Origin of the sequence: Nocardia sp. NPDC019323, assembly GCF_044389845.1 — a bacterium.
In the GTDB taxonomy this organism is placed as follows: Bacteria; Actinomycetota; Actinomycetes; order Mycobacteriales; family Mycobacteriaceae; genus Nocardia; species Nocardia implantans.
Genome location: NZ_JBIRYN010000001.1, coordinates 172,330 through 228,842 on the forward strand (window position 1 = coordinate 172,330; position 56,513 = coordinate 228,842).

General features: G+C 70.8%; 53 protein-coding genes (2 of these 53 only partly in view). 24 read left to right on the forward strand and 29 right to left on the reverse strand.

Annotated elements, in window-relative coordinates; genetic code table 11:
• From ACH49X_RS00770 to ACH49X_RS00800, 7 genes are all read right to left on the reverse strand, one after another.
• Positions 1-7,438, reverse strand: the 5' portion of a protein-coding gene (locus tag ACH49X_RS00770; RefSeq protein WP_357208843.1) for an amino acid adenylation domain-containing protein. The gene continues 6,197 nt to the left of window position 1, outside the view; only the first 7,438 of its 13,635 coding nucleotides appear in the window; it begins with the start codon at positions 7,436-7,438; its stop codon lies beyond the left edge, outside the window.
• A gap of 376 nt (positions 7,439-7,814) precedes the next feature.
• Positions 7,815-9,485 (reverse strand): apolipoprotein N-acyltransferase, encoded by a 1,671-nt coding sequence (gene lnt, locus ACH49X_RS00775; protein WP_357208884.1) that lies wholly within the window; start codon positions 9,483-9,485, stop codon positions 7,815-7,817.
• A 1,215-nt stretch (positions 9,486-10,700) separates the two neighbouring features.
• Entirely contained in the window at positions 10,701-12,299 is a 1,599-nt protein-coding gene (locus ACH49X_RS00780) for an amidohydrolase (protein ID WP_195079984.1), read from the reverse strand.
• A gap of 40 nt (positions 12,300-12,339) precedes the next feature.
• A complete protein-coding gene (locus tag ACH49X_RS00785) occupies positions 12,340-12,594 on the reverse strand; it encodes a ribbon-helix-helix protein, CopG family (RefSeq protein ID WP_195079985.1) in 255 nt (84 codons plus the stop codon).
• Positions 12,595-12,650: 56 nt separating this feature from the next.
• Positions 12,651-13,133: an FxsA family protein gene (locus ACH49X_RS00790; protein WP_195079986.1), complete on the reverse strand. Its 483-nt coding sequence runs from the start codon at positions 13,131-13,133 to the stop codon at positions 12,651-12,653.
• A gap of 94 nt (positions 13,134-13,227) precedes the next feature.
• Entirely contained in the window at positions 13,228-13,887 is a 660-nt protein-coding gene (locus ACH49X_RS00795) for a response regulator transcription factor (protein ID WP_067807586.1), read from the reverse strand.
• A 134-nt stretch (positions 13,888-14,021) separates the two neighbouring features.
• Positions 14,022-15,194, reverse strand: a complete 1,173-nt coding sequence (locus ACH49X_RS00800; RefSeq protein WP_195079987.1) for a sensor histidine kinase — start codon at positions 15,192-15,194, stop codon at positions 14,022-14,024.
• Between the two features lie 90 nt (positions 15,195-15,284).
• Between ACH49X_RS00800 and ACH49X_RS00805 the strand changes: the two genes are divergently transcribed.
• Positions 15,285-16,052 carry a TSUP family transporter gene (locus ACH49X_RS00805; RefSeq protein ID WP_195079988.1) on the forward strand — a complete coding sequence of 256 codons (768 nt, stop codon included), beginning with the start codon at positions 15,285-15,287 and terminating at the stop codon, positions 16,050-16,052.
• On the opposite strand, the gene ACH49X_RS00810 is transcribed toward ACH49X_RS00805, so the two are convergent.
• Positions 16,053-16,700, reverse strand: coding sequence for a TetR family transcriptional regulator (locus tag ACH49X_RS00810; RefSeq protein WP_323124007.1), 648 nt, complete (start codon positions 16,698-16,700; stop codon positions 16,053-16,055).
• Between the two features lie 165 nt (positions 16,701-16,865).
• Between ACH49X_RS00810 and ACH49X_RS00815 the strand changes: the two genes are divergently transcribed.
• A complete protein-coding gene (locus tag ACH49X_RS00815) occupies positions 16,866-18,395 on the forward strand; it encodes a TldD/PmbA family protein (RefSeq protein ID WP_397068524.1) in 1,530 nt (509 codons plus the stop codon).
• 68 nt (positions 18,396-18,463) lie between these two features.
• The gene (locus tag ACH49X_RS00820) at positions 18,464-19,780 is read left to right on the forward strand and encodes a metallopeptidase TldD-related protein (protein ID WP_357208883.1); all 1,317 of its coding nucleotides are present in this window, start codon (positions 18,464-18,466) and stop codon (positions 19,778-19,780) included.
• Positions 19,781-19,792: 12 nt separating this feature from the next.
• On the opposite strand, the gene ACH49X_RS00825 is transcribed toward ACH49X_RS00820, so the two are convergent.
• Positions 19,793-20,176, reverse strand: coding sequence for a PPOX class F420-dependent oxidoreductase (locus tag ACH49X_RS00825; protein ID WP_195079990.1), 384 nt, complete (start codon positions 20,174-20,176; stop codon positions 19,793-19,795).
• Between the two features lie 78 nt (positions 20,177-20,254).
• A complete protein-coding gene (locus ACH49X_RS00830) occupies positions 20,255-20,803 on the reverse strand; it encodes a PadR family transcriptional regulator (protein ID WP_195079991.1) in 549 nt (182 codons plus the stop codon).
• Between the two features lie 114 nt (positions 20,804-20,917).
• Between ACH49X_RS00830 and ACH49X_RS00835 the strand changes: the two genes are divergently transcribed.
• A complete protein-coding gene (locus ACH49X_RS00835; protein ID WP_357208841.1) occupies positions 20,918-21,634 on the forward strand; it encodes a glyoxalase in 717 nt (238 codons plus the stop codon).
• A 4-nt stretch (positions 21,635-21,638) separates the two neighbouring features.
• Here ACH49X_RS00835 and map read toward each other — a convergent pair whose 3' ends face one another.
• A complete protein-coding gene (map, locus tag ACH49X_RS00840) occupies positions 21,639-22,403 on the reverse strand; it encodes a type I methionyl aminopeptidase (protein ID WP_357208839.1) in 765 nt (254 codons plus the stop codon).
• Positions 22,404-22,505: 102 nt separating this feature from the next.
• Between map and ACH49X_RS00845 the strand changes: the two genes are divergently transcribed.
• Entirely contained in the window at positions 22,506-22,769 is a 264-nt protein-coding gene (locus ACH49X_RS00845) for a helix-turn-helix transcriptional regulator (protein WP_195079994.1), read from the forward strand.
• On the opposite strand, the gene ACH49X_RS00850 is transcribed toward ACH49X_RS00845, so the two are convergent.
• Together ACH49X_RS00850 and ACH49X_RS00855 are read right to left on the reverse strand one after the other, a co-directional pair.
• Complete coding sequence (locus ACH49X_RS00850) at positions 22,766-23,161, reverse strand: PPOX class F420-dependent oxidoreductase (RefSeq protein ID WP_195079995.1); 396 nt, start codon at positions 23,159-23,161, stop codon at positions 22,766-22,768. The genes ACH49X_RS00845 and ACH49X_RS00850 overlap by 4 nt on opposite strands.
• Positions 23,162-23,338: 177 nt before the next feature.
• The gene (locus ACH49X_RS00855) at positions 23,339-24,325 is read right to left on the reverse strand and encodes a putative sulfate exporter family transporter (protein WP_357208837.1); all 987 of its coding nucleotides are present in this window, start codon (positions 24,323-24,325) and stop codon (positions 23,339-23,341) included.
• Between the two features lie 117 nt (positions 24,326-24,442).
• On the opposite strand from ACH49X_RS00855, the gene ACH49X_RS00860 reads away from it, so the two are divergent.
• Both ACH49X_RS00860 and ACH49X_RS00865 read left to right on the forward strand, forming a co-directional pair.
• The gene (locus ACH49X_RS00860) at positions 24,443-25,363 is read left to right on the forward strand and encodes a LysR substrate-binding domain-containing protein (RefSeq protein ID WP_357208835.1); all 921 of its coding nucleotides are present in this window, start codon (positions 24,443-24,445) and stop codon (positions 25,361-25,363) included.
• 277 nt (positions 25,364-25,640) lie between these two features.
• Positions 25,641-26,360, forward strand: coding sequence for a histone deacetylase (locus ACH49X_RS00865; RefSeq protein WP_323124006.1), 720 nt, complete (start codon positions 25,641-25,643; stop codon positions 26,358-26,360).
• Here the strand turns inward: ACH49X_RS00865 and ACH49X_RS00870 are convergent.
• On the reverse strand, positions 26,355-27,626 hold the full coding sequence (locus tag ACH49X_RS00870; RefSeq protein ID WP_195079998.1) for a CdaR family transcriptional regulator: 1,272 nt from the start codon (positions 27,624-27,626) through the stop codon (positions 26,355-26,357). The two genes, ACH49X_RS00865 and ACH49X_RS00870, sit on opposite strands and share 6 nt — an antisense overlap.
• Before the next feature lie 256 nt (positions 27,627-27,882).
• Between ACH49X_RS00870 and ACH49X_RS00875 the strand changes: the two genes are divergently transcribed.
• On the forward strand, positions 27,883-28,212 hold the full coding sequence (locus tag ACH49X_RS00875) for a hypothetical protein (protein ID WP_357208833.1): 330 nt from the start codon (positions 27,883-27,885) through the stop codon (positions 28,210-28,212).
• Between the two features lie 22 nt (positions 28,213-28,234).
• Here the strand turns inward: ACH49X_RS00875 and ACH49X_RS00880 are convergent, their stop codons facing one another.
• Entirely contained in the window at positions 28,235-29,185 is a 951-nt protein-coding gene (locus ACH49X_RS00880) for an FAD-dependent oxidoreductase (RefSeq protein ID WP_195080000.1), read from the reverse strand.
• A gap of 66 nt (positions 29,186-29,251) precedes the next feature.
• The gene (locus ACH49X_RS00885) at positions 29,252-29,587 is read right to left on the reverse strand and encodes a hypothetical protein (protein WP_195080001.1); all 336 of its coding nucleotides are present in this window, start codon (positions 29,585-29,587) and stop codon (positions 29,252-29,254) included.
• A 140-nt stretch (positions 29,588-29,727) separates the two neighbouring features.
• Here ACH49X_RS00885 and ACH49X_RS00890 point away from each other — a divergent pair, with 140 nt between their 5' ends.
• Positions 29,728-30,879, forward strand: a complete 1,152-nt coding sequence (locus ACH49X_RS00890; RefSeq protein ID WP_195080002.1) for a glutamate--cysteine ligase — start codon at positions 29,728-29,730, stop codon at positions 30,877-30,879.
• A gap of 133 nt (positions 30,880-31,012) precedes the next feature.
• Here ACH49X_RS00890 and ACH49X_RS00895 read toward each other — a convergent pair whose 3' ends face one another.
• Positions 31,013-31,444 carry a hypothetical protein gene (locus ACH49X_RS00895; RefSeq protein WP_357208832.1) on the reverse strand — a complete coding sequence of 144 codons (432 nt, stop codon included), beginning with the start codon at positions 31,442-31,444 and terminating at the stop codon, positions 31,013-31,015.
• A gap of 284 nt (positions 31,445-31,728) precedes the next feature.
• On the opposite strand from ACH49X_RS00895, the gene ACH49X_RS00900 reads away from it, so the two are divergent.
• The 6 genes from ACH49X_RS00900 (at position 31,729) to ACH49X_RS00925 (ending at position 35,744) form a co-directional block, all read left to right on the forward strand.
• On the forward strand, positions 31,729-32,277 hold the full coding sequence (locus tag ACH49X_RS00900) for a TerD family protein (RefSeq protein WP_357208830.1): 549 nt from the start codon (positions 31,729-31,731) through the stop codon (positions 32,275-32,277).
• Between the two features lie 179 nt (positions 32,278-32,456).
• Positions 32,457-32,873 carry a phage holin family protein gene (locus ACH49X_RS00905; RefSeq protein ID WP_195080005.1) on the forward strand — a complete coding sequence of 139 codons (417 nt, stop codon included), beginning with the start codon at positions 32,457-32,459 and terminating at the stop codon, positions 32,871-32,873.
• Positions 32,870-33,265, forward strand: a complete 396-nt coding sequence (locus ACH49X_RS00910; RefSeq protein ID WP_357208828.1) for a DUF3618 domain-containing protein — start codon at positions 32,870-32,872, stop codon at positions 33,263-33,265. Before ACH49X_RS00905 ends, ACH49X_RS00910 begins: the two co-directional genes overlap by 4 nt.
• A complete protein-coding gene (locus ACH49X_RS00915; protein ID WP_357105857.1) occupies positions 33,262-33,519 on the forward strand; it encodes a DUF4235 domain-containing protein in 258 nt (85 codons plus the stop codon). Before ACH49X_RS00910 ends, ACH49X_RS00915 begins: the two co-directional genes overlap by 4 nt.
• Before the next feature lie 385 nt (positions 33,520-33,904).
• Positions 33,905-34,273 carry an STAS domain-containing protein gene (locus tag ACH49X_RS00920; protein ID WP_323124005.1) on the forward strand — a complete coding sequence of 123 codons (369 nt, stop codon included), beginning with the start codon at positions 33,905-33,907 and terminating at the stop codon, positions 34,271-34,273.
• 118 nt (positions 34,274-34,391) lie between these two features.
• Positions 34,392-35,744, forward strand: coding sequence for a cytochrome P450 (locus ACH49X_RS00925; RefSeq protein WP_357208826.1), 1,353 nt, complete (start codon positions 34,392-34,394; stop codon positions 35,742-35,744).
• 71 nt (positions 35,745-35,815) lie between these two features.
• Here the strand turns inward: ACH49X_RS00925 and ACH49X_RS00930 are convergent, their stop codons facing one another.
• The 3 genes from ACH49X_RS00930 to ACH49X_RS00940 all read right to left on the reverse strand — a co-directional run bounded on the left by ACH49X_RS00930 (position 35,816) and on the right by ACH49X_RS00940 (position 40,899).
• Positions 35,816-36,340: a hypothetical protein gene (locus ACH49X_RS00930; protein ID WP_357105853.1), complete on the reverse strand. Its 525-nt coding sequence runs from the start codon at positions 36,338-36,340 to the stop codon at positions 35,816-35,818.
• A gap of 170 nt (positions 36,341-36,510) precedes the next feature.
• A complete protein-coding gene (gene cobN, locus ACH49X_RS00935) occupies positions 36,511-40,086 on the reverse strand; it encodes a cobaltochelatase subunit CobN (RefSeq protein ID WP_195080010.1) in 3,576 nt (1,191 codons plus the stop codon).
• 132 nt (positions 40,087-40,218) lie between these two features.
• Positions 40,219-40,899: a TetR/AcrR family transcriptional regulator gene (locus ACH49X_RS00940; RefSeq protein WP_195080011.1), complete on the reverse strand. Its 681-nt coding sequence runs from the start codon at positions 40,897-40,899 to the stop codon at positions 40,219-40,221.
• A gap of 147 nt (positions 40,900-41,046) precedes the next feature.
• Between ACH49X_RS00940 and ACH49X_RS00945 the strand changes: the two genes are divergently transcribed.
• Entirely contained in the window at positions 41,047-42,561 is a 1,515-nt protein-coding gene (locus ACH49X_RS00945; protein WP_397069136.1) for an MFS transporter, read from the forward strand.
• A 60-nt stretch (positions 42,562-42,621) separates the two neighbouring features.
• Here ACH49X_RS00945 and ACH49X_RS00950 read toward each other — a convergent pair whose 3' ends face one another.
• From ACH49X_RS00950 to ACH49X_RS00960, 3 genes are all read right to left on the reverse strand, one after another.
• A complete protein-coding gene (locus ACH49X_RS00950; RefSeq protein ID WP_195080012.1) occupies positions 42,622-43,062 on the reverse strand; it encodes a nuclear transport factor 2 family protein in 441 nt (146 codons plus the stop codon).
• Between the two features lie 9 nt (positions 43,063-43,071).
• A complete protein-coding gene (locus ACH49X_RS00955) occupies positions 43,072-43,872 on the reverse strand; it encodes an SAM-dependent methyltransferase (protein ID WP_357207270.1) in 801 nt (266 codons plus the stop codon).
• 144 nt (positions 43,873-44,016) lie between these two features.
• Positions 44,017-45,090: a hypothetical protein gene (locus ACH49X_RS00960; RefSeq protein WP_357207268.1), complete on the reverse strand. Its 1,074-nt coding sequence runs from the start codon at positions 45,088-45,090 to the stop codon at positions 44,017-44,019.
• 329 nt (positions 45,091-45,419) lie between these two features.
• On the opposite strand from ACH49X_RS00960, the gene ACH49X_RS00965 reads away from it, so the two are divergent.
• A complete protein-coding gene (locus ACH49X_RS00965) occupies positions 45,420-46,439 on the forward strand; it encodes an alpha/beta hydrolase (protein ID WP_357207266.1) in 1,020 nt (339 codons plus the stop codon).
• Positions 46,440-46,483: 44 nt separating this feature from the next.
• Entirely contained in the window at positions 46,484-47,686 is a 1,203-nt protein-coding gene (gene cobG, locus ACH49X_RS00970; RefSeq protein ID WP_357207264.1) for a precorrin-3B synthase, read from the forward strand.
• A gap of 13 nt (positions 47,687-47,699) precedes the next feature.
• Here cobG and ddaH read toward each other — a convergent pair whose 3' ends face one another.
• Entirely contained in the window at positions 47,700-48,545 is an 846-nt protein-coding gene (gene ddaH / locus ACH49X_RS00975; RefSeq protein WP_323124003.1) for a dimethylargininase, read from the reverse strand.
• A 137-nt stretch (positions 48,546-48,682) separates the two neighbouring features.
• On the opposite strand from ddaH, the gene ACH49X_RS00980 reads away from it, so the two are divergent.
• From ACH49X_RS00980 to ACH49X_RS01000, 5 genes are all read left to right on the forward strand, one after another.
• A complete protein-coding gene (locus ACH49X_RS00980) occupies positions 48,683-49,120 on the forward strand; it encodes an Lrp/AsnC family transcriptional regulator (RefSeq protein ID WP_357105839.1) in 438 nt (145 codons plus the stop codon).
• A gap of 101 nt (positions 49,121-49,221) precedes the next feature.
• Positions 49,222-49,857, forward strand: a complete 636-nt coding sequence (locus ACH49X_RS00985) for a precorrin-8X methylmutase (protein ID WP_195080019.1) — start codon at positions 49,222-49,224, stop codon at positions 49,855-49,857.
• Positions 49,854-51,413, forward strand: coding sequence for a precorrin-3B C(17)-methyltransferase (gene cobJ, locus ACH49X_RS00990; RefSeq protein ID WP_357207262.1), 1,560 nt, complete (start codon positions 49,854-49,856; stop codon positions 51,411-51,413). Before ACH49X_RS00985 ends, cobJ begins: the two co-directional genes overlap by 4 nt.
• A gap of 32 nt (positions 51,414-51,445) precedes the next feature.
• Entirely contained in the window at positions 51,446-51,841 is a 396-nt protein-coding gene (locus tag ACH49X_RS00995) for a hypothetical protein (protein ID WP_357105833.1), read from the forward strand.
• Positions 51,842-51,898: 57 nt separating this feature from the next.
• Entirely contained in the window at positions 51,899-52,429 is a 531-nt protein-coding gene (locus tag ACH49X_RS01000; RefSeq protein ID WP_195080022.1) for a PadR family transcriptional regulator, read from the forward strand.
• A gap of 28 nt (positions 52,430-52,457) precedes the next feature.
• On the opposite strand, the gene ACH49X_RS01005 is transcribed toward ACH49X_RS01000, so the two are convergent.
• The 4 genes from ACH49X_RS01005 to ACH49X_RS01020 form a co-directional block, all read right to left on the reverse strand.
• The gene (locus ACH49X_RS01005; protein WP_357106002.1) at positions 52,458-53,192 is read right to left on the reverse strand and encodes a cobalt-precorrin-6A reductase; all 735 of its coding nucleotides are present in this window, start codon (positions 53,190-53,192) and stop codon (positions 52,458-52,460) included.
• A gap of 2 nt (positions 53,193-53,194) precedes the next feature.
• Entirely contained in the window at positions 53,195-53,812 is a 618-nt protein-coding gene (locus ACH49X_RS01010; protein WP_195080023.1) for a hypothetical protein, read from the reverse strand.
• 79 nt (positions 53,813-53,891) lie between these two features.
• Entirely contained in the window at positions 53,892-55,157 is a 1,266-nt protein-coding gene (cbiE, locus tag ACH49X_RS01015) for a precorrin-6y C5,15-methyltransferase (decarboxylating) subunit CbiE (protein ID WP_357207260.1), read from the reverse strand.
• Positions 55,154-55,909 (reverse strand): SDR family NAD(P)-dependent oxidoreductase, encoded by a 756-nt coding sequence (locus ACH49X_RS01020; protein WP_195080025.1) that lies wholly within the window; start codon positions 55,907-55,909, stop codon positions 55,154-55,156. Before ACH49X_RS01020 ends, cbiE begins: the two co-directional genes overlap by 4 nt.
• 113 nt (positions 55,910-56,022) lie before the next feature.
• On the opposite strand from ACH49X_RS01020, the gene ACH49X_RS01025 reads away from it, so the two are divergent.
• Positions 56,023-56,454, forward strand: a complete 432-nt coding sequence (locus ACH49X_RS01025; RefSeq protein WP_195080026.1) for a PPOX class F420-dependent oxidoreductase — start codon at positions 56,023-56,025, stop codon at positions 56,452-56,454.
• A 39-nt stretch (positions 56,455-56,493) separates the two neighbouring features.
• Here the strand turns inward: ACH49X_RS01025 and ACH49X_RS01030 are convergent, their stop codons facing one another.
• Positions 56,494-56,513, reverse strand: partial view of a Xaa-Pro peptidase family protein gene (locus tag ACH49X_RS01030; protein ID WP_195080027.1) — the final stretch only. Its footprint extends 1,111 nt past the window's final position; the window shows 20 of its 1,131 coding nt (coding positions 1,112-1,131); its start codon lies off the right edge, out of view — the gene reads right to left on this strand; it ends in the stop codon at positions 56,494-56,496.

Genomic DNA, 56,513 nt, shown 5'->3' on the forward strand with positions numbered 1-56,513 from the left:
GGGCCTCGGCGCCCAGTTCGTCCACGATGCGCTCGAACGGGATGTCGGCGTGCGCCAGCGCGGCCAGCTCGGTGTCCCGGTCGGCGCGCAGCAGGTCGGTGAAGCCGCGGTCCGGGTCGACGTCGGAGCGCAGCACCAGCGTGTTCACGAACATGCCAACCAGTTCGTCGAGCTTGGTGTCGGTACGCCCGGCCACCGGGGTGCCGATCACGATGTCGCGTCCGCCGGTGACGCAGCGCAACAGCACCGCGAACGCCGAACGCAGCACCATGAACTTGCTGACGCCGCGCTCGCGGGCCAGCGCGTCGAGCCCGCGGCGCACCTGCTCCGGCACGGTGAAACGCACCGTCCCGGCCTGCTGTGTCGGTTCGTCGGGCCGCGGCCGGTCGTAGGGCAGCGGCAACTGGTCGGGGATGTCGGCCAGCGCGGTGCGCCAGTACTCCAGTTGGGTCGCCGCCGCGCTGTCGGGATCGTTCTCCGAGCCGAGGCAGGCACGCTGCCAGAGCCCGAAATCGGCGTACTGCACCGGAAGCGGCGTCCAGGACGGCGCCGCGCCCTCGTGCCTCGCCGCATACGCGGCGGCCAAGTCCCTGGTCAGCGGACCGAGCGACCAGCCGTCGGCGGCGATGTGGTGCAGCACGACCCCGAGCAGGTAGCGCTCGGGCGCGGTGCGTAGCAGCGACAGCCGCAGGGGCGGTTGCCTGGTCAGATCGAAACCGCTGTGCGCCAACGCGTCCAGCGCGGCCTTCGCGCCGGAGTCGTCGATGTCGGTGACCGCCACCTCCGGCACCGCCCGCTCGACCGGAAGCACCACCTGCTGTGCGCCTTCGGCGTCCTCCGGGAAGACGGTGCGCAGCACTTCGTGCCGCCGCACCACGTCGGTGATCGCCTCGCGCAGCGCCGGGACGTCCAGATCGCCTGCCACCCGGATCACGAAAGCGATGTTGTATGCGCTCGATTCGGGCGCGAATCGGTTGATGAACCACAAACGCTGCTGCGGCAGCGACAATGGAATACGTCCCGGACGCGGCGTCCGCACCGCCAGCGCAGGCCGTTGCGTCCGGGGCGTTCGATCCAGTTGTTCGGCGACCGCGGCGACCGTCGGCGCCTCGAAGATCGATCGCACCGGCAGCTCCACCCCGAACTCCGCGTGCAGCGCGGCGGCGAGGCGGGTGGCCAGCAGCGAGTTGCCGCCGAGATCGAAGAAGCTGTCCTCGGCTCCGGTCACCGGGCGGCCGAGCACCCCGCCGAACACACCCGCCACGCCGAGTTCCCGCGGGGTGCTCGGCGGGCGCGATGTCCCCGCGGCTGCGAATACCGGCTCCGGCAACGCCTTTCGATCCAGCTTGCCCGCGGGCGTCACCGGCAGCTCGTCGAGCACCGCCACCGATGCGGGCACCATGTAGCCGGGCAGCCGCTGGCGCGCGGTCTCCAGCACGGCCCGCGCCTCGACCGGACGGTCCGCCGTCACGTACGACGCCAGCCGCACCTGGCCCTGTTCGTCGGTGTGCACCACGGTGAGGGCGAAGCGGACGCCGGGATGCGAGCGCAGCACGTTGTCGATCTCGCGCAGTTCGATCCGGAAGCCGCGGATCTTGATCTGATCGTCCGCGCGCCCGAGGAACCGCAGCTGTCCGGTTCGCTCCATGACGACCAAGTCGCCGGTGCGGTACATCCGCTCGCCGCGCCTGCCGTGCGGGTTGGGCACGAACCGTGCCGCGGTCAGGCCGAACCGGCCGTGGTAGCCGCGGGCGACGCCGGGACCGGAGACATACAACTCGCCCGGCGTGCCCGGCGGCACCGGATGCAGGCGGTTGTCCAGCACGAACAGCCGCATGCCGCGCACCGGCGAGCCGAGCGGCACCGGACCGCCCGGCCGCATCGGCCCGCTGGCGGTCGCCGCGACGGTGGCCTCGGACGGGCCGTACATATTGTGCATGCGGTGCCCGGCGGTCCAGGTCTCGACGAGTTCCTCCGAGCAGGCGTCGCCGCCGACGATGACCGTCTCCAGCTCGTCGAGCCCCTCGTTCGGTACGGTCGCCAGCGCCGCCGGTGTCACGAAGGCGTGGGTGACCCGCTCCTCGCGCAGCAGCGCCGCCAGCTCGGCCCCGCCGTACATGCCCGGCGGAGCGATCACCATCGTGGCGCCAGCGGCGAAGCCGAGCAGCAGCTCGAGCACCGACGCGTCGAAGCTGGGCGAGGAGAAGTGCAGCGTGCGCGTCGCGTCCGAGATACCGAACAGGTAGTTCTGCTCACTGGCCAGGGAGGCGATGCCGGCATGGGTCACCACGACCGCCTTCGGCGTGCCGGTGGACCCGGAGGTGTAGATGAGGTACGCCGGGTGGCTCACCCGCATCGGGTGGTGCCGCTCGTCGTCGGTGATCGGGTCCGTCGACCGGCCTGCCAGTTCCGCGGTGAGTTCGCCCGAGCCGATGACCAGCCAGTCGACCTGGGTCTTGCGGTGCTTGCCCCGCGTCGCGGGCACAGCGGGCATGGCGGCGAGGGATTCGGGATCGGTGAGGCCGAGTATCGCGCCGGAGTCCCCGATCATGTGCGCGATCCGCTCCGCCGGGTAGTTCGGATCGATCGGCACGTAGGCCGCGCCGGTCTTGGCGACCGACCACACCGCGGTGATCGCGTCCAGCCCGCGCGGCAGCGCGATCGCGACGACCGTCTCGGGACCGGCGCCGTGCTCGATGAGGACGCGCGCCAGCGCGTTCGATCGCTCGTCGAGTTCACGGTAGGTGGTGGCGGCGCCGAGGTAGCGGACCGCAACCGCGTCCGGCAGCCTGCGCGCGGTGCCGGACAGCAAGCCGGCCAGGGTGGTCGACGGCTCGGCGGGCGCGCCCGCGATGGGCACCAGTTTCTCGGTCTCCCTGCGGTCCAGGATCGGCAGGTCGCCGACCGGCAGTTCGGGCGCGGCCACGCCGCCCGCGAGCACCGCGACGAACCTGCGGGCGAACGATTGCACCGTGGTCTGATCGAAAACATCTGTGGTGTAGCCGAATTCGGCCGACAGCGGTCCGTCGCCCGAGTCGTCGTGGACGACCAACTGCAGGTCGAACTTGGCGACGTCGGACGCGATCGGCAGCACCGTGGCGCGGACGCCGGGAAGCTCGATCCGCAGATCCGGCGCGTGGTCGTAGGACAGCATCACCTGGAACAGCGGGTGCCGCGACGGAGAACGCTCCGGGTTGACCACCTCGACCAGCCGCTCGAAGGGAACGTCGGCGTTGGCGAAGGCGTTCAGGTCGGTCTCGCGCACCACATCGAGCATCCGGTCGAACCCGGCCGCCGGGTCGACCGCGGTGCGCAGGACGAGGGTGTTGACGAACATGCCGACCAGATCGTCGAGCGCCGGATCGGAACGGCCCGCGATCGGGGTGCCGATGGCGATGTCACCGCTCGCGCACAGCCGCGACAGCAGGGTCGCCAGCGCCGCGTGCAACACCATGAACATGCTCACGCCACGGCTGGCCGCCAGTTCGATGGCCGAGCGGCGGATCTCGGCCGGAATGGTGAACTCGACCCGGCCGCCGACGGTCGACCTGCGCAGCGGGCGCGGGCGGTCCAGCGGCAGATCGAGTTGCTCGGGGAGCCCGGCCAGCGCCGCGCGCCAGTGGGTGAGCTGGCGGCTGAGCGCGCTGGACGGATCGGACTCGTCGCCGAGCAGTTCGCGCTGCCACAGGGCGAAGTCGGCGTATTGCACCGGCAGTTGCGTCCACTGCGGCTCCACGCCGTTCGCGCGCGCGGCCACCGCCGTCATCAGGTCCTTGGCCAGCGGCGTGATGGACCAGCCGTCACCGCAGATGTGATGCAGCACGACGAGGAAGACGTGCCGCTGCGGGCCGGTGCGGTAGAGCGCCACCCGGATCGGGGCCTGGCTGCGCAGATCGAAGCCGTATCCGGCGTATTCGGTCGCCAGTTCCGCCACGTCGGCGGCGGTGACATCGATCGGGTCGAGCGCCAGCGGGATCGCGTCGGCCGGATGGATCAGCTGGTAGGGCCCCTCCGGCGACTCCGGGAAGGTGGTGCGCAGGCTTTCGTGCCGTTCGATGACGTCCACCAGCCCCGCCCGCAACGCGGCCACGTCCAGCGGGCCCTCCACCTCCACCGCGAGCGGCATGTTGTACGCGGCGGCGTGTTCGGAGAACCGGTTCAGGATCCACAGCCGCTGCTGCGCCTGCGACAACGGGATGCGCTCCGGTCGTTCGGCCGGCGTCAGCCGCGGTGAGGAGACATCGGTGGGCTGCGTGGCGAACCGGCGGGTGAGCGCCTCGATCGTCGCGGACTCGAACAGATCCCGGATGGTCAGCGCGGTGCCGAGCGCGGCGTTGATCCTGGACACCGCCCGTGCGGCGATGAGCGAGTTGCCGCCGAGGTCGAAGAAGTTGTCCTCGATGCCGACCTCGGTGTCGAGCACCTCGGCGAAGATGCCGGCGAGTACTCGCTCGACTTCGGTGCGCGGTTCGGCGATCGGCCCGATCGGTCGCGTGCCGGGGGTGGGCGCGGGCAGCGCCTTGCGATCGATCTTGCCGTTGGCGCTCAGCGGCAGCTCGTCGAGTTCCATCAGCGCGGAGGGCACCATGTACCCGGGCAGGGTGCGGCGCAGTCCGGTCAGCAGCGCGGCCGTGTCCAGCGGGGCATCGTCGTCGTCGTGCTTCGCCGCGACCACATAGGCGACCAGTTCGTCGCCGGTGCGTCCGGTGTGCGCGACGCACACCGCGCGGGCCACCCGCGAGTCCTCGAGCAAGGCGGCCTCGATCTCGCCGAGCTCGATGCGCAAGCCACGGATCTTGACCTGGAAATCGCTGCGGCCGAGGTACTCCAGCACGCCGGGCTCGGCGCCGGAGCGGCCGATCTGCCAGCGTGCCAGGTCGCCGGTGCGGTACATCCGCGCGCCGGCAGCGAAGGGGTCGGCGACGAACCGGTCCGCGGTCAGCCGCGGCTGTCTCAGGTAGCCGCGGGCCAGCTGGACCCCGGCGAGGTAGAGTTCGCCGACCACGCCGGGCGGGACGGGTTGCAACCGGTCGTCCAGCACGTAGGTTCGGGTGTTCCACACCGGCGAGCCGATCGGCACGGCGGTGGCGTCGGGCGGGCATGCCCAGTAGGTGACGTCGACGGCCGCTTCGGTCGGGCCGTACAGGTTGTGCAGTTCGGCGGCGGGCAGGGCCGCGTAGAACTCCCGCACCGCGGCGGCGGGCAGCGCCTCGCCGCTGCAGAAGACCCGGTGCAGGCCCGCGCAGCCGCTCAGATCGGCCTCGGCGACGAAGACCGATAGCATCGACGGCACGAAATGCGCCGTGGTGACGTGCTTCTCGGCGATGATCCGGGCGAGGTACCCCGGGTCGCGGTGCCCGTCGGGGGCGGCGATCACCAAGCGCGCACCGACCTGTAGAGGCCAGAAGAACTCCCACACCGAGACGTCGAAGGTGGCCGGGGTCTTCTGCAGCACCGCGTCGTCGCGGCCGAGCGGATACTCGTGCTGCATCCAGCGCAGCCGGTTGACGATGGCGGCATGGCTGACGCCGACACCCTTGGGCTTTCCGGTCGATCCGGAGGTGAAGATGACGTAGGCGAGGTGGTCAGGGCGCAGTCCGGCCGTGCGGTCGGCGTCGGTGATCGGCGCGTCGTCGAATTCGGCTACCGAGGCGGTGTCGACGTCCAGCCTGGTGACCGACGTGGGCAGTTCCACGTCGTCGCGGCTCGCCGTGAGCACGCACAACGGCTCGGCCTGACGCACGATCTGCGCGATCCGCTCGGCCGGGTGCTCGGTGTCCAGCGGCAGGTACGCCGCGCCCGCCTGCACGATCGCGTACATGCCGACCACCAGGTCGAGGCTGCGGCGCAGGCACAGGCCGACCGTCGTATCGGGCCCGGCGCCGCGCGCGATCAACAGCCTGGCCAGGCGGTTGGCGCGGGCGTCGAGCTCGGCGTAGGTCAGCGACTCCTCGCCGAACTCGAGCGCGATCGCGTCCGGATCGGACGCGGCGCGTTCGGCGAAGAGGCCCGCCAGGGTCCCCTCCTGCCGGGGCGCCACGGTGGCGTTCCACCCGTGCAGCACCTGTTCGCGCTCGGCATGGGTGATCGCGCCGAGCGACTCGGCGGGCGCCGTGGGGTCGGCGGCCAGGAAGCGGCCGAGGAAGTCCAGATAGCGCGCGTGGTGCACGCTCACTTCGGCCTCGCCGTAGAGGCGGGGATTGGCCTCGAAGTCGACGTGCAGGCGGCCGCCTGCGCCGTTGTAGACGTTGACCGAGAGGTCCTCGACGGGGCCGGTGGCCAACACGTGCATCGACCCGACCAGGCTGCCGAAACGCAGCTCGTCGTGGAACAGCATCAGGTTGACCATCGGGCCGAAGAAGCCGCGCGCGTCGCGCGAGTAGCCGCTGTCGCGCCGGATGTCGTCGTGCCGGTAGCGCTGATGCCGCAAGGCGCCGGTGATCTGCAGCTCGGCCGCCTTCACCAGGTCGCCGATCGTGGTCGCCGGATCGATCCGCAGCCGGATCGGCACGACGTTGGAGATCACGCCCGCCGAGCGGCGCAGCGACACCGTGGTGCGCGCCGAGACCGGCAGGCTCAGCACCACGTCGGCGTTGCCCGTCACCGAACGCACGTAGGCAGCCATCGCCGCGACGAACATCGCCGCGTCGGTGGTGTTCCACGCGCTGGTCGCCGCCTCGATCGCGGCGTGGCGCTCGTCGTCGAGCACCGCGGTGGCCAGCCTGCGGCCCGCGTCGTGGGTGGCCGCGCCGAGCCGGGCGCCGCCGAGGCTCACCGGCTCCCCCACGCCCGACAGCTGCCCGAGCCAGTACTCGCGGTCGCTCTGGAAACGGCTGGAATCGTGGTAGCGCGCCTCGTCGGCGTAGATCTCCGCCAGCGGCGTCGCCCGCGAGGCGACCGGCTCGGTCCGGTTCTCCAGCGCGGTGTAGATCTCCGCGGTACGGGTGAGCGCGTTCATAGCACCGTAGCCGTCGATGACGATGTGGTGGGCGAACGAATACCAGATGTAGTGGGAGTCTCCGATCCGCAGCACCGCGTTGGAGGTCAGCGGGTCGCCTTCCAGATCGATCGGCGCACTGGTGTGCTCGTGCATCCAGCGCAGCGCCGCGGCGTACGGGTCTGGCTCGCCGCGCAGATCGATGCGCTCCCACCCGGGCCGGTGCTCCGGGTCCACGATCTGATACGGAGTGCCATCTATTTCCACGAGGCGGACTTGACCCACCTGGGTCTCGGCGCCGAAACGCTCGATCGCGTACAGCAGCCTCCCCTCGTCCAGGTCACCGCGTATCTCGACGTACTGGGAGATCGTGAGCGGTACGTCGGGGCGAATTCGCTGCGCGTACCAGAGAGCTGTCTGCGCGGGTGACAGAGCAAACGGTTGGGCCGAGAATTCGCCGGATGAACATTGGTCGACGCGATCCGTGGCCAATGAACTCATCAATCACTCCGTTCTGCCGCTGTTGACGCAACTCCCCGAGCACCGTCCCAGCAAGCGCACGCGCGCCAGCCGCAGGACGTGATCCACGCCCTATGATTCGGAGCGTCGCATCAGCCGGATTGCCGACGTTTTGGATTTGTTTCACATCCAACGTCCTTGGCAGAAGGCCACTTTGGTTGGTTACATTTCCGCAAACATTGCGACTCAACTAGGTCGAACCGAAGCAAAACGGGTCCTGACCAGACTGTTCGATGATACTCCGCCGATCGCGTCCGTTGTCTGGCGAACAGCGCGCAACTTGATTACGCACCTTCGCTTTCGGGGCGGTAGGGGCAAGAACATACCGCGTGTTCGGTAAAAGCTCGTCCGGCTGGATCTATCGGTCGCCGACGACTTCACCGTCGGGGCGCGCGGATCGGCGCATGCGGACCCCGGCCAGTGCGGCGGCAGCCGTCAGGATAACGAAAATCCGCTCCGGTGCAGGGCCGATTCGTGTTGCGAGTGTGGCGTCGCTGCGCAACGGCAGCTCCGCGACCAGAGCGGCGGGCACGAACAACGCCGATTCCTGCCGCACGCTGCCGTCGGCGGCGATGATGGCGCTGACCCCCGACGTGGCCGCGACGACCAGCGCTCTGCCGTGCTCGACGGCGCGAACGCGGGACATGGCCAGCTGCTGATATGTCATCTCGGTGTCGCCGAAGGTCGCGTTGTTCGTCGGCACCGTCAGCAGTTGAGCGCCCGCGCGCATAGCGTCCTCGAACGATCGGTCGAAGGCCACCTCATAGCACGTCGCGACGCCGATGTCGATACCTGCCGCGTGCACAACTCCGTCACCATTTCCCGGCACGAAATATCCCGCGCGATCGGCGTATTCGGAGAAGAGCCGGAAGAAACTCCGCATCGGGAGATACTCACCGAAGGGCTGGATGATCTTCTTGTCGTGCCGTTCGCCCGGACCCGCCGCGCCGTTCCACACCATCACCGAATTCGTCGTGGTGTGATCCGCGTTGATCAGTACGGCACCGACCAGGATGGGTGCGCCGATCCGCTCGGAGGCCGCGGTGATCAGGGCGGCGGCGTCGGCGTTGCGCAGCGGATCGATGTCGGAGGAGTTCTCCGGCCAGATCACCATATCCGGATGCGGCGCGCGGCCCGCCGCCACCTCGTCGGCCAGTTCTTCGGTGCGCCGGACGTGGTTGTCCAGCACGGCTCGCCGCTGCTCGTTGAAGTCCAACCCGAGGCGAGGAACGCTGCCCTGGATCGCCGCGACCGTGACCGTCCGGTCGCCCGTGTCCGGGTCGGGCAGTGCGGATCGGAGCAGCAAGCCGCCGAGCGGCATGACCAGGACGGTGAAAGCCACAGCGGCGTATCCCAGTCGGGTTGCCGGGGCGGGCCGGCCCACGACGGCCGGCCCGGGCGCGCCGGAGCCGGGGACGGCGGTTTCGCGCCCGTCGGCCGCCGCGCACGCCGACCACAGCAAGGTCACCGCCGCGGCGATGCCGGTTCCGGTGAGCGCGACCGCGAACCCGACCAGCGGGGCGCCGCCGACCGCGGCCAGCGACAGGAACCAGCCGTCGGCCTGGCCGAATGCCAAACGGCCCCAGGGAAAACCACCGAAGGGGAAGCTCGATCTGCCCCACTCGGCCGCGGTCCAGGCAAGTGCCACCCACAGCGGCCAACCCGGCAGCACGCCGACGAGCCGGGCGAGCACACCGAATACGCCCAGGTAGACCGCGCAGGCGGTGGACAGCGCCAGCCACGGCAGCGGCCCGACGTAGATGCCGGTCCACGGCAGCAACGGGACGAAAAACGCCAGCCCCGTCAGCAATCCGTATCCGAAGCCAGCGCGCAGGCGGCCGTCACCGCGAACGACGAGGGTCAGCACCGCCACGCCCAAAGGCGCGAGGAACCACCACGGCCGGGGCGGGAAGCTGCCGAACAGCAACAGGCCCGAGGCCACCGCCGCCACCGATCGCGTCGCCACCGGATAACGGCGTACCACCGCGGACACCTGCCGCACCGACCCGAGCACCTGCTCCCGCACCATCACTCGGCCACTGTCCGCCATCGCACCGGCCACCGCCGGTCTGCCGTCGGCCACCCGACCGCCGATCGGCCCGCCACCGGAGCGCACCGCATCACGAACCACGGCCCAGTCGCAGCCGTGATATTTGTCACATGGAATACGAAGTCCGCCATACTCCGACTACGCACCCGAAACTCGGCGCACCAGCCGACCCGCGCCGACCCTGCGGCGAATCCGCCGCACACGATCGAACGGACGGTGGCGCGGCATGTGCCACCGCGGACCGCCGCACACGAATCGACCGATGTCCACTTGTTCATCGCCGGACGCCACCGGATCGTTAGCCACCGGTCGCCGGATATAGATTTTCCGGTCGCGCCGCGTCGAACGAACCGATCTCTTCCAGCCGTTTCACGCACACCAGCGATCTGCGAACCCGCCGGCCGAACAATCCGCCGCCGACCGGGCCACTGCCGCCGATTCTCGTCGGGCCAGAGATTGCCCGGAAATAGTCCGGCAAACGGAAAAGATCGAAACCTGGCACGCAGTGCCACTGCACACCACCATCGACGGACAGAAAACACTCGATACCGGATGTCTTTCGCCCGGTGTCGGAATGCGAGAAATTCCGACAAATACCCCGCAACCGGCACGCTGCCTATATGGTGTCGAGTCCGGCCATCGGGCGCGCACCCCCCAGCCGTTCTCGATCCACGTCCGAATCGCTCTCGGCGCCGATCACAGACCAGAAACCCGGTTACCGTCCTTCGCTCCGCGGGGACCGCGCCGCGGAACCAGCCGTTGCCGACTGCCGTCCAGAGATGCCCTGTGCCGGGAGCCGATCGATAGTCGATCGTCGACGAGCGATCATCCGACTGCCGTGGGACCCATCTGCGATCGACGTCGCGACACGGACACCCGGCCACAGCAGCCGACGACGGGGACTTCCAGCTGTCCCGGTGCCGCCCATGCGCGAGCGGCCGCCGAGCCGCCGCGAGCCCGGAGGCTACCGATGAACAGCCGGGCGAGGCCTGCCCGGACGAGCGGCGCAGCAGGGGCCGAGCGGAGGACGGCGCATCATCCGAACGTGGTGGCGAAGCTACGCCCGAGGCCCGCCCCGCATCCGCCCGCTCTGTGGACGCACGGCCGGGGCCATGCTGCTCACCAGCCGCATGACGCCACCGACTGCCGGGAACGGGACGGGCGGGAACCGTCGCGGGCTCCATCGACGCCCGCTCATTTCGCATAGATCGTCACTCCCCGGTGCACGGTGCGCAGGCAGGTGGGCAGTGGTGCGCCCGCTGCCAGCGCGGGCAATCCCGGGACGCGCGACCGGGGGTCGGTCGACCAGCGCTGCACCGAGTCGGCGGCCGCGGCGACGACGAGCTCGCCCGCATCCCAGACCGCGTAGGAAGCCGGCGCTCCCGGCACCAGGGTGCCCGCCACACCGTCGCGGACTCCGCCCGCCCGCCAGGCGCCGCGCGTGGCCGCGGCGAACGCGGCTCGCGGAGACAGGCCATGGCCGGGTGTGCGGTGCTCGGCGGCGGCACGCACCGCCGCCCACGGGTCCAGCGCGGTGACCGGCGCGTCGGAACCGATCGCCAGAGCCACGCCCGCGGAGGCCATGGCGGCGAACGGGTTCAGCGCCGCGGCGCGCTCGGCGCCGAGCCGAGCCGCGTACATGCCGGCGGGGCCGCCCCACGCGGCGTCGAAGCCCGGCTGCACGCTGGCGATCACACCCCAGCGAGCCAACCGGGCGATGTGCTCGCCGTCGAGGAGTTCGGCGTGTTCGACGCGATGCCCGAGCGCGGCCACGGCGGGGCCGCCGAGTTCGGCGACCACCCGTTCGATCCCGGCCACCACGGCGTCCATCGCGGCGTCGCCGATCACGTGGAATCCGGCCTGGATACCCGCGACCGTGCAGGCGCGGACGTGGTCCGCGATCGCGTCGGCATCCAGATAGCTTCGGCCGCAACCGGATCCGTCCATGTAGGGCGCGCGCAGCCAGGCGGTGCGCGATCCGAAGGAGCCGTCGACGAACAGGTCGCCGCCGAGTGCGTGCACGCCGAGGTCATCGATCAGGGCACGGGCCTGCTCGGCGCTGCGCACCGCCTCACCCCAATAGGCCCGCACCTGGACGCCGTGCTCGAATTCGAGCAGTTCGCGGACGTCGGCGCGGCCCGCGATCTCGGGGCCCGCGCATTCGTGGACCGCGACGACACCATGCGCGGCGGCGTGGTCCAGCGCCGCGGCGCGCGCTCGATCCCGTTGCGCCCGGGACAGTCCCGCCATCGCGGCCGCGCGCACCACGTGGTGGGCGGCGGCGCGCACGGGCTCGCCGCGGGTGAAGCCGTCGGTCGCCGCCAGCTCGGGCAGCGTGTCCAGCAGCGCCGAGGACGCCACCGCGGAGTGGGCGTCCACGCGCGAGAGGTAGACGTGCCTGCCCGCCCCCGCCGCCGCGTCGATCTCATCGACGGTGGGCGGCCGTCGCTCCGGCCAGGCGGTCTCGTCCCAGCCGTCGCCCAGTACCGCGCCGTCGGGGTGTGCCGCGGCGAACTCGCGCAGCAGCCGCAGGCAGTGCTCCAGCGACCGGGCGGCCGACAGGTCGAGCCCGGTCAGCTTCAAGCCCAGCGCGGTGACGTGCACGTGCGGATCGACGAACGCAGGCGCGACGAAGGCGCCGTCGAGATCGACGATCTCGGCGTCCGGATGCAGCGCGCGGCCTGGTTGCTCGGCGCCCAGCCAGACCACGGTCCCGTCGCTCACCGCCATCGCCGTGGCGTCGGGTGAACTGGCACTGTAGAAACGACCGCCGATCAGCAACTGGGTACTCACGAGGCACCAGTCTGCCCCATGCCTGATCCGGCGGTTCCGGTCAGCCGTTCAGTACGGGATGGTGAGCCGAGTCCTCCGGCTGCGCCAGCACGGCCATCACCTCCGCGTACTCCGGCGGCGCACCACCGGTTGCCCCGGCCGGGGCGGGCAGGCAGCCCGCCTCGACGGCGATCAGCTCCAGCCGCAGCGCCGCGGCCGTGAATCCGGAAATCGACTGTCCCGCAGCGGCCGCCGCTCGTTTCACCGCGGCGGCCAGCTCCTCGCTCACCGTCACGGTGAGTTGCTCGGTGGCCATCGCGTCACGATAGTCCTTCGCGGCCTTGCGCGGAACCGGGTACGCCGGGGTTCGGTTCAGGACGAGGTGAGCGGGCGGCGCGCGTTGCCCTGGCCGTCGTCGTACCACTGCCCCACGACGACACCGTCCACCACGTCGCCGCCGTCGACGACCACCCCGCGGTAGGGCGCGGCCGCCACCAGCCTGCGGAAGCGCCGCGCGGCGAAAGCCGCGAGCACGGGACGCGCCAGCAACCGCGTGGGCGGCAGCAGCAGGAGCAGACCGAACAGCGAGGTGACCAGGCCGGGCACGAACATCAGCACACCGCCCGCCGCGACCATGGCGCCGTCCGCGACGGCGGTGCCCGGCGCGACCTCGCCGCGCGCGGCCCGGCGGAACTGCTCGAACACCCGCCGCCCCTGCGCGCCGACCAGCAGCATGCCCGCGCCCGATCCGGCGATCAGCAGCAGTACGGCGGGCAGCGCGCCGATCAGCTGGCCGACCGCGACCAGCGCGGTGACTTCCACGACGAGGTAGAGCACGAACAACAAGGCGGGCATGGGCGATCCTTTCGGACGATCTACCCGGTCAACGTCCCGCGCCCGGCTTTTTCTCCCCGCCGCACCTGATAGGTCGCTGTGAGCGTCGCCGCCTTCAGCCGCCCGGCCGCACGAGCCCGGTCTCGTACGCCAGCACCACCGCCTGAACGCGATCGCGCAGGCCGAGTTTGGTGAGCACGCGGCCCACGTGCGTCTTGACCGTGGCCTCCGAAAGGTACAACTGCTCGGCGATCTCCGCGTTGGACCGTCCGGCCGCGATCTGCTCGAGCACTTCACGCTCACGGGCGGTGAGCACGTCGAGCACGCCCGGATCGCGGGTGCGCGCCGGGTCCTCCGCGATGAGCCGGTCCAGCAGGCGTTTGGTGACCTTCGGCGACACCACGGCGTCACCGGCGGCGACGCTGCGGATGGCCGAGACGAGATCTTCCGGCGGGGTGTCCTTCAACAGGAATCCGCTCGCCCCCGCCCGCAGCGCGCCGAGCGCGTGCTCGTCGAGATCGAAGGTCGTCATGACGAGCACCCGGCTGCCGTGCCCGGCCTCCACGATGCGGGTGGTGGCGACGACCCCGTCCACCACCGGCATCCGAACGTCCATCAACACCACGTCGGGTCGCAGTTCCGCCGCCGTGGTGACCGCGGCGGCGCCGTTGGCCGCCTCGCCGATCACTTCGATGTCGGGGTGCGCGCCGAGCACCATCTTCAATCCCATCCGCATGAGTTCCTGGTCATCGACGACGAGCACGGTGATCGGCACGTTCCCCAATGTAACGTGGCCGCGCCGGCGCGCCGGGCGGGGCGTCTGCGCGGCGGTCTCGCGCATTCGGTCGATGTGATCCCGAAAACGTTTTGCTACAACGAATTTCGTGTCACTCGCAGCTGACGACCGGCTCAGTCCGCCGGGTCGGACCGCAGCGGGATCCTGGCGTGCACCCGCCACGCTCCGTCGGCGTCACGGCCGGCGTCCAGGCTGCCGCCGAGCACCGCGACGCGTTCGCGCATCCCGACCAGACCGAGCCCGCTGCCCTGGATGCGCGCGCCCGGCTCGAGCGGCGGGACACCACCGGTGTCGGTGACGTCGATCAGCACGTCGGCATCGGTGCGGCGCACCCGCACCCACGCCTTCGGGTGCGGCCCGGCATGCCGCAGCGTGTTGGTCAGCGATTCCTGCACGATGCGGTGCACGCCGAGACTGACCTCCGGCGCGATGTCGTCGAGCTCGCCGGTCAATTCCAGCTCGACGGCCAGACCGGTGCCGCGCATCATCTCCACGACCTTGGCGATGCCCGCGGTGCCGTGCTGGGGCAACTGGTCGGGCGCGTGCTCGGTGCGCAGCAGGGCCACGGTCCGGCGCAGTTCGCGCAGCGCCTCCCGGCCGGTGCTCGCGATGGTGGTGAGCGCCTGCTCGGCCGCGTCCGGGTCGCGGCGCAGCGCGTACTTGGCCCCGTCGGCCTGCACGATGATCACGCTCACCGCGTGGGCCACCACATCGTGCAGTTCCCGCGCGATGCGGGTGCGTTCGGCCGCGACCGCGTCGTGCGCGCGACGCTCCTTGTCGTAATCGGCGACCGCGAGCCGGGCCGCCACCTCGGCGTCGTAGGCGTGCCGCGCGCCGATGAACTCCGCGAGCGTCCAGCACAAGGCGTAGAACATGGCGGTGAACACGCTGTCGGACCCGGCGGGCTTGCCGATCGCGACGATCGAGAGCACGAGATCCACCACCAGGCCGAGCGCGTACCACAGGCCGTCCCGCCTGCCGACGTAGGCGACCAGCGTGTACAGCATGATGCCGTGCGCCAGCTGCCCGATGTGGTCGGCGTCGTCCTGGAAGACGAAGCCCACCAGCGTCTGCGTCAGCGACAACGCCAAGGTGGCCGCAGCCATGGCCCGGGGGTACACCCGCCGCAGCGCCAGCGGTAGCGGCAGCAGCACACCGACGGCCAGATAGGCGAGCTTGTTGTGCGCGTTGCCCACACCGATGATCTCCAGCACCACGAAGATCGCCGCCAGCACCGAATCGGCCACGACGGGCTTGCCCCGGAGCCACAGACTGAAACGACGCACGGGGATCAGGGTAGGTGCGCCCGGTGGACGGGTGACTCTCCCCGTGGGCACCCGGCGCGGTCCGGACCCGGGATCTGGTTGTCTGGCCGGGTGCAGATCGGAGACTGGGCGGTTTTGTTGACGGCGGCGACGGCCGCGGGCTGGGTGGACGCGGTGGTGGGCGGCGGCGGGCTGATCGTGCTGCCGACCCTGTTCGTGGTCGCCCCCGGTATCGCGCCCCAGACCGCGCTGGGGACCAACAAGCTCGCCGCGGTCGCCGGGACGAGCGCCTCGGTGCTCACCTTCGCGCGCAAGGTGCCGATGCGCTGGCGGCTCCTGCTGCCCGCGGCGGTCATCGCGGCGGTGGCGGCGGCGCTCGGCGCGGCCGCGGTCTCGCTGATCGACCGGGAGCTGTTCATTCCGATCGTCATGGTGGTGCTGGTCGGCGTCGCGGTGTTCGTCACGCTGCGTCCCTCGATCGGGGTCACCCTGGCCACGCAGCCACCGAGTAGACGGAAGGTCGTCCTCACGGTGGCGCTGGCGGCGGGGTTGATCGGCTGCTACGACGGCCTGCTCGGGCCCGGTACCGGAACGTTCCTGATCATCACCTTCGCGACCCTGCTCGGCACCGAGTTCGTGCGGGCAGCCGCCATGGCCAAGGTGATCAACTGCGGCTCCAACCTCGGCGCTCTGGTCTTCTTCGGCGCGACCGGGCACATCCTCTTCGCGCTCGGCGCCGCGATGGCCGTCGCGAACGTCTTGGGCGCCGTGGTCGGCGCGCGCATGGCGCTGCGCAAGGGCGCCGAATTCGTCCGCGTCGTGCTGCTGGTGGTGGTGATCGGGATGGTGCTGCGGCTGGGCTGGCAGCAGTTCGGCTGATCAGCCCACCGGTTGCGCGTGATGGGAGGCCAGCCACGGTTGCAGCACCCGCGAGGTGGTCTCGTGGATCTCGCGTTGCAGGCGCTCGCCGTCCTCCGCACCCGCCACCGGCCGCTGGAACAGGACCGTCAGCGCGCCGGACACGGCGCCGACGACCGCGCCGACCAGAGCGGCGGCCCCGACCTCGTCGAGCTCGGCGGGGAACGCCTTGTGCAACTGCCTGGCGATCTCACGCTGGGTGACCAGCTGGGCGTGCGCGGCGCGACCGCTCACCGCGGGCACGGTCCGCGAGACCTGGGCGCGCAGCGCGCCGATCCTGGCGTGGAGATCGTCGACGAGATGCTCGCCGGGATTGTCCCCGGCCGCGCGCAAGGCGCGCAGCATGACCTCCACCGGCCGTTCGCCAGGACGCCTGCTGGCGATCGCCGCCACCGCGGCGCGCACCCGCTCGTCGGATTCCGGGAAGAGCAGCTCTTCCTTGCTGGCGAAGTAGTTGAAGAACGTGCGCGTGCCGACGTCCGCCGCCGCGGCGATGTCGGCCACCGTGGTCTCCTCGTAGCCGTTCGTCTCGAACAGCTCGGCTGCGGCTTCCAGGATGGCTCGGCGGGTACGTTCGCGTTTACGGTCACGGAGGGCGGATGGCGGCACGCGGGCACAGTACGGCATCCGGCGAGCAACACGCGGTAAGGCCGAGTGTCGCGCGCGCCGTTCCCGAGGCGCGACTACGCATTCCGGGCAAATCTGCATGCGATGCGCTTTCGCACGGCGTGTACTCACCGCGCACACGCGGCGGGACCGACTAGGTTGGGGCCGGTGAGCATCGCGACTTCCAGAGACGTGGACGCCGAGTTCCTCGACCTGCCGCTGGCCGCGCTCGCCGACGCCGCATTGGCCTCGGCCACCGCGGCCGGCGCCGAGCACGCCGACCTGCGGGTGCACCGCCTGGTGACGCAATCGATCCGGTTGCGCGACGGGCGGGTCGAGGCCGTCACCGACAGCACCGAACTCGGTTTCGCCGTCCGGGTGATCGTGGACGGCACGTGGGGTTTCGCCTCGCACGCCGCGCTCACTCCCGATACCGCCGCCGAAGTGGCGCGCACCGCCGTCACAGTCGCGACCACGCTGCGGGCGCTCAACCGCGAACGCGTCGAACTGGCCGACGAGCCGCGTTACGCCGGCGCGCGCTGGGTGTCGGCCTACGACATCGACCCGTTCGCCGTGCCGACCGGCGAGAAAGTCGCGCTGCTGCAGGACTACTCGGAGCGCCTGTCGCACGCCGACGGGGTGGATCACGTCACCGCGAACATGTTGCAGGTCAAGGAGCAGACCTTCTACGCCGACACCGCGGGGTCGGCGATCACCCAGCAACGGGTGCGGCTGCACCCGAGCCTGGAGGCGATCACGGTGGACGCTTCCGCCGGGGTGTTCGAGTCCATGCGCACGCTGGCCGCACCGGTCGGCCGCGGCTGGGAGTACGTCACCGGAGCCGACGGGGTGTGGGACTGGGACGGCGAGCTCGCCCGGATTCCGGAGTGGCTGGCCGAGAAGGTGAAAGCGCCCAGCGTGCAGGCCGGGCCGACCGACCTCGTCATCGATCCGACGAACCTGTGGCTGACCATCCACGAATCGATCGGCCACGCCACCGAGTACGACCGGGCCATCGGCTACGAATCCGCCTACGCGGGCACCTCTTTCGCCACGCCGGATCAGCTCGGGTCGCTGCGCTACGGCACGCCGATCATGCACGTGACCGGCGACCGCACCCAGGAGCACGGGTTGGCCACGGTCGGCTACGACGACGAGGGCGTGGCCGGGCAGCGCTGGGATCTGGTCCGCGACGGCGTCCTGGTCGGCTATCAACTGGACCGGGTGTTCGCGCCGCGCCTGGGCCTGCAGCGGTCCAACGGCTGCTCCTACGCCGACTCGGCGCATCACGTGCCGATCCAGCGGATGGCCAACGTGTCGCTGCAACCGGACCCCGACCGCGACACCAGCACCGAGGAGCTCATCTCCCGCGTGGACGACGGTCTCTACATCGTCGGCGACCGGTCGTGGTCGATCGACATGCAGCGCTACAACTTCCAGTTCACCGGCCAGCGATTCTTCCGCATCCGCGGCGGCAAGCTCGACGGCCAGGTGCGCGACGTCGCCTACCAGGCCACCACCACCGATTTCTGGGGCGCGATGGAAGCGGTCGGCGGCCCGTCGACCTGGCAGCTCGGCGGCGCGTTCAACTGCGGGAAAGCGCAGCCGGGCCAGGTCGCCGCGGTCAGCCACGGCTGCCCGTCGATCCTGGTGCGCGGCGTCAACATTCTCAACACCCGGACGGAGGCAGGCCAGTGAGCGGCGATCTGTTCCCCGCCGGGGCCACCGTGGAGCGCGCGCTGGCGCTGTCCCGCGCCGACGAGGCGATGGTGATAGTCCGCGACGAGCACGAGGCCTCGCTGCGCTGGGCGGGCAATTCCATGACCACCAACGGGTCGTCGGTGTCCCGCAACTGGGCGGTGATCTCGGTGTTCCGCGACGGCCCCACCCTGGCCCGCGTCGGCACCATCGCCTCGACCAGCGTCGACCCCGACGACATCGAGGCCGTCGTGCGCGCCAGCGAGGAGGCCGCGCGCGGCGCCGAACCCGCGCGGGACGCGATGCCGCTGCTGGAGCCCGACGCCGTCGACGACGACTGGAGCGCCCCCGCGGATGGCACCGGCATCGAGGTGTTCACCGACCTGGCCGAAGGCTTGTCCGCCGGATTCGACAGCGCCGACCGCCTCTACGGCTTCGCCCACCATCAGATGCACACCACCTGGCTCGGCACGTCGACCGGCATCCGGCGCCGCTTCGTGCAACCCACCGGTTCGGTGGAGATCAACGGCAAACGCGGCGAGGGCGCGGATCTGGCCAGCGCGTGGGTCGGGGTGGGTACCGCGGACTTCACCGACGTCGACGTCTCCGGCCTGCTCGCGGACCTGTCGCGCCGCCTCGACTGGGCCGAACGGAAGATCGAGCTGCCCGCGGGCCGTTACGAGACGCTGCTGCCGCCCTCCGCCGTGGCCGATCTGATGATCTACCTGGCCTGGTCGATGGAGGGCAGGGGCGCGCACGAAGGTCATACCGCGTTCGCGCGTGGCGGCGGGACCCGGGTCGGCGAGCGACTGAGCGAAATCCCCCTCACGCTCTACTCGGATCCGCACGCGCCGGGGCTGGAATACCAGCCCTTCGTCGCGACGACCGCGTCGTCGGAATCGATGTCGGTGTTCGACAACGGCCTGACCGCCGAACGCGTCGACTGGCTGCGCGACGGCGTGATCTCCGCGCTGATCTACCCGCGGGCCACCGCCACCGAATTCGGCGCGCCCGCCACGGTTCCCGGCGACAACCTGCTGCTCACCGGCGGTTCGCAGGCCACCATCGACGACATGATCGCGCGTACCGAGCGCGGCTTGCTGTTGACCACCCTGTGGTACATCCGTGAGGTCGATCCGGCGACGCTGCTGCTCACCGGCCTCACCAGGGACGGGGTGTATCTCGTGGAGAACGGCGAGGTCACCGCCGCGGTGAACAACTTCCGGTTCAACGAGAGCCCGCTGGATCTGCTGCGGCGGGTGAGCGAGGCGGGCGCGACCGAGCTCACGCTGCCGCGGGAATGGAAGGACTGGTTCACCCGGACCGCGATGCCGCCCTTGCGGATTCCGGACTTCCACATGTCCTCGGTCAGCCAGGCGACCTGAGCGCGGCCGGGCTCAGGCGGCGGGGCTGATCTCGATGCCGATGGTCCCCGACTTGCCGCGCCGCAGATTGCTGCCGAGGATGACCAGGGGACCGGTGAGCCAGTATTTGCGCCGCAGCAGCTTGCGCACCCGCTCCGTGCCCTCGGCATCGAGGATCCGGCCGGTTCCCTCGATCACCGCACCGTGCGGCTTGCCGGTCGCGCTGCACGGTTGCACGGTGACCGCCGGATTGCGGCGCAGGCGCTTGACCTTCCAGCTGTCGGTCACGGTCCAGACATACAGTTTGCCGTTTTCGGACACCGCCCACACGGCGGTGCCGACGGGCGTCCCGTCCTTGCGGAAGGTGGTCAGCAGCACGTAGTCGGCCTCGGCGACGGCGTCCAGCGAATTCGTCATGCGGGCAGCGTATCCCGCATCCTCGCGCGGCGAGCGACCCGGGAAAGGCGGCCGATTCGCGCGCCGGGCGCCGGATATTCACTCCGGCATCCGGTACTCCCCCGCTTCCAGGCGCGCCAGCACTCCGTCGGTCCAGTTCGACAGATTCTCGAAGACGCCGCTCCACAGCTCCAGCAAGTCGGTCGCGTGCGGCGCTTCGTACCGCCCGGGGAAGTCCGGGATCATGGCCAGCAGGTCGGCCCGCACCTGCGCGCTGCGGCGGCGCTGCTCACGCAATTTCGCGATGACGTGCGCCCGCGGCAGCGCGTCCATGAAGGCGATGGCAGCGCCCAGCTCCTCCATGTCGACGCTGACCAGCGCCTCGTCCATGAGCAGGCGGAATTCGGCCTCCCCCGCCTCGGTCAGCTCGAACAGCGTACGCCCCGGGCCTCGGTCGCTGGCCTCGGTGGCGAACGCGCTCAATTTGCCTTCCCGCGTGAGCTGCTTGAGGGCGTGATAGATCGAGCCGGGCTTGACGTTCGTCCACGTTTCGGCCCGCCAGGACAGCAGTTCCTGGCGCACCGCGTAGCCGTGCACGGGCTGGCGCAGGCGCATCACCCCCAGCACGAGCAGGCGAACCACCGACACCGCGCACTCCTTTCACTCCGGGATCGCATAGTAGTCAAGTTTGACTTCCAGCGGTGACCGGCCCTACGTTGGTAACTAATCAAATTTGACTACCACGGCGATCGGGAGTTTTTCATGGCCGACACGGCGGTGCCGCAACTGTGGACCGGTGACCTGACCGGCACGCTGGACTTCTACCGGACACTGGGCTACACGGTCACCCACGAACAGACCCGCCCCTACGTCTACGGCGCGGTGGAAGACCACGGCTGCGCCCTGCACTTCGTGCCCGCGCCGAAGGACGCAGACATCCCGGCCGAACGTGCCGGTTGCATCGTGCTGGTCGACGACGTCGCGGGCAGGCATCAGGCCTTCACCGCGGCGCTGCGCAGCCGCTACGGAAAGGTGCCCGCGAAGGGACTGCCGCGCATCACCCGGTTCCGGCCGGGGCAGTCCCGCTTCACCGTCATCGATCCGGCGGGCAACCAGGTGATCTACATCCAGCGCGACGAGCCCCCCGAGGTGGAGTACGGCGGGTCGAAAGAGCTGGACGGACTGGCCAGAGTGCTGGACAACGCCCGCATCCTGCGCGATTTCAAGAACGACGACAAGGCCGCGTTCCGCGTGCTCGAGGTCGGCCTCGGCCGGTTCCGCGCCGAGGCGCCCCGGCTCGACGTGGCGCGCGCCCTGGCGGCACTCGCGGAGCTGGCCGTCGCGACCGGCGACCCGGACGGCCCCGGCCGATTCCGGACACGGTTGCGAGCGATGGGGCTGTCCACTGACGAGCGCGCGTCCATCGCCGACGAGCTGCGCGCCTCCGATGACCTGTCCGCGTGGCTGTCGGAGGCATAGCGGGTCAGGCCGCGGTCAGCACCTGCGGCCCGTCCGGTGTGATCGCGACGGTGTGCTCGGAGTGCGCGGTGCGGGAGCCGTCGGCCGAACGGATGGTCCAGCCGTCGGGATCGGTGACGATGCGGTCGGTCGTGCGCGCGAACCACGGTTCGATCGCGATGGTGAGCCCGGGGCGCAACCGGTAGCCGCGCCCCGGGCGGCCGTCGTTGGGCACATGCGGGTCCTCGTGCATGGTGCGGCCCAGGCCGTGACCGCCGAATTCGGTGTTCACCGGATAGCCGTACGCGCGCGCCACCTCGGCGATGGCGGCGGAGATGTCGCCGATGCGGTTGCCCGGCAGCGCGACCGCGATCGCCGCCGCCAGCGCCTCCTCGGTCGCCCGCACCAGCCGCACGTCCTCCGCCGCGGCCGAGCCGACCACGACCGTGGTCGCCGCGTCCGCGACCCAGCCCTCGACGCCGACCGCGAGGTCCATGCTCAGCACGTCGCCGTCACGCAGCGCGTAGTCGAACGGAAGGCCGTGCAGCACAGCGTCGTTCACCGACAGGCAAACGGTGTTGCGAAACGGTCCGCGCCCGAACGATGGCGCGTAGTCCCAGTAGCAGGACTGGGCGCCGCGCTCGCGGATGCGTTCGCGGACATGGGCTTCCAGGTCGAACAGGTTCACGCCCACCCGCGCCCGCTCGCGCAACTCGGCGAGCACGTCGGCGACGAAGCGCCCCGCCACTCGCATCCGCTCGATCTCGGCGGGGCTTTTCAACTCGACCATCATTCCTCCAGTAAGCCGGTATTTTAATACCACCCTACTGGCGACGGTATTTTTATACCAATCCGTCTTGCGGCATCCGACCGCCGTCCGTAGCCTGAGCGCATGGTCCGCCTCCCGTTGACTCCCGCGCAGATCGAAGCGGGCCGCCGCCTCGGCTCCGCCCTGCGCGCGGCCCGGGCGGACCGCGAGCTCACCGACGTCGCCCGCGCCGCGGGCATCTCACCGGAGACGCTGCGCAAGATCGAGACCGGCCGGTTGCCCTCCCCCGCTTTCGGCACCGTGGTAGCACTGGCGCAGACGCTGTCGCTCCCGCTCGAGGTTCTGGCGGACATCTGGCGCTCGGCGGCACTGGCCGAGTCGGCTTAGGCCGGATCGCCCGCTGCCTTCGGAGCGATCGCGATCCCGACGGAAGCGTCCGCGCCGCGCAGCAGCTTGTGCCCGCGAATGGCGAGCTTGCCGATGATGCCGTACTTGTTCGCGACCACATCGCGCACGCGCTGCGTGCCCGCCGCGTCGAGAATGCGCGCGCTGCCCGCCAGCACCTCCTGCCCCGTCGGCCGTCCGCGCCCATCGCAGATCTGCAGCGCGACGTCCGGATTGCGGCGAATCCGCTTGACCTTGCCTGCCCCCGCATTGGTCCACACGACGATCCGGTCACCATCGGGAGCCACCCAGACGGGCGTGCCGACCGGCGTCCCGTCCTTCCTGAAGGTCGTCAGCCGCACATACTTGCTCTGACTCATCTCGTTCCACGTCATAGGGAAACGGTAGGCCTGCGCAGCAGCGACGACATCCGATCGCGGAACGGTTCGTCATTACGCCTACGGACGTAGACACAAGAGGCAGTCCATCGGCCCGGACGAGCCGGTGCCACGCCGAGATCGATATCGGCAAGCCCACGATCCGATGAACGGCACCATCGGGATGATGAGCACTCACCGCCAGCCGGTGGCGAATTGCAGGGCCAGGCTGGAGGTCGCGAGAACGACGGAGAGGATGCCGCCGAACAACAGGGGGCGGTGGCCTGCGGCGCGGAGGCCCTGCGGCGTGAGGGTGGCGCCGACGGCGGCCAGGGCGGCGGCGATCAGCCAGGCGCTGAGGTGACCGAGGGCGGCCGTCCACGACGACGGGACCACACCGGTGGCGGCGAGGACCGACGCGGCCAGGAACAACACCACGAACAGCGGGATGGTGCGCCACAGCGGCGTGCCGCCGGAGTCGTCCCCGGCTCCGAGCCGCAATCCGACGCACAGCGGGATGATCGCCAGGCTGCGGACCACCTTGACGACGACGGCGAACTGCGCGGCGGCGCAGCCGTAGGCCACTGCGGCGGCGAGCACCGAGGACGTGTCGTTGATGGCGGTGCCCGCCCACAGGCCGAATGCCTCATCGGACATGCCGAGCAGGTGGCCGAGCGGCGGATAAGCCAGCACCGCAAGCACATTGAAGACGAAGATGGTGCCCGTAGCGTAGGCAACGCGATCGCGATCGGGTTTGATGACCACGGTGGCGGCGGCGATCGCGGAGGCGCCGCAGATGGTGGTGCCCACGGCGACCAGGATGGCGGACTCCCGGTCCAGGGCCAGCAGTCTGCCGACGACCAGCGCGGCCAGCCCGCCGACGAGCAGGGTGCCGACCAGCACGACCATCGTGCCGCGGCCGACGCCGAGCACCGCGCCGACCGGCAAACCGAGACCGAGCAGGGCGATGGCGGCGCCGAGCAGTCGCTGCTGAGCCGAGGCCAGCCCCGGAGCGAAGCGCTCGGCGCCGGCGCGGCGCGCGACCAGGCCGAACGCCGCGCCACCGGCCAGTGCGAGCACGGGCACGCCGAGGACGGGCCACACCGTGCCCAGGAAAGTCGCGGCGGTGGCGAGCCCGGCCGCCGCCAGCAGGCCCGGACCGTGCGAGCGAAGATGCGTCATCTCGACAACGATCGCGGCAGACCGTCCATCGAGGTAGCCGTCGATCGGACAGCACCTCATAAGCCGCGCTGATGGGGTGCGGCATGCCGCGCCACCCCCACCGCCCATAATCTGCCCATGACGCTGCCGCCGGGAACACCCGATCTGGAGGTGCTCGACCTGCTCGTCTCCGTCGCGGAGCTGGGCAGTCTCGGCGCGGCCGCGCGCAGGCACGGCATCAGCCAGCCCGCCGCGAGCATGCGCATCAGCGCCCTGGAACGACGGCTCCGGCTGCGGCTGCTCGACCGCGGCCCGACCGGATCGGCGCTCACCGACGCGGGGCGCGCGGTCGTCGGGCACGCGCGACCGGTGCTCGAGGCAGCGCGGGCCTTCGGCGCGGGTGTGGCCGCCCTGCACGCCGCTGCGGTGCCGCGGCTGCGGATCGCCGCGTCGAAGACCATCGCCGACCATCGAATGCCTCGGTGGCTGAACGCTTTACGTGAGCAATACCCCGAGGTGGGGATCTCCCTCGAAGTCGACAACACCCGGCGAGTGGAGGAACTGGTCCGCGACGCCCGGGCGGACATCGGTTTCGTCGAGGGGCCGCACCCGCCGCCAGGCTTGGGCAGCCGGGTGCTCGGCACGGACGAACTCGTCGTCGTGGTGGCGCCGGGCCATCCGTGGGCCCGCCGCCGACGACCGGTCACGTTGCGCGAGCTCGCCACCACTCCCCTACTGTGGCGCGAGCCCGGGTCCGGCACCCGAGACACCGTCTGGGAAATACTGGGGGCGGAGTGTCAGCCCGCCCGCCCCGCGGCGGAACTGGGCTCGGCGGCGGCCATCGTCGCGTCGGCCCGGGCCGGGGCCGCACCCGCGGTGCTGAGCCGGTTGATCGCGGAAGCCGATCTGCACAGTGGCGCCCTGGTGGCGGTGAAGACCGCGGATTCCGTCGTCCTCACCCGCAAGTTCCGCGCCATCTGGCGTCGTCGATCGCCCCCGGCCGGACCGGCGGAACTGCTGGCGCGGTGTGCGGCGAACGACGGCGGTGCGAGCGACTAGTGTCCCACCGTTCGTTCCTGCGGCGTCTCGGCGCCAGGGCCGGCGACCGCGACTCGTATTCGCGCGGGACCGGGCTCATGCCCGCCGGATCCGCATGTCGCGAGCGAGGACCGGTGCGGTCGCTCCGGCGACCGTCCGCCGGCCATGCCGCAGGTCCGTCCGAGGGGCGGACGATAAGCGGGTTGCACTCCTCGCGTGGTTCCGGCGCAGTGCGCAGGTGGGCGTCGGTTACCTGAGGCAGGTGGCGCGGCGTCGTGAACGGCCGAGAATGTATGCCATGAAGGTGCGGCAGACCGAAGGCACACGCGGCGCGGAGGCGCCCCGCATGCGACCGGACGGGCACCGGAACGCATCGCCCCCGCGCACGGATCTGGTCTGGTACGCGGCGTACGGCTCGAATATGAGCCTGGCCAGGCTGCGCACCTATCTTCGCGGTGGCAGGCCCGACGGCGGAACGCTCACCCTGCCCGGCTGCCGCGACCACGCCGATCCGATCCGCTCGACGCCCCTCCTGCTGCGGGGCGTGCTGTATTTCGCGACCGAATCGCTGACCTGGAGCGGCGGCCGCGCGTTCTACGACCCCGGCTGCCCCGGCGAGATCGCTGTGCACGCCCACCTGCTCACCGCCGCGCAGTTCTCCGACATCGTGGCGCAAGAGATGTACCGCGCGCCCGGAACGGAGGTTGACCTCGGCGCGGCGATCGCGCACGGGACGGCGACTCTCGGCCCGGGACGCTACGAAACAGTGGTGTGCGCCGGCGCGCACGCCGGGCACCCGGTGCTCACCTTCACCGCCCCCTGGCGGTATCGCGACGTCCGTGGCAATCCACCCGCCGCCGCGTACCTGCGGTATCTGGCGGCGGGTCTGCGCGCGGCTCACGGCTGGTCGGCCCGGACCACCGCGGAGTATCTCGCCACGCGCCCCGGCGCCGACCGGCACTGGACCCCGGAGACGGTCCACGCCCTGCTCGGCGAGGGCGAGTCGACGCGCCTATGACGAGACCGCGGCCGCCCCTGGCCACGCGCCGACCGGGGGTTCGCCCTCGGAATCCCGGTAGCTGCGCGCGACCAGCGCCGCGCGCAGGTACCACACCCCGGACGCCTGGGCGGGGTCGAAGCCGGTGAGCTGACCGATGCGCTTGAGCCGGTAGTCCACGGTGTTGGTGTGGATGTGCAGCGATCGGGCCGTGCGCTGCCGGTTCAGGTTCGTGCCGATATGGCGTTTGAGGGTCTCGAGCAGTTCGGGGTGCTCGTCGAGTGGATCCAGCAGTGTGCGCAGGGTTTCCAGTCCGGGGCCCGGCCGGGTGAGCTGATACTCCAGCGCGAGGTCGTCGAAGCGGAACAGCCCGCGGGTCCAGCGCAGCCGCTGCACCATGTCCAGCAGCTCGTGCGCGCGGTCGGCGGCCGTCGGGACCTCCACCGGGGTCGCGGCGATCACCGTCGCGACGATCGGCACCTGCGCGGCGCGACCGAGGCTGTCCACCAGTTCGTCCAACGCCTTGTCCTCCGGCGACGCGGACGGCAGCAGGATGGTGCCGCCGTCGACGCTCAGCAGCGACAGCACCGTTTCGCCGCAGCGGGTGGCGAGTTCGGATTGCACCCGGCGCAGCTTCCGGCGCGCGACCACCGCACCGTCGAGATGCGGGTTGCGCTCCTCCGGGTGCGGCGGGATCGCAAGCGCGACAACGGCATAAGAGTCGGCGATCTGGATGCCGCATTCGCGGGCCATGGTGAAGGTCGGGTGCCCGCCGAGCAGGGCCGAGGCGAGGGTGTGCGCGGCCGTGTGGTGCTCGCCGACCACGGCGCGCAACTCGGTCACATAGGCCCGCGAGACGGTCGAGGTGATGGTGTCCAGGATCTCCAGCAGGCGGCGGCTGATCTCCTTGAGACTGTCGAAGTCCGCGGCGGTCGCGTTCGCGACGATGAGGTCGAAGCCGAGTTTGAATCCCTCGTGCACGGCGTGGTGGATGGTGTCGATCGGGATGCCTTCGCGCGCCCAGCCCGCCGCCGCGTTGCGCAGCAGGAGGGTCTTCTCGGGAATGTCGGTGCCGTCGAGCATGCTGACGGCCAGTTCCAGACACAGGCGGGTGATGTTGGTGATGTCGCCGTTGAGCGCCTCACCGGGGAGCGTCCGGCAGTGCGCGACGGTCTCGATGAAATGGCCGACCATCTTGCGCGACAGATTCCGCACGTCCCGTAGTGAAGAACTGGCCGGGCGGCCCGACAGGGTCAGATCCGGGCCTGCCGAATCGGTGATGGACATGTGACTCCTTCCCTCCCCGATCGCGGAAAGTACTCCACGGTAACTTGACCGGGTCGGCCTGCCGAGGTTCGAGCCCCCGGTTGGGGACACCACCCGAACCACGCCGGGCGCGTCTGTGAAGCCTCACAAGTCGTAATCGCGCGGTCGAAATCTTTCGATCCCCGTCGTAACGTCGGTGGCGCCAGGGTCGCCGCGCGGAGGGAGGGCCATGAACATCGGCCCGCACGAAGAAGATCGGGACAGCACCGAAGTGTCCGTGAGATTCCATCGTGGCGCCCATCGCGGCGGTCCCGACGCGTTGCTCAGAATGGGTTTGGAACTGGCCCTCGTCTTGGTCGACGCGGCCGAGGCGGCGGGAAGTCTCGCCCTGGGCCGGTTCGAGCACGCGGCGACCCGATGCGCCGAGGCGGGCATCCCGATCGAAGCGGTGCACGCCGTCCTGCGCGACAGTGTCGACGCGGGCCTCGCCGTACCCGCGACGGATGCCCCCGGCCTGCGCACCGCGCGCGATCGGGTCGAGCCCGGCGTGCTCAGCGAATTCCTGGACGCATTGAACTCGGTGGTCGCGCGCAGCTACGCCAGCTGATCCCGACCGGATCGATGGCGGCTCACAGGGCGGCGACCAGCGCGGCGCTGTCCACCGCGCATCCGTGCCCGATGGTGATGCCGGAGCCGCCGTGGCCGTAGTTGTGGACGACGGGTGTGCCGGGCAGCACCGCCGTGTCCAGTTCCACGCGCACTTCGCGGCGACCCGGGCGCAGGCCGACCACGGTGTCCAAGACCTCGCTGCCCGCGAGGCCGGGAACCAGATCGCGGCAGCGCCGCAGAATCGATCGGGTGAGCTCGGGGTCGGGCGTGGTGTCCCATGCGCCGCTGTCCAGCGAACCGCCCAGAACACAGTCGTTCGCGCGCGGATGGACGTAGGCGCGGCCGAGCGGATGCGCCTCGTCGCGAACCGACACCGACAGTCCGGGATTTCTCACCCGGACGATCTGGCCGCGGATCGGATACACCTGCGGATCGCCGACCAGTTCGGCGGCGCGCAGACCGGCGCAATTGACCACGACATCCGGCGACAGGTCCGCGAGATCGTCGAGCCGTCGCACCGTGCGCAGCACACGGCGCGCGCCCGCCGCGTCCACTCGCGCGCTCAGGTACGGCAGGTAGGCGGGCATCTCCACCAAGGGGACCTCGAAGCGGAAGCCGAATCCGTAACCGGGAGGCAGCTCCGCCGGGTCGGCCTGCCGGAACGCGCGCACCGACCGCGACCACGCCGGAATCGATGGCTGCTCGCGATACAACGCCATGGACGCGCACATCCGCACCCCGGGCGCACCGGCGGCAGCCAGCCCCGCCAAGTGCTCGAAGGTCGTCTCACTCCAGGCCAGGACACGATCGGCCGGGCCCGCGGCGGTCGGAAACCACACCGCGGCGGCGAGGAAGGACGTCGTCGCCGTGATCGGCTCGGCGCTGACCACGACGACCTCGTGCCGGGCCCGCAGCAGTTCGGCCGCGGTGGACAGACCGGAGATGCCCGAGCCGAGGACGACGATCCGCATGGGGCGACATTATCGAGCGGCGCCCCCCGCCGCCGTTCCCGCAGCACCGCCCCTGGGAGGCGCGGATCAGTCGGCATCCTCGAGCGACGTGACACCGGTGGTCACGGCCACCAGCGGCCACTGCGGCCCGGCGCAGGCCGCGGCCACGGTGCTGCCCTCCGCGAAGCCGCCGCGGGTCTCCCCGGTCCCGGCCACGTCCACCCGGGGACCGGCCTCCTCGGCCGAGCCGACCAGCACGCAGTTCCAGGTCTCCGACGGCGGCCTGCTACCCACCGCGATAGCGCCGTCGTCCCTGGTGTCCGCCGTCAACGTCGGTTCCGCGGCGGCCACCCCCGCCCCGGCGGCGGCGATCAGCGCGGCGAAACCCCCGGTCACGGTGAAATGAGCGGCGATCCGAAACATGTGACAACTCCTTCTCGCGCAGCCCCCTTGTCGTTCGCGTTGCCGTCCTCCGGCCGCTCAAACCGAGCCGACCACGGCCGGCTACCGATGGGCGACCCCTGGCGGTGACTAGCCCGGCCGCCCCTGGGTATTGCGAGAGCATGGACGATGGGCGGCTGACCATCGGAGTGGAAGAGGAATTCCTGCTGGTCGATCCGCGTACCGGCGAACCGCTGGCACGCAATGTCGAGGTGGCCCGCACCGCCGGGGACCTCGGCATCGACCTGCAACTCGAGCTCACCCGCTGTCAGGTGGAGACGAGCACCGCGGTCCACACCGATATCGGCGCACTGCACCGGCAGCTGCGCGAACTGCGCCGCGGCATCGCCGCCTGCGCCGAGCGCAACGACGCCCGTCTGCTCGCGGTCGGCATCCCGCCCACCATCCCGCACGATTTCCCGGTCACCGAGACCCCGCGCTACCAGCGCATCGAGGAGAACTTCGGCATGCTCGCGCACGAGCAGGGGCTGTCCGGCTGTCACGTGCACATCGGCATCCCCGACGTCGAAACCGCGATCCAGGTCAGCAACCACCTGCGGCCGTGGCTGCCGCACCTGCTCGCGATGACCGCGAACTCGGCCATCTACCGTGGCACCGAGACCGGCTTCGCCAGCTGGCGCAGCATCCTGTGGCGCCGCTGGCCCAGCGCAGGGCCACCGCCCTACTTCGAGTCCGCGCGTCACTACGAGGCCATGGTCGCGATGATGCTCAACAGCGGCAGCATCCTCGACAAGCAGATGGTCTATTGGGACGTCCGTCCCTCCGTTACGTTCCCGACCGTCGAGATCCGGGTGAGCGATATTCCGGCCACCGTCGAGGAGACCGCGCTGTTGGCCGCGCTGGTGCGCGCCATCGTCGTGATGGCGGAGCGATCGCTCGCGGCGGGCCGGAGCGCGCCGCAGGTGTCCGCCGAGATGTTGCGGGCGGCGTACTGGAAGGCAGCGCGTTCGGGACTGGCCGGCGACGGCGTCGACGCCCGTGACGGCACGGTAGCGCCCGTGCGCGACCTGCTGGACCGGCTGATCGACCACGCCGCGCCCGCGCTGGACGAAGCGGGCGACCGCCGATTCGTCGAAGAGGCGTTCGCCCGCCTGCTCGCGCGCGGCAACGGGGCGCACCGGCAGATCGCGGCGCTGCGGGCACGCGGGTCGATCGATGACGTCGTCGAGGAAGTGGCGCGCGCGACCCTCGAAGGCTGCGACCAGCCGGGGAACTCGCCCGCGACGCCGGCGACCGGAGCGCCGCTGAACTGAGCACGCCGGTGGCCGCGCGCCGCGGCGGACGCCATTCAGTCCGGGCGGGGGCGACCGCGCCGAAGGGGATCCCGACCGTGGCGAGCCGGTCCGGAACGCGCACGGTCATAGCTCCCCCGACACGGAAGGCCGGTCACCCGGGATCGCGCGTCCGGTCCGCCCACGATCCGGCCGACCGCATCCGGCGCGGGGCACCACGCCGCGATCCGCTCGGCCACCAGCGCGGCACGCGCACGGCCCTGATGGCCACCCGCGCGAGGCGGCGCATGCCGGACATCTCGCTCGGCGCACCGCGACCGCGCCACGGTTGCGGAGCCGAGTCGTCGATCGCCCGCAAGATCTTCGACTCGAGCGTAGGGGGTGGATTCACCGCGGCGGTGACGCTGAGCGCCGCCAGCGTCTCCCGGATCCGCCGCACGACGGCCGCGAAGGCCGCGGCGGTCCCGGAATCGGCCGCGTCGAGCCGGCTTTCGATGCGTCTGCGCTCGATCTCGGCCACCGCGTCCATCGCGTACGGGTACGCCAGATCGACCAGATCCGCACGACAGGACTTCGTGCCGGTCATCGCCGGTCGCCTCGTCCGACCGGCGGCGCCGGGTGCGGTCGCGCCGCGACCCGGATGCGCGCACGGACCGGGGCCTCCGCGGGCGTACGACCGTGCGTGGATCGACCCGCGTCGCGGTCTCGGCGCACCTGCTCTGTGCCAACCCGCATGCCATGACTTCGCGGCGCTCCACCTCGCGGATTGGATTCTCGCCATATTCGACGCGAAGACGGGTACGCTGCTCGTCCGCCGAAGTCGTTCCGATGGTCCCGGCCCGTCCACTTTCCGATGCGGAGGAGACACCGATGCGCACCGAACTCCGTGACGAGCGCGGCGTCCCGCTCGAGCACGTCACCGTGGCGCTCGGCTGGGATCCGGCCGAGCGTTCGCGCTTGTTCCGGCGGCGCGAGGAGATCGATCTCAACGTCGCGGCGTTGCTGTTCGCGGCGGACCGGCTCGTCGACGTCGTGTACCACGAGCAGCTCAGCTCGACGGACGGCGCCGTCCGCCTGCACGGCGACAGCATGACCGGCGAAGGCGCGGGTGACGACGAGATCATCGCCGTCGACCTGTCGCGCATCGCCGCGCAGGTGACGACCGTGCTGTTCCTCGTCACCTGCTACACCGGCCAGACATTCGACCGGATCGCCAACGCGTACTGCCGGGTGATCGACACTGTCGCCGGCACCGAGCTCGCCCGCCACGAGCTGAACGGCGGCGGCCCGCACACCGGCTTGGTGCTCGGCCGCGTGCGCCGCAGCGACGGCGCCTGGCAGTTCCAGGACCTCGGCGCGGGCTTGCGCGCCGAGCACCCGGTCGAGGCGATCCCGCAGATCGGCCCCTACCTCAACTGACCGCGTAACGAATCCGACTGCATCGCAACGGTTTCGGAGCCGTTGCGGGCTCCGATCCTGCGTCGGCCGTTTCACGCGTCGCACCCGACCCACCCCGCCAGACCAAGGCGGCGTCCGATTGGAATCCGGACGCGCGGGTAGTCGCGGGGCAGGAAGTGTGACATGCCGAAGGAGGTCTCATGACCGAGACGACACAGGTTCGCCCACCCGCGAACTCACGGTCGGTCTCCGAGCTGGTCGAGGACGCCACCACCCAGCTGTCCCGGCTCATCCGCGACGAACTGCAGCTCGCCCGCGTCGAGATGCGGGAGAAGGGCAAGCGATTCGGCCTCGGAGCCGGCTTGGCGGGTGTGGCGGCGCTACTGGCGTTCTACGGCGGCGCGGCGTTGGTCGCCGCGGCGGTGCTCGGGCTCACCGAGGTGCTGCCCGGCTGGGCGTCCGCGCTGATCGTCGCGGGCGCGCTGCTGGTGGTCGCTGCGGTGCTCGGACTGGCCGGGAAGAAGAGCGTGGCGGAGGCGAGTCCGCCGATCCCGCGCGAGGCGGTCGATGGCGTGCGCGAGGACATCGAGGTGATCAAGGACAGGAGGCGGGGATGAGTGACAGCCGACCCCGGGCCGGGCAACCCACCGACGACGTCGCGGCGCTGCGGCGCGACCGCGACCAGGCCAGGGCGGATCTCGGCCGGACGGTCGAAGAGCTCGGCCACAAGCTCGACGTGCCCGCGCGCGGCAAGGAGAAGGCACACGAGGCCGTCGAGGCGACGCAGCACGCGGCGTCCGATGCGGCGCTCGCCGTCGCGGACGAGGCCCAGCAGGCCAGGGCGGGCGCGGCGGACCTCGCCCACCGGGTGGCGGCGGCGACACCCGAGCCGGTGGCCGAACGCGGCAGGCAGGCCGGTGGCGCACTGCGCGCCCACCCGATCCCCGCGGCTGTCGGCGCGGCGGTGCTCGCGGCCGTGGTGTGGCAGATCGTACGGAGGCGGCGATGAAGACGCTCTACAAACCACTCGGCCTGCTGATCAGCGTGCTCGGCGGTCTCGCGGCGAATGCCGTGTTCACCAAGGTGTGGAAGCAGATCACCGGCGAGCGGCAAGCTCCGTCGTCGACCGCGCGGGATCATTCCTGGCGCGAGGTGCTGTTCGCCGCGGCATTGCAGGGCGCCGTCTTCGGTCTGGTGAAGGCCGCGATCGACCGCGCGGGCGCCACGGGCTACAAGTCGCTCACCGGGACCTGGCCGGAATAGCGCCACCGCGCGGAAGCGGCGCCTCGCCGCTGTGGGAGAACACTGCCGCCGTGACTCGACGTTGCTCGGGTCACGGCGGTTGCTCTGTGTGTCCGAGCACAGCCGGTTCGTGATGACGCACACCTCCCCCAGCGATCGTCCGGCTCCGAGAGACCGCCGCGATCGCTGTTCCCCGCCCAGCGCGCGGTTCTCGTCCGGCCACGCGATACCGCCTGGTCCGCGGCGGTGTCCGGCGCTCGGTGTGATTACCCGCGGCCGTGATGGGGTAAGTTGGCCGCGGAATGCTCGCTCTCTGCGCCACTACCAGTGCGCACGAGACGCGAACCGGAGCGGAGGTCGACGTGGCGTACTGCCGTGGACGCGTCGCCGGCACGGGAGGTGGATTGTGAGTTCCGAAAGCGCGCCCCGAGCGCTGGAGGTCGAGGTGCGGTCGGCGCAGGACGCGGTGGTCGTCAGCGTGCACGGCGAGATAGACATGGCGTCCGCGCCCCGGTTGCAATCGGCCCTCGACGAGGCGCTGCGCGACGCGCCCGGCGCGGTCGTGGTGGACATGACGAAGGTCGGTTTCCTCGGCTCCGCCGGGCTGAGCGTGCTGCTGGCGGCCTCGGAGGCCACCGGCTCCGGTGGCTTGCGGGTCGTCCCCAGCGACGCCGCGCGCAGGCCCATCGAGGTGACCGCGCTGGATCGGTTGCTCACGGTGTTCGACTCTGTCGAGGCCGCGCTCGCGGTGAACGAGACGCAGGCGCCGAACTGAGCTCTCCCGGCGCCGCATCGGCGCCGCTCGGCCCCCGCCGCGGTTTCGAGCCCGCGTCCCCGGGTATGTGACCGGTCGTCGGCACCGTGTCGACCTGTGCGCACCGGGAGGAGGCCGTATGGCAGAAAACCGCGAACACCGATTGGTGGGCGTGCCCGCGGTGGCGGCGCTGGCGGATCTCGGATTCGCCTCGGTCGCCTCGGGCGTCATCGCGCGTCGCAGGCCGGTGCTGGGCCTGCTGGAGCGCACCGGAGCCGATTCCAGAGCGATCGAGCGGGTGCGGCAACTGCGGCGGGAGTTCGGCGCGGGCCCGGTCGAGCTCGTCGTGCCGGGGCGCAGGATCGTGGTCGTTCTCGATCCGCAGGACGTAGGACGGGTGCTGGCCGACGCGCCGACGCCGTTCAGCCCGGCCAATCGGGAGAAGCGCGCCGCGCTGCGCCAGTTCCAGCCGCACGGCGTGCTGCTCTCGGAGGGACCGATCCGCGATCAGCGCCGCGCGGTGAACGAGGCGGCGCTGGATTCGGCCGAACCGCTGCATCGCCTGGCCGGGCCGTTCGCGGAGGCGATCGCGGAGGAGGCGCGCGAGATCATCCTGTCGGCCCTGCACCGCGGCCACCTGGACGCGCGGCAGTTCACCACGCGCTGGTGGCGGCTGGTGCGGCGGATCGTGCTCGGCGAGCGCGGTCGCGACGACACCGTGCTCACCGACGAACTGTCCCGGCTGCGCTCGGCGGGCAACTGGTCGTTCCTGGCCCCCGCGCACCGTAGGCAGCGCGACCAGTTCACCAATCGGCTGTATCGCCACGTGGAGTCCGCTCCGGCGGACAGTCTCGCCGGGGCGTTGGCCGCGGTGCCCGCGGGCGGGGCCATCGATCCGGTCGGGCAGATACCGCACTGGTTGTTCGCCTTCGACGCGGCGGGCATCGCGCTGAGCCGGGCGCTGGCCGTGCTGAGCACGCATCCCGAGCATCACGCCCGCGCGCTGGCCGACGCCGCCGATCCGGACCGGGTGGACCTGCGCGCTTATCTGCGCGCCTGCGTGCTCGAGTCGGTCCGCCTGTGGCCGACCACCCCCATGCTGCTGCGCGACATCACCGCCGACACCGAGTGGCGCGACGGCGAGGAGCGCTTCACCATCGCGGCGGGCGCCGCGCTGATGATCGCGGTCCCGGCGTTCCACCGGGACGCCGATCTGCTGCCGTTCGCCGACCAGTTCGTCCCGGAGATCTGGCTCGACGGCCGCGCGCAGCGATACCCCCAGCTCGTGCCGTTCAGCGCGGGCCCAGCCGACTGCCCCGGGCGCAACCTGGTGCTGTTCGTCACCAGCACCTTGCTCGCGCACCTGCTGACCTCGGCCGACTTCCGGCTGCGGTCGACGCCGCGCCCCAACCCGGACGCTCCCCTGCCGGTGACGTTGAACAATTTCGGGCTCGACTTCACCGTCGAGCCGTGCATGACGCAGGCGGGTTAGGCGTCGTCATCGAATCGGCCGCGCTCGTCGCCGAGCGCGGCCGATCCCCCGCGATCGGGGTCAGTCCCGCACTACCGGCTCGCGCCCGCGGCGGCGCCGATGAGACCGCCGACCACGCAGCCGGGGAAGACCCCCACGATGAAGAAGACCAGACCGACCAGCGCCCCGATCGCGCAGCCGATCGCCAGCCCGCCCAATGTGGTTGTCGCGTCACCGATGAACTGCGGCGCACCGGGTTCCGGGATGGCGGCTCCGACCGGCGTCAAGGTCAGCGTCGTCCCGGTCGCATCGATGTCGGGAGCCACTTCGACCTGCTGGCCGAAGACGGACTGCACGGTCGTCGGCACGGACGTCACGAGCGACCCGTCCGGCCCGAGCACCGCGATGCTTCCGTCCGGCGTGACCGTGAACGAGCCGGCGGTGAGCGTGATCGCGGCGCTCGACCGGTCCGGCGCGACGGTCGCGGTGTAGCCGATCTCGTTCCCGCCGCTCGCCGCGGCGCCGTCGATGTCGGCTTGCCCGTACGCGGTCGCCGCGGTCACGCCGGTGGCGGCGATGGTCAGCAGCGTGGTCGCAACCAATTTCCTGAACGTCATGAGCCTTCCCATCCTCAGCAGAATCGATCTGTCGTTACCTGGGTACAGCCGTGAAACACTAGCGATTATAGACGTTGCGCATCACCGGTTCGGGCAGTTGATGATGCCCGAAATGTCCTGCGCGCCAGCGTTTTTGGTGACGAATCCGGAAAATGGGACGACCGCGGACGCTACTCCAGCTCCCCCTCGGTCTCCAGATAGACCTGCCGCAGCCGCTCGAGCGTGCCGGATTCGGGGTGTTCCCACAGCTTTCGCTCGGCCGCCTCCAGCAGCCGCTCGGCGATCCCGTGCAGCGCCCAAGGATTGGACTGCTCCATGAACTTTCGGTTCACCTCGTCGAAAACGTAGCTCTCCGTCAGCTTTTCGTACATCCAGTCGGCCACCACGTTGGTGGTGGCGTCGTAGCCGAACAGATAGTCCACGGTCGCGGCCATTTCGAACGCGCCCTTGTAGCCGTGCCTGCGCATCGCTTCGAGCCAGCGTGGGTTCACCACCCTGGCCCGGAACACCCGCGCCGTCTCCTCCGACAGCGTCCGGGTGCGCACCGCGTCCGGGCGCGTGCTGTCGCCGATGTAGGCCTCCGGGTTCTTGCCCGTGAGCGCGCGCACCGTCGCCACCATGCCGCCGTGGAACTGGAAATAGTCGTCGGAGTCGGCGATGTCGTGCTCGCGGGTGTCGGTGTTCTTGGCCGCCACGGCGATCCGGCGATACGCGCCGCGCATGTCCTCCGCGGCGGGCGCGCCGTCCAAGTCGCGCCCGTAGGCGTAGCCGCCCCAGGTGGTGTAGACCTCGGCGAGATCGTCGTCGGTGCGCCAGCTCTTCGCATCGATCAGCTGCAACAGGCCCGCCCCGTAGGTGCCCGGCTTGGAGCCGAAGATACGGGTGGTGGCGCGCCGCTGGTCGCCGTGCTCGGCGAGGTCGGCCCGAGCGTGCGCGCGGACGTAGTTCGACTCGTCCGGCTCGTCCAAATCGGCGACCAGGCGCACCGCGTCGTCCAGCAGGGCCAGCACGTGCGGGAAGGCGTCGCGGAAGAAACCGCTGATGCGCACCGTCACGTCGATGCGGGGACGGCCGAGTTCGGCGAGCGAGATCACGTCCAGCGCGCGGACGCGGCGGCTGGCCTCGTCCCAGACCGGCCGGACGCCGAGCAGCGCGAGCACTTCGGCGATGTCGTCGCCGGAGGTGCGCATCGCCGAAGTGCCCCAGATCGACAGGCCCACCGACCGCGGGAATGCGCCGTGGTCGGCGCGGTAGCGCTCCAGCAGGGATTCCGCCATGGCCTGCCCTGTCTCCCAGGCCAGCCGGGACGGCACCGCCTTGGGATCGACCGAGTAGAAATTGCGTCCGGTCGGCAGGACGTTGATCAGACCGCGCAACGGCGACCCGCTCGGGCCTGCCGGGATGAACCCGCCGTTCAGCGCGTGCAGGACGCGGTCGATCTCCACGCCGGTCTGCCGCAGGCGCGGCACCACCTCCGTGGCCGCGAACCGCAGCACCAGCCGCACCTGCGGGTCGTCGGTGATGCCGTCGACCGCCTCCGGTGACCAGTCCGCCGCCTGCAAGGCCGCGACCAGGGCGCGGGCGCGAGCCTCGACGGCGTCCACACGCTCGCGCGCCTCGCCTCCCGACTCGTCGAGCCCGAGGGCTTCGCGCAGGCCGGGCACGGTGCGCTCGCCGCCCCACAACTGACGCGCGCGGAGCATGGCCAGCACCAGGTCGAGTTCGCTCTCCCCCGCCGGGGCCGTGCCGAGCACGTGCAGACCGTCGCGGATCTGCACGTCCTTGATCTCGCACAGCCAGCCGTCGACGTGCAGCAGCATGTCGTCGAAGGATTCCTCGTCCGGACGTTCGGTCAGGCCGAGGTCGTGGTCCATCTTGGCGGCGCGCATCAGCGTCCAGATCTGCTGGCGGACGGCGGGCAGCTTGGCCGGGTCCAGGGCCGAGATATTGGCGTGCTCGTCGAGCAACTGCTCCAGACGCGAGATGTCGCCGTAGGTTTCGGCGCGCGCCATCGGCGGGATCAGATGATCCACCAGGGTGGCGTGCGCGCGGCGCTTGGCCTGGGTGCCCTCACCGGGGTCGTTCACCAGGAACGGGTAGATCAGCGGCAGATCGCCGAGAGCGGCATCGGTGCCGCAGGAGGCCGACATGCCCAGCGTCTTGCCGGGCAACCACTCCAGGTTCCCGTGCTTGCCCAGGTGCACCATCGCGTCGGCGCCGAAACCCTCGGGCGCGCTGAGCCACCGGTAGGCGGCCAGATAGTGGTGGCTGGGCGGCAGATCCGGGTCGTGATAGATGGCGACGGGGTTCTCGCCGAAACCGCGCGGCGGCTGCACCATGAGCACGACGTTGCCGAAACGCAATGCGGCGATGACGATCTCACCGTCCGGGTCGGCGGAGCGGTCGACATACAGCTCGCCCGGCGGCGGCCCCCACGCTTCCACGACCGCGTCGCGCAGGTCGCCGGGCAGGGTGTCGAACCAAGCGGTGTAGGTCGCCGCGCCGATGCGGATCGGGTTGCCCTCCAGTTGCTCGGCGGTCAGCCAGTCGGGGTCTTGACCTCCGGCGGCGATGAGGGCGTGGATCAGTGCGTCCCCGTCCTGTTCGTCCAGGCCGGGGATCTCGCCGGGCGCGCCGAGATCGTAACCGGCGGCGCGCATTTCGGTGAGCAGGCGAATCGCGCTGGCCGGGGTGTCGAGGCCGACGGCGTTGCCGATACGGGCGTGCTTGGTCGGGTAGGCCGACAGCATGACGGCGACGCGCTTGCGTTCGGCCGGGATGTGACGCAGCCGCGCGTAGCGCGTCGCGATGCCCGCGACCCTGGCGGCGCGCTCGGCGTCGGGGACGTAGGTGGACAGGCCGTCGGCGTCGAACTCCTTGAACGAGAACGGCACCGTGATGATCCGACCGTCGAATTCCGGCACCGCGACCTGGGTGGCGACGTCCAGCGGTGAGAGGCCGTCGTCGTTGGCCTCCCACTGGGCGCGCCCGGTGGTCAGGCACAGCCCTTGCAGGATGGGCACATCCAAGTCGGCCAGCGCGCCGACATCCCATGCCTCGTCCTCGCCACCGGCGGACGCGGTGGCCGGTTTGGTGCCTCCCGCGGCCAGCACCGTCACCACCAGCGCGTCGGCACGGCGCAGGGTCTCCAGCAACTCGGGCTCGGCGGTGCGCAGCGACGCGCAGTACAGCGGCAGCGCCCGCGCGCCCGCCCGTTCGATCGCGGTGCACAGGGCGTCGACGTAAGCGGTGTTGCCCGCCAGATGCTGGGCGCGGTAGTAGATCACCGCCACGGTCGGCCCGTCGGCCGGCTCGGCGGCGACCCGGTCCAACTCGCCCCAGCTGGGCAGCTGAATCGGCGGCTCGAAACCGTGGCCGGTCAGCAGCACGGTGTCGGACAGGAAATTGTGCAGCTGACGCAGGTTCTCCGGGCCACCGGCGGCCAGGTAGTTGTGCGCGTCGGCCGCGACGCCGCCGGGGACGGTGGAGCATTCCATCAGTTCGGCGTCCGGGGCGATCTCGCCGCCGAGCGCGACGAGCGGAATCCCGCTGGCCCGCAGCGCCTCCAGCCCGTCCTCCCAGGCCCGCTTGCCGCCCAGGACGCGCACGATCACCAGGTCGGCGTCGTCGAGCAAGGCGGGCAGGTCGTCGACCAGGAGACGAGCCGGGTTTCCCCACCGGTAGTCGGCGCCGCTGGCGCGGGCACTGAGCAGATCGGTGTCGGACGTGGACAACAGCACAATCACGGGTGACAGCCTTCCTCGGGTGACGCGCCCATCGGGGGTTCGCTGCTCGCCGGGGAGGGTCTGGCTTTCGACAGTGGCGCGACCGCACCGGACTTTCACCGGTTTCCTCGTCGTCCGCCGAGCACGCCGATGCTACCTGCCGCCTGGATCGGCCTCCTGCGCGCGCCCCGCCCGTCCGCCCGCGGGGCGGTCGCTCGCGCGGGCCGCCAAGAAGTCGTCCACCAGCCGGGCGCAGTCGGCCGGAGTGATCGGTTCGAGCCCGACCAGCCTGGCGAAGACGATCGGACCGACGAGCTGGGTCAGCGCGAACGTCACGTCCGGGTCACCCAACTGGGCCCGCACCTCCGGATCGCCGAAGAGCTGGTCGAACGGCTTGCGGTACTGCTCGATGAGCCGACGGCGCAGCGACGTGAAATCCGGACCGGCCCCTGATTCCCCGCGCTCGCCGGTGGCCAGCCACGCCAGCGTGGAGATCTGCAAGGGCGCCTCGTTGACGACCGCGGCCTGCCTGCTGAGCAGTTCGATCAGTCGTCGCCGGAGCGGACCGGCGGGCGGAGCCTCGATCACCGGCGGCAGCAGCCGCTCGAGCGTGGCGGCGCGCAACTGCGTCGCGTTGTCGAAATGCCGGTACAGCGTGGTTCGCGCGACCTTGGACATGGTGGTGACCGCCTCGACGGTGACCGCTTCCAGCCCACCGGTTTTCAGCAGCGCGGTGGCGGCGTCGAGCAGTCTGGCGCGGGAGCGCGCCTTGCGCGGGTCGACGTCGTCGTCGGCAGTGGACTCGCGGGGGGTCGGGTCGGCGGCACCGGTCATGGGTCGAACATTGCTCCTCCGTCGCGCCTATCGCCACCCCGCTCACTTATGCTACTGATAGTAGCGTAGCGATACTGACAGTTTTGTTTCAGCCCGGGAGGCGCCGTGGGGTCCACCACGACACGTTTGTCAGCCGCGCACCGCTGGATGCTGACGATCTCCTGCCTCACCGTGGCCCTGGTCATCGCATCGATGGCGGCGCTGTACACCGCGCTGCCGGAGATCGCCGCCGCGACGGGCGCGAGTCAGCAGCAGCTCACCTGGGTCGTCGATGGGTACACCCTGGCGCTGGCCTGCCTGGTTCTTCCCGCCGGCGCGCTCGGCGACCGCTTCGGCCGGCGCGCGGTGCTGGTCATCGGGCTGTTCGTGTTCGCCGCGGCCTCGGCGGCGCCTGCGCTGCTGCACGCGCCCGGGTGGTTGATCGCGGGCCGTACGGTCGCCGGGGTTGGCGCCGCTCTCGTCATGCCTTCGACGCTGTCGCTGATCACCGCCGGATTCCCGGAGTCACGCCGAGGCAATGCCGTCGGGCTGTGGGCGGGCGTCGCCGGCGCGGGCGCGGTGCTCGGCATCCTCGGCTCGGGGCTGCTGCTGGAGCGGTGGTCGTGGGTGTCGATCTTCCTCGCCATGGCCGCGGCGGGACTGGTTCTGCTGATCGCGGGATGCACACTGCCGGAGTCGGTGGACCGGGATCGTCCCAGGTTGGACGGGTGGGGGGCGATCACCTCGGCCACGGCTGTCGGAACGCTGGTACTGGCCGCGATCACGGCGCCCGAGCGCGGATGGCCGGACCCTCTGGTGCTCGGCGCCGCCGTCGTGGCGGTGCTGGCGGCCGCGGCGTTCGTGGTGCTGCAGAAGCGGGCGGCGCACCCCCTGCTGGATCTGCGCCTGTTCACCGATCGAGGCTTCGGCTCCGGCACCGCGGCGGTGACCCTGCAGTTCCTCGTCTGCTTCGGGACCTTCTTGCTGATGGTGCAGTTCCTGCAGCTGATCCTCGGATACCGGCCGATCGTGTCGGCCCTGGCGATGGCGCCGATGATGGTGCCGATGGTGGCGGTCTCGGCGGTGGCGCCCCGACTCGCCGAACGAGTCGGACTGCGTGTGCCTATCGCGGGCGGGCTGGTGATCATCGGCATCGCGCTCGTCGCGCTCTCCCGCGTCGAGGTCGACACCACCTATGCCGACCTGCTCTGGCCGTTCCTCGTCATGAGCGCGGGCACCGGGCTGTGCACCGCGCCCGCGACGGCCGCGATCATCGCGGGCACCCCGGTGGAGAAGCACAGTGTCGCCGCCGCGGTGAACGACGCGGCGCGCGAAGTGGGCGCGGCGATCGGCATCGCCGTCGCGGGCAGCATCCTGGCCGCCGGGTACAGCCACCGCATCGCGCCCGCCCTGCCGCGGCTGCCGGAACAGGTGCGCGAACCGGTCGGCGACTCGCTGGCGGCGGCGCTGCAGGTCACCGAGCACATCGGCCCGCAAGCCGCACCCTTGGCCGAGCTCGCCGAATCGGCCTTCGTGCACGGTGCCCAGCAGGCCGCGCTCGCACTGGCCGTAGTCACCTTCGTCGCCGCGATCCTCATCGGCGTCTGGGCCCCGGGACGCGCCTCACGCAGGACGGCGAACCCGGCGTCCGGAGCGCGGACGCGATCGACGACGACACCATGACGATCGCTCGCCGGCACACCACGAACACTTCACCACGGCCGCGTCGGCCGGCGCGCCGGATCAGACCAGGTCGGCGTTCCCGTCGATCACCTCGAGGTGGTAGTGGAACCGGTTGACCCGCCAGCCCTGCGCGGTGCGCTCGACACCGAGGGAGTAGCTGCCCACGAAGGTGCGCGTCTTGCCCTCGGTCGCGGCGTTCTTGACGTGCACCGCGATGGCGTCGGCGTGCACGCGCGCCGTGTCACCGTCCAGATCGATGAGATGGTTGCCCGACTGGTGGTGCACCCCGTCGAGGTCGGCGAGCCCGGTGCGCCAGTCCGCGATGATGTCGGCCGCGGCGCGCTCGCCGACCGGCCCGCCGAACCCGCCGTCGAAATCCACGGTCGCGGTGAACACCTCCGCCGACAAGTCCTCCCAGCGCTTCTGATCGGTGTACACGAACATCTTGGTGATCACATCGATGATGGCGAGCCGGTCGGCGAGAGTGGCGATTTCGGACATACGCCGACCCTAGTCGGCGCGCGCGTCCCGCGCCTTGCGGACCACACCGCCGAGCAGCACCAGCGCGGTTTCCGGCAGGTCGTCACCGAGCCACCGCTGCAGGGGAACCACACCGGGCTCGATCATCTCGAATCCTTCGAAGAACGACTCGACCACGGCCGCGGACCGATAGACCACCTGCGCCGAGGATTTCGCGGTATCCGACGACGACTGGTTGATGAAGTCCGGATCGCTGTCGTCTGAGCCGTGCGTGAACGCCAGATAGCTGCCCGCAGCCATGACTTCGCGCAGCCGAGCGACGATCTCGGCGGGACCTTCGTCGTCCATCACGAAATGCAGGACCCCGACGAGCGTGATCGCGACCGGCTCCGCGAAGTCGATCGCACCCCCGCTGATCAGCCGGTCGATGATGTCGTCCGGACGGCGCACGTCCCCCAGCATCGCCGTCACGCCGTCCGCGTGCGCGAGCAGGGCATTGCAGTGCGCGTGGACGACCGGGTCGAAATCGACGTACACCACTCGCGCCGACGCATCGACCTTGTGGGCGACCTCGTGCACATTCGGCGAAGTCGGGATACCCGCGCCCAGATCGATGAACTGCCGGATCCCAGCCTCGGCGGCCGACTGGACCGCCCGCACCAGGAATTGGCGGCTGAACCAGGCCAGGGTCTTGGTATCCGGGGCGATGGACAGCATGCGGTGCGCGACCGCCCGGTCCACCTCGTAGTTGTCTTTGCCACCGAGGAGATAGTCGTATACCCGGGCGGAGTTCGGCAGGTTCGGATCGACGCCCCGCGGTGCTCGCTCCATGCCGGACACCGTACCTCCCGATCGCCCCGATCAGGATCCTGACAAACAGTCGCGCACCATCGCTGCCAATCCCGACCGTGCGATAGCACCAGCGTAGCGAATCTCGTTGTGGGAAGCGCTCTTCGAATCGGCATACGCACCGGCTCACACGGCGGGCGTCCCACCCGCCGCGAGCAGGTGCGCTCGCGCCATGAGCTCGTCCGCCACCGGGCGCGGACGGCGGCCCAAACCGCATGCGCAGGCGACGCCGTCGACCGGGCGGCCCAGCGCCTTCTCGATCACCCGCAATGTCCGCGACTGCTGAGTCTCGGTGGGAACGTCGTGCACGAACCCCGCGTAGAAATTCGTGCCCGGATCGAGGGCCAGTGCCGCCAACGGCGCATAGAACTCGGCCTTCTCCGACGGCGGCACATCGCCCCCCGCGAGCGGACCGTGCACGTATTCCAGCACGCGCCCCCGCGGCCAGTGCCGGACGACCGAATTGGCCAGATCGACCAGCGGCCTGGCATCGCGCAAGCGGCCGCGCGCCTTGTTACGCAGACTGCCCAGGCACAGGTGCACCCCGAACCGGGTGCCCTCGGGAGCGGCCGCGGCCAGCGCGGCGATGCCCTTCCCCAGGCCCAGCGCCCGATCGGCCGGCCGGTGCGCCGGCTGCGCCTTCGCCATCAGCACCAGTTCCGCGGTGGCTTCCAGCTGCACGACGACGTCGTCGCCGGCCAGCTCGCGGATGGCCGTGATGTCACGCACGGTGGCGTCGAGGAAGGCGCGGCGATGCCGCCGCACGCCTGCGGCTCCCATGGCGATGAACGTGAGCGTGAAATCGGTCGGCATGCCGATCTGCAGTGCGAGACCGGGCATCTCGCGCTCGGCGCGCAACGCGCGGAAGATCGGCAGCGCCTCCTCGGCCTCCGCGAGATAGCCCAGACGCATGGTCTCGCCGGGCAATTCGGCGCCGCGCGCGACACGATGAATCGTCCGCTGCCGGCTCGATCCCCAGGTCCCCTGCTTCTTCACCGCAAGAACCCCTTGGTCGACCAGGTCTTCGATGATCGGCTGGATGTAGAACTCGTAGCGCCCGGTCTCCCCGGTGGGCAAGGTACGCAGTCGCGTTCCCGCGCTGTCCAGCATCGCCCGCATCGCGACGTCCGTGCTATCGGCCGGAAAACTTCCGACGAAGTGCACCGTTCGCATACCCGCCCCCTGTCCCGTCGCACCCACGTTCCCGCGCTCCTTGTCCATCGCGTCGTCCCGGACATCCGCCGTCCCGACGCGATATCGGGCGCGGCCGGGTACACGCATGCGGCATCGACTGCGTGATAGCCACGGATCATTGTGCGCGGTATGGCCGTTCGCCGGACAACATCAGTTCCGTCTTGTCCTTCGCGATCGATGACGCTCGCGAAGATCGGCACGTGCGACCGATCTCGACAGCTGCGCCTCGCGCGCCGAAATAGATTGGCGGAAACGGTGTTACGGAGCCCACACGCAGCTGCTGCCTGCGACGAGAGGTATTGCGTCCGGCGAAGTGGACGCATAGCCTGCGTCGCGTGCGAACCTCGCTACGGTCGATCGCCGCGTCCGCGGCCGCGATCCTTCTCTGTCTGGCACCGAGCACCGCCCACGCCGAGGACACCGCGCCAGGACGTTGCGTATCGGTCTCCATCCCCGTACCGCTCGGAGAGATGGCCGGCTCCTTGTGCACTCCCACGGCACACGCCACCGACACCGTCATGGTGCTGATCGCGGGTTCCAACTACAACGCGACCTATTGGGATTTCCCCTACGCTGCGGAGACCTACAGCTTCCGGCGCGCGATGAACGCCGCTGGCATCGCGACGCTGGTGGTCGACCGGCTCGGCAACGGGGCGAGCACCCGCCCGCCGAGCACGCAGGTGACGGCGACGGTCTCCGCCCGTGCCCTGCACGACATCGTCGGGTCCCTGCGCGCCGGGCTGGCGGGCGCGCCCCTGTTCGGCAAGGTCATCACCGGAGGGCATTCGCTCAGCTCGGGCATCGACGTCCTGGAGGCGACCACGTACCAGGACGTCGACGGCGTTCTGCTCACCGGTTTCTCCCATGCGCTCAACGTCTCCGAGGTGCTCGGCGTCATCTCCACCTACCACCAAGCCGCCGAGGATCCGGCATTCGCCGGGCGCGGTTACGACCCGGGTTATCTCGCGACGCGGCCCGGTACCCGCGCCGCCAGTTTCTTCGCACCGGAGACGGCCGACCCCGACGTTCTCGCGGTGGACGAGGCGAACAAGGAAGTGTTCTCGCCGACCGAGTATCCCGACGGCCTGACCTCCACCATTCCGCCGATGACCAATTTCGTCGACGTCCCGGTCCTGGTCGTCAACGGCAGCCTGGACCGGCTGTCCTGCGGCCCCGCGTACGCCGTCTGCGCGGACGCCGAGACACTGCGCGCCACCGAAGCGCCGTTCTTCGGCCCGGCGGCGCGACTGCGCACCTTCGTGCTGCCCGGCAGCGGGCACTCGGTCAATCTGGCCCGCAACACCGCCGAATACCGGGCCGCCGTCGTCGACTGGGTGCGATCGATCGGGCAGTGACCGGCCGTTCCGCCCGGCGGCGGCGTCCGTAGGCTGGAGCCGCTATGACACGAGGTGCTCCTGATTCCTGTCCGGGCGTGCTGCGGCTGCATCAGGCGGCCGATGGGCCGCTGGCCCGCGTCCGCGTGCCCGGCGGCCGACTGGAACCCGCCCAGTTGCAGGCGCTGGCCGAGGCCGCGCGCGACCTGGCGGACGGCACCATCGAGCTCACCTCGCGCGGCAACGTGCAACTGCGCCGGGTGAGCGATGCGGCCGCCATCACCGACCGGCTCGCGGCGGCGGATCTGCTGCCGAGCACCACGCACGAACGGGTGCGCAACATCATCGCCTCACCACTGTCGGGCCGGATCGGCGGCTTGGCGGACGTGCGCCCGCTGGTTCCCGCGCTGGACACCGGCCTGCTCGCGGCGCCGCGGCTGGCCGGCCTGCCCGGCCGGGTGCTGTTCACCCTCGACGACGGACGCGGCGACGTCAGCGGCCTCGGCCCCGACATCGGCGTGCACGCGGTCGGGCAGGACGAGTTCGCGCTGCTGCTGGCAGGCGGCGACAGCGGCCTGCGGCTGTCCGCCGCCGATGCTGTGGACGTCATGCTGGCCGCCGCGCACGAATTCCTGGATCTGCGCGGCGACGACCCCGGCCGGTGGCGGCTGCACGAGATCGAACACGGGGCCGAACGCGTCGTCGATCGTCTGGGCCTGTCCCCTGGTGCGGAAAGACTCGCATTCTCCGCCTCGCCGAGCGTTCCGATCGGCTGGCTACAGCAGGACGACGGATCGGTCTCGCTCGGCCTCGGCGTGCGCCTCGGCTCCCTGCCCGCCCGCACCGCCGAATTCATCGCCGCGGTCCAACGACCGGTCTTCGTCACGCCGTGGCGCAGTCTGGTGATCACCGATCTGGCGGAGTGGACCGCCGAACAGGTGGTGCGCGTGCTCGCGCCGATGGGCTCGATCTTCGACGCCGACTCCCCGTGGCTGCTGGTCAGCGCGTGCGCCGGGCAGCCGGGCTGCGCGAAATCGCACACCGACGTCCGAGCCGACGCGGCGGACGCCGTCGCCACGGGCCGAGTCCTGCCGGGACCGGCCGTTCCGCTCGATCCACCGCCGACGACAGCCGCCGCGGACGTCGCGGTGGCCGGGCGTCAGCACTGGTCCGGATGCGATCGCCGCTGCGGCCGTCCCCGTGGAGAGGTCACCGACATCGTCGCTACCGGCGACGGCTATATCGTCCGGCCGCGCCGCCTCCCGTGATGCCTGCGTCAGGTCATCTGCCGTGGATCTCGAGGGTGCAGCATTTGACGCAGCCACCGGCTTTGAGCAGTTCGGACATCTCGATACCCACCGGATGGTAACCACGGGCGCGCAGGGCCGCGCTCAGGTCGGCGGCCGCGCTGCTGAGAAAGACGTTGGCGCCGTCGCAGACCCCGTTCAGTCCGAGCACCGCCGCGTCCGCGTCGGTCGCCACGATCGCGTCGGGATAGAGGTCGGCCAGCACCGCGCGCGCCGCGGGGCTGAAGGCGGGCGGGTAGTAGGCGATGGTGTCGGCGTCCAGCGGAAGCAGCACCGTGTCCAAGTGGTAGAAGCGCGGATCGACCAGTTCCAGCGACACCACGGGTAATCCGAAGTGGCGCGCCACCTCCTCGTGCGCGGCGCGTGAGCTGCGGAATCCCGTTCCGGCCAGCAACCGGTCGCCGACCAGCAGGAAGTCGCCTTCGCCTTCGTTGCATTCCGCGGCGGCCACCAGGTTCGGCAAGCCGGCACGGGCGAACCAGGCGTGATAGGCCGGGCCTTCCGCGGCGCGCTCGGAATGGGTGAAACGAGCCGACATGGCGCGGTCACCGACGATCAGCCCGCCGTTGGCGGCGAACACCATGTCGGGCAGGCCCGCGACACCGGGCACCACCTCCACGGTGTGCCCGTATTCGGTGTACGTGGCGCGCAACTTCTCCCACTGCGCGATGGCCAGCGCGCGGTCGACGGGCTCGGCGGGATTCATCCAGGGATTGATGGAGTAGGTGACGTCGAAATGGTCGGGACGGCACATCAGGAACCGGCGCGGCGACCAACGGCGGGCGGCGGATTCGAGGGGGAGGGTGGCTACAGACGTCAACGGAACTCCCGGCAGTGAATGGGAACTTGCGGCTGCCACGACGGTAAGTCGCATAGCATTGCGCCAGAAATGACGATTCGTTGCGCATCTCAGCGAAAATTGCGCGGATTATTGTGCGGACGGCGGGAAGGTGTGACGTGGACGACCTCGACCGGCGGATTCTCGAACAACTGCTGAAGAACGCGCGGGCCTCGTTCCAGGAGATCGGCGGCGTGGTCGGATTGTCCGCGCCCGCGGTGAAACGGCGAGTAGACCGGCTCGTCGCGGGCAAGCAGATCACCGGCTTCACCGCGCTGGTCAATCCCGCCGCGCTGGGCTGGAGGACGGAGGCGTACGTCGAGGTGTACTACCGCGACAACATCTCCCCGGCCGAACTCAAACGCAGTCTGGAACCCATCCCGCAGGTGGTCGGCGTGTGGACGATCGCGGGCGAAGCCGACGCGCTGGTGCACGTGATGGCCACCGACATGGCCGAGATCGAGGTGACCGTGGAACGGATCAGGGAGAACGCGCGAGTCGGGCGCACCCGCAGCGCCATCGTCATGTCCCGGATTCTCGAGCGTCCGCGGACCTGATCCGGCGGCGCCGTCGCCGCGCTGTGCTGCCGTCCGGCCCGTGACGCGCAGCGCCCGACCCGGACCGATCTGTCCGGACCCGCACCCATATGGTGGACCGCATGTCCGACGTACGTGCCAGCTACCTGACCGACGGGGCCGAGATCTACCGTCGCTCGTTCGCGACGATCCGCGCCGAGGCCGATCTGAGCGGGTTCCCGCCGGACGTGGCGCAGGTGGCGGTGCGGATGATCCACGGTTGCGGTCAGGTGGATCTCGCCGCGGACATCGCCTTCTCCCCCGGCGTCGTGGCCTCGGCACGGGCGGCGCTGCGCGCGGGCGCGCCGATTCTCTGCGACGCCACCATGGTCGCCTCCGGCGTGACCAGGAAGCGACTGCCCGCCGACAACGAGGTGCTGTGCACCCTCGCCGACCCGCGGGTGCCGGAGTTGGCCGCGGCCAGGGGCACCACCCGCTCCGCGGCCGCGCTCGAACTGTGGCAAGACCGTCTGGACGGCGCCGTCGTCGCGATCGGCAACGCGCCGACCGCGCTGTTCCATCTGCTCGACCTGCTCGACGCGGGTGCGCCACGGCCCGCCGCCGTGCTCGGCATCCCGGTCGGCTTCGTCGGCGCGGCCGAATCGAAGGACGCGCTGATCGAGTTCGGCGGCGTCGAATACCTCACCGTGCGCGGCAGGCGCGGCGGCAGCGCCATCACCGCGTCGGCGCTGAACGCGATTGCGAGCGAACAGGAATGAGCACTCCGGGCAAGCTCTGGGGCGTCGGACTCGGTCCCGGCGATCCCGAGTTGGTGACCGTCAAGGCGGCCAACGTGATCGGCGCCGCCGATGTGATCGCGTTCCACAGCGCGCGCCACGGCCGCAGCATCTCCCGCCGGATCGCGGCGCCGTACATGCGCCCCGGTCAGCTGGAGGAGCATCTGGTCTACCCGGTGACCACCGAGACCACCGACCATCCCGGCGGCTACCAGGGCGCGATCGACGAATTCTACGAACAGGCCGCCCAGCGGCTGGCCGAGCACCTCGCCGCGGGCCGCTCGGTGGCACTGCTCGCCGCGGGCGACCCGCTGTTCTACAGCTCCTACATGCACATGCACCGGCGGCTGGCCGACCGGTTCGAAGCCGAGATCATCCCGGGCATCACCTCGGTGAGCGCGGCGTCGGCGGCGCTGGGCACGCCGCTGGTCGAAGGCGAGCAGGTGCTCACCGTGCTGCCGGGCACCATGCCGGTCGACGAACTCACCCGGCGGCTGCGCACCACCGACGCCGCCGCGATCATGAAGCTGGGACGCACCTATCCCGGTGTGCGCCAGGCACTCGCCGACTCCGGCCGGCTCGCGGGCGCGTATTACGTCGAGCGCGCGAGCAGCACCGAACAGCGCGTGCTGCACGCGGGTGCGGTGGACGACGCGGAGGTGCCCTACTTCGCCATCACCCTCGTGCCGGGGCCCGAGCCGACCACGCCGCTGCCCCGCCTGGACGGAGACATCGTCGGCGATCGCGAGCAGGACACAACCGAGCGGGTCGGTGAGGTCGTGGTGGTGGGGCTGGGTCCCGGCGCGCCCGAGTGGACCACCGACGAAGTGCGCGCGGCGCTGGCCGAGGCCACCGATCTGGTCGGCTACACCACCTACCTGAACCGGGTGCCCGAACGCCCTGGCCAGCGTCGTCATGCCAGCGACAACCGGGTGGAGTCCGAACGCGCGGCCATGGCCTTGGATCTGGCCAAGCGAGGCGCGCGGGTCGCGGTCGTCTCCTCGGGCGATCCGGGGGTCTTCGCGATGGCGGCGGCGGTGCTGGAGGAATCCGCCGACCCGCAGTGGCGCGAGGTGCCGGTGCGGGTGCTGCCCGGTCTCACCGCGGCCAACGCGGTGGCCAGCCGCGCGGGCGCACCGCTCGGGCACGACTACGCGATGATCTCGCTCTCCGATCGGCTCAAGCCGTGGGAGGTTGTGGCGCAGCGCCTTTCCGCCGTCGCGGCGGCCGACATGGCGATCGCGATCTACAATCCGGCGTCCTCGCAACGCACCTGGCAGGTGAGCGCGATGCGGGATCTGCTGCTGGAACATCGCAAGCCGGACACCCCCGTCGTCATCGGCCGCGACGTCGGCGGACCCACCGAATCGGTCCGGGTGGTCGCGCTCGGCGACCTCGACCCCGCGGAGGTGGACATGCGGACACTGCTGATCATCGGCGCGTCCACCACCACGGCGCTGGAAACCCGCGCGGGCACCCGGGTCTACACCTCCCGCCGGTACGGTCGCGCGCGCGACGCGGCCCTCGGCGGCGCGTAGGATCGCCTGACGCACCGAAGATCGGAGGGACCTTGGCCGCGACACTGTCGGAGCTGACGCTGCGCGCCCGAGCCTTGGAGGCCAGGGCCACCGCGAGCGAACAGGCACTCGACGAGCAGGGCGAGGTCCTCAACGAACTCGCGGCGCTGACCAGGAAGGCGCTCGACGGGATCGGCCGCATCGACCGGCGCGCGGAATCCATCGACCAAGCCGTCGGCGAGCTGCGCCGCGACGTCGGAGACCTGCGCGAGAATGTGGGCGAACTCACCCGCAGGGTCACCGTGCTCGAACAGGGGCAGGTCCGCCTGGAACAGGGGCAGGCCGCGCTCGCCCGCGGGCAGCAACAGCTCGAACAAGGACAGGAACGGCTGGAGCAGGGAATGGCGCAGGTGCTCGCCCGGCTCGACGAGTTGACCGGCCGCGCCTGACCCACCCCGTTCAGGTAACATTCCACTATGGAATGTTGAGAGCGAAGGGAGCAGTCGTTGACCGATACCGCGACCAAACGCAAGGCACTCAACTCGACGGCGGCGTCGTTGCTCGGATTTCTGCACGAAGGCGCCATGTCGGGATGGGATCTGGTGACCGAGGCACAGGACCGCATCGGCGATTTCTGGACCATCACGCAGAGCCAGGTCTACCGGGAACTCGCCGCCATGGACGCGGCGGGACTCGTGGAGAAGGGCGAGACCGGAGCCAGGGAGCGCACCCCCTACCACATCACCGACGCGGGCCGGGAAGCGTTCCTGGAATGGATCGCCCGCGACCCCGGCGGGGAAACCATCCGGGTGCCGTTGCTGCTCACGCTCTCCTTCGGCGAGCATCTCGATCGCGATCGGCTCGACGGCATCATCGCCGCCAACCGGGAGATCCATCAGGCCCGGCTCACCAGATATCTCGCCGAGGACCCGGAGGGCAAGTCCGCATTCGCCCGCGCCACTTTGGATTTCGGGATTCGCTACGAACGAACGGTGCTGGACTGGTTCGATCACCTGCCGGAACTTCTCGGCAGCTGATCGCTCCGGCCGACGGCCAGGACCCGTGTCAGCCGCGCCGGTCGCGCAACCAATCCAGTGCCTGGGCAGCGGATTCCACGATCCGCGCGCCCTCCGGCAGTGGCGGGCGGTCGACCACGACGACCGGGATGCCCGCGGCGCGGGCGGCGGCGAGTTTGGCCTCGGTCTGCTCCCCGCCGCTGTCCTTGGTGACGAGCACGTCGATCCGGTGCCGCGCGAGCAGCCGCGCTTCGTCTTCCACCGCGAACGGCCCACGGGCGAGCAGCAGTTCCTGCCGCGGCGGCAGCGCGCCCTCCGGCGGGTCGATGGCACGGATCAGGAACCATTGCCGGGCGAGTCCGGCGAACGCGTCGACGCCTTGCCTGCCGATGGTCAGGAACACGCGCTCGCCGAGCGCGGCGACTTGCGTCGCGGCCGAGGGGAGATCGGGTACGCGCGTCCACCTGTCCCCCTTCTGCTCCACCCACCCGGGCCGGCGCAGGTGCACCAGCGGCACACCCGAAACTCGCGCGGCGTCCGCCGCGTTGGCGCTGATGGCCGCCGCGAACGGATGGGTGGCGTCGACCATCGCGGCCACGTCGTTGGCCGCGAGCCAGGCGCGCAGCCCCTCGGCGCCCCCGAAGCCGCCGATGCGGACCTTGCCCTCGGGCAGCAAGGGCGCGCGCACACGACCGGCGAGCGAGGACACGATCTCCCATCCTCGCTCGCCGGAAGCGATATGGGCCAGCTCCCGCGCTTCCCGGGTGCCGCCCAGAATCAGGATTCTCAGGGCTGGCCGCTGAAGTAGGCGATACCCGCGTTCAGCAGCGACGGCCCGCCCGCGACGGCCAGACCGATCAGCGCGCCGAGCACCGCGCCGGGCAGGATGCCGACGCCGAAGAACACGATGCCGATCGCGGCGCCGATCAGGCCACCGACCAGGGCGCCGAGCGAGGCGCGCTGCAACTCCGCGAAGAACCACTCCTGCGCGCCGATGAACTCGGCGGCGACCGGCGCGTTCGCGGTCGGCGCCACCTGCGGCGTCAGCGTCAGCTGCCTGCCCTCGTCGGCGACGGACGCGGCGATCCGGACCTGTTGGCCCTTGGCCGTGGCGGTGAGCGGAACGGTGGTGACGGTCTCACCCGCGGCGTTCTTCAGGGTGACCGACCGGTTGTCGGTATCGACGCTGAACGCGCCACCGGTAACGCTGGTGACCACCGACTTGCCCGCGTCGGCGAGCTGCAGCGCGTAGCCGACGCCCTGATCGGTGCCCGTCACGGTGGGCGATGCGGCGGCCTGGTCCTGCGCCGCGGGCGGCACCGGAGCGGCGTAGGAGGTGCCTGCGGTGACTCCGGTGGCGGCGACGGCCAGCAATGCGGTAGCGGCGAACTTCTTGTATCTCATCTATCTCCCCAACAGGATTCGGATTTCCGATCAATGATCGGAACTCGGCCCCGACCCTACCGCGTGACCGGTAACGTGTTCACCCCTGCGCGGGGAACGCCCGCGCGGTTTTCACCACCGACCACTGCGTGACCGGAAGCTGCGGACGCCAGGTGGTGAAGGATCCCAGCGGTTCCGCGCGGTAGATCTGGAACTTCCGCAATCCGCCACCCTCGGCGCCCGCCCAGCTGAGCAGCAGCGATTCCGATTCCGCCGTCACCGCGTTCGCGACGAGCCTGCCGCCTTGACGCAACTGCGCCCAGCATGTCTCGAGCACGCCATCCTGGGTCAGGCCACCACCGACGAAAATCGCGTCGGGCGAGACGATTCCGGCGTCGGCGGCGACTTCGGCGCGCAGCTCGCCGCGAACCTGGATGTGCGGCACGCCCAGCGCCTCGGCATTGTCGGCGATCTGGCGCCGCCTGCGTTCGAGCCGCTCGAACGCGACGGCCCGGTTGCCGGGATGCGCCCGGCACCACTCGATGGCGATGCTGCCCGAACCGCCGCCGACATCCCACAGCAGTTCCCCGGGAGCGGGCGCCAGCGCCGCCAGCGTCAGCGCGCGGACCTCGTGCTTGGTGAGTTGGCCGTCTCCGCCGAACAATTCGTCCGGCAGTCCGGGTAAGCGGGTGGCACGCGGCTGGCCGCGGTCCGCCGAGCAGGTGATCGCCACGATGTTCAGCGGATCGCCCGGCGGCAGTTCCCACTGTTTCGCGATTCCGGCGCGGCGCCGTTCGGCGGGGCCGCCCAGTTGCTCGAGCAACGTCAGCTCCGAACCGCCGAAACCGTTGCGCCCCAGCAGTTGCGCCAGATCGCGCGGTGTGTGCTCGTCGGCGCTGAGCACCAGCAGCCGCCTTCCGTCGGCCAGCTCGGGTAGCACCGTCGCCAACGGACGCCCGACCACGCTGACCACCGGTGTCTGCGCCAGCGGCCAGCCCAGCCTGGCGCAGGCGAGAGAAGCCGAAGACGGCTGCGGCAGCACCCGCAGCGCCTGCGGGCCCAGCAACCGGGCCAAGGTGACGCCGATTCCGTAGAACATCGGATCACCGCTGGCCAAGACGCACAACCGTGCCCCGCTGTGCCGTTCCAGCAAATCCGGCAACGCGGGCAGCAAAGGCGAAGGCCACCTCACGCGGCGCGCCGCGACGGCCGGCGGCACGAGCGCCAGCTGACGGGCGGAACCGAACAGGACCTCGGCGCCGCCGACCGCCTCCCGCGCGGCGCGACCGAGGCCGTCCCAGCCATCGGCGCCGATCCCGATGACCGTGATCGGCGCGCCGGCCCACGAGACGGGCGTCGCGTTCATCGGGGCATCCGGCGCCAGATCGCTTGCGGCAGCAGGCGCATCGCGAAGAACACCGGTCGCAGGATGCCGGGCACCCACACCCGGCTCGCGCCACGGCGCAGGGCACGGACCACCGCGTCGGCGACCTCATCCGGCGTGCTGGAGAACGGCGCGGGAGACATCCCCTCGGTCATCCGCCCGATCACGAATCCGGGGCGGACCAGCAGCAACCCGACGCCGCTTCCGTGCAGGGCGTCCGCGAGACCGGAGGCGAAGCCGTCGAGTCCCGCTTTGGCCGAGCCGTAGACGTAGTTCGCGCGCCGGACCCGCACCCCGGCGACCGAGCTGAACACGACGATCCGTCCCGTGCCCTGCGCGCGCAGCAGATTCGCCAGCGTGGTGAGCACACCGGCCTGGGCGACGAAATCGGTGTGCAGGATCGCCGCCGCGTGGGCGGGATCCCGCTCGGCGCGCTGCTGATCACCGAGCACGCCGAAGGCGAGCACCGCGATCGCGATCGGCCCGTGCTCGGCGGCGATCTTCTCCAGCAACACCGGATGACTCGCCATGTCGTCGGCGTCGAATTCGGCGGTGTGCACCTCGCTCGCACCCGCCGCCGCGATCTCCGCGCGCTGCGCGTCCAAGTCGCCGCTGCGCCTGGCCGCGAGCACGACCGCTCGTCCCGGTGCCAGCCGCCGCGCCACCTCGAGCCCGATCTCGCTCCGGCCGCCGAGCAGCAGCACGGTCCCATCGGGCAAACCACGCGTTCCCATGCGCCCAGTCTGTCATTCGCGCCGGCGGGGCTCGTCATCGCGCACCGGCGCGGCCGCATCCCCGGCTCCGGGCTGGTGCGGCGTCGTCGGGCGCCGAAGGCTACGGTCGGGGAATGCCGACGAGTACTGCTGAGCTGTCGCCCGCCGCCCTCGAGTTCGTCGCCGAACGGCACCTCGCCACGCTGACGACGTTGCGCGCGGACGGAACGCCCCATGTGGTGGCGGTGGGTTTCACCTGGGACCAGGAGGCCGGGATCGCGCGCGTCATCACCAACGACGGGTCGGTGAAAGTGCGCAACGTGCGCCGCTCCGGCTATGCGGCGGTCAGCCAGGTCGACGGGATCCGGTGGTTGACGCTGGAGGGCCCGGCCACGGTGCTCGACGCCCCCGACGACGTCGCCGAGGCGGTCGAGCGGTACGCGGGTCGTTATCGCGTGCCGCGGGAGAACCCGACACGCGTGGTGATCGCCATCCAGGTCCGGCGCGTCCTGTCCAGCAGCACGCTGGTCGCACCGGCCGCGGAAGGGAACGGCGCCGGCGCGTAGCGGCTCCCTGCGCCGTCATCGCTCGCCGTCAGCCGTCGATCACAGCACCATCAGGCCGT

What these genes read in the sequence shown, in the direction of transcription:
- ACH49X_RS00945 (WP_397069136.1), top strand. Translation starts at nt 41,047, where the DNA reads ATGCTGACGATCTCCTGCCTCACCGTGGCCCTGGTCATCGCATCGATG.
- ACH49X_RS00865 (WP_323124006.1), top strand. Translation starts at nt 25,641, where the DNA reads ATGAAGGTGCGGCAGACCGAAGGCACACGCGGCGCGGAGGCGCCCCGC.
- ACH49X_RS00940 (WP_195080011.1), bottom strand. Translation starts at nt 40,899, where the DNA reads ATGACCGGTGCCGCCGACCCGACCCCCCGCGAGTCCACTGCCGACGAC.
- ACH49X_RS00870 (WP_195079998.1), bottom strand. Translation starts at nt 27,626, where the DNA reads ATGTCCATCACCGATTCGGCAGGCCCGGATCTGACCCTGTCGGGCCGC.
- ACH49X_RS00890 (WP_195080002.1), top strand. Translation starts at nt 29,728, where the DNA reads ATGGACGATGGGCGGCTGACCATCGGAGTGGAAGAGGAATTCCTGCTG.
- ACH49X_RS00845 (WP_195079994.1), top strand. Translation starts at nt 22,506, where the DNA reads ATGGTCCGCCTCCCGTTGACTCCCGCGCAGATCGAAGCGGGCCGCCGC.
- ACH49X_RS00925 (WP_357208826.1), top strand. Translation starts at nt 34,392, where the DNA reads ATGGCAGAAAACCGCGAACACCGATTGGTGGGCGTGCCCGCGGTGGCG.
- ACH49X_RS00895 (WP_357208832.1), bottom strand. Translation starts at nt 31,444, where the DNA reads ATGACCGGCACGAAGTCCTGTCGTGCGGATCTGGTCGATCTGGCGTAC.
- ACH49X_RS00985 (WP_195080019.1), top strand. Translation starts at nt 49,222, where the DNA reads ATGTCCGACGTACGTGCCAGCTACCTGACCGACGGGGCCGAGATCTAC.
- ACH49X_RS00900 (WP_357208830.1), top strand. Translation starts at nt 31,729, where the DNA reads ATGCGCACCGAACTCCGTGACGAGCGCGGCGTCCCGCTCGAGCACGTC.
- ACH49X_RS00860 (WP_357208835.1), top strand. Translation starts at nt 24,443, where the DNA reads ATGACGCTGCCGCCGGGAACACCCGATCTGGAGGTGCTCGACCTGCTC.
- cbiE (WP_357207260.1), bottom strand. Translation starts at nt 55,157, where the DNA reads ATGAACGCGACGCCCGTCTCGTGGGCCGGCGCGCCGATCACGGTCATC.
- ACH49X_RS00835 (WP_357208841.1), top strand. Translation starts at nt 20,918, where the DNA reads ATGGCCGACACGGCGGTGCCGCAACTGTGGACCGGTGACCTGACCGGC.
- ACH49X_RS00955 (WP_357207270.1), bottom strand. Translation starts at nt 43,872, where the DNA reads ATGGAGCGAGCACCGCGGGGCGTCGATCCGAACCTGCCGAACTCCGCC.
- ACH49X_RS00825 (WP_195079990.1), bottom strand. Translation starts at nt 20,176, where the DNA reads ATGACGAATTCGCTGGACGCCGTCGCCGAGGCCGACTACGTGCTGCTG.
- ACH49X_RS01010 (WP_195080023.1), bottom strand. Translation starts at nt 53,812, where the DNA reads ATGAGATACAAGAAGTTCGCCGCTACCGCATTGCTGGCCGTCGCCGCC.
- map (WP_357208839.1), bottom strand. Translation starts at nt 22,403, where the DNA reads ATGGTCGAGTTGAAAAGCCCCGCCGAGATCGAGCGGATGCGAGTGGCG.
- lnt (WP_357208884.1), bottom strand. Translation starts at nt 9,485, where the DNA reads ATGGTGCGGGAGCAGGTGCTCGGGTCGGTGCGGCAGGTGTCCGCGGTG.
- cobJ (WP_357207262.1), top strand. Translation starts at nt 49,854, where the DNA reads ATGAGCACTCCGGGCAAGCTCTGGGGCGTCGGACTCGGTCCCGGCGAT.
- ACH49X_RS00785 (WP_195079985.1), bottom strand. Translation starts at nt 12,594, where the DNA reads ATGGCCACCGAGCAACTCACCGTGACGGTGAGCGAGGAGCTGGCCGCC.
- cobG (WP_357207264.1), top strand. Translation starts at nt 46,484, where the DNA reads ATGACACGAGGTGCTCCTGATTCCTGTCCGGGCGTGCTGCGGCTGCAT.
- ACH49X_RS00915 (WP_357105857.1), top strand. Translation starts at nt 33,262, where the DNA reads ATGAAGACGCTCTACAAACCACTCGGCCTGCTGATCAGCGTGCTCGGC.
- ACH49X_RS00850 (WP_195079995.1), bottom strand. Translation starts at nt 23,161, where the DNA reads ATGACGTGGAACGAGATGAGTCAGAGCAAGTATGTGCGGCTGACGACC.
- ACH49X_RS00910 (WP_357208828.1), top strand. Translation starts at nt 32,870, where the DNA reads ATGAGTGACAGCCGACCCCGGGCCGGGCAACCCACCGACGACGTCGCG.
- ACH49X_RS00905 (WP_195080005.1), top strand. Translation starts at nt 32,457, where the DNA reads ATGACCGAGACGACACAGGTTCGCCCACCCGCGAACTCACGGTCGGTC.
- ACH49X_RS00790 (WP_195079986.1), bottom strand. Translation starts at nt 13,133, where the DNA reads ATGCCCGCCTTGTTGTTCGTGCTCTACCTCGTCGTGGAAGTCACCGCG.
- ACH49X_RS00930 (WP_357105853.1), bottom strand. Translation starts at nt 36,340, where the DNA reads ATGACGTTCAGGAAATTGGTTGCGACCACGCTGCTGACCATCGCCGCC.
- ACH49X_RS00820 (WP_357208883.1), top strand. Translation starts at nt 18,464, where the DNA reads ATGGTGATAGTCCGCGACGAGCACGAGGCCTCGCTGCGCTGGGCGGGC.
- ACH49X_RS00885 (WP_195080001.1), bottom strand. Translation starts at nt 29,587, where the DNA reads ATGTTTCGGATCGCCGCTCATTTCACCGTGACCGGGGGTTTCGCCGCG.
- ACH49X_RS00855 (WP_357208837.1), bottom strand. Translation starts at nt 24,325, where the DNA reads ATGACGCATCTTCGCTCGCACGGTCCGGGCCTGCTGGCGGCGGCCGGG.
- ACH49X_RS00880 (WP_195080000.1), bottom strand. Translation starts at nt 29,185, where the DNA reads ATGCGGATCGTCGTCCTCGGCTCGGGCATCTCCGGTCTGTCCACCGCG.
- ACH49X_RS01025 (WP_195080026.1), top strand. Translation starts at nt 56,023, where the DNA reads ATGCCGACGAGTACTGCTGAGCTGTCGCCCGCCGCCCTCGAGTTCGTC.
- ACH49X_RS00950 (WP_195080012.1), bottom strand. Translation starts at nt 43,062, where the DNA reads ATGTCCGAAATCGCCACTCTCGCCGACCGGCTCGCCATCATCGATGTG.
- ACH49X_RS01020 (WP_195080025.1), bottom strand. Translation starts at nt 55,909, where the DNA reads ATGGGAACGCGTGGTTTGCCCGATGGGACCGTGCTGCTGCTCGGCGGC.